Here is a 57671-nt window from a genome sequence, read left to right on the forward strand (position 1 = left end):
TCGACGAAGTCGGCAGCGGTCTCGTCGTAGCGGCGCAGCTCCCCGGTCCGATGTTCCTCCGGGGGCCGGTCCGGCTGTGTGTCGGGCCGTTCCCCCTGCCGGGCCTGCGGTTGCTCTGCGGTCACGGGTGGGTTCTCCCTGCTCAGTCGCGTCGGCCAGATCCTATCGCTTCTGTAGCTTCACAAATTTATGAAACAAGCGTAGCTTCGCGAGTATGGATACAGCCACCACCGCCATCTCCGTCTCCGGGCTCGTGAAGACCTTCGGGCGCACACGCGCCCTCGACGGACTGGACCTCTCCGTCGAGAAGGGCGAGGTCCACGGATTCCTGGGCCCCAACGGTGCCGGGAAGTCGACGACGATCCGAGTGCTGCTCGGTCTGCTCCGCGCGGACGCCGGTACGGCACGGCTCCTCGGGCACGACCCGTGGGACGACGCCGTCAGCCTCCACCGTCGTCTCGCCTACGTACCCGGAGACGTCGAGCTGTGGCCGGGGCTGACCGGCGGTGAGGCCATCGACCTGCTCGCCCGGCTCCGCGGCGGCATCGATCCCGCCCGCAGGGACGAACTGATCGAGCGCTTCGACCTCGACCCGACGAAGAAGGGCCGCACCTACTCGAAGGGCAACCGGCAGAAGGTCGCCATCGTCGCCGCGCTCGCGTCCGACGCGGAACTGCTGCTGCTCGACGAACCGACCGCGGGCCTCGACCCGTTGATGGAGGTCGTCTTCCAGGACGTCATCTTCCAGGCCAGGGCCGCCGGCAAGACGGTGCTGCTCTCCAGCCACATCCTCGCCCAGGTCGAGAAGCTGTGCGACCGGGTGAGCATCATCCGGCTCGGCAAGATCGTCCAGTCCGGGACGCTCAGCGACATGCGTCATCTGACGCGCACCACCATCGAGGCCGAGACCTCCCGGCCCGTCGCCGGCCTGGAGCAGCTGCCCGGCATCCACGACGTGCGTACCGACAAGGGCCGCGTCCACTTCGCCGTCGACGGCGAACACCTCGACGAGGCCGTACGCCACCTCAGCAGCCTCGGCATCCGCAGCCTCACCAGCCATCCGCCCACCCTCGAGGAGCTGATGCTGCGGCACTACGGCGACGAGCTGGCCGCCCTCAACGGGGCCGGAGGAGCAGTCTGATGAGCACCGGAACCGACACCGGCGGACCGGGCAGGGCCACCACGGCACCGGCGCCCGCTTCCGCCGACGGGCGGAGCGGTACCCGTCAGCTTCTGGCGGGCACGGGGACGCTCGTCCGCTTCGCGCTGCGCCGCGACCGCATCCGCATCCCCGTGTGGATCGCGGCCCTGCTGCTGGCGCACGTGTCCACCCTGAGCGAGCTCAACGGGCTCTACGGCGACGCCGCCACCCGCGCCTCCTTCGCGAAGACGATGGACAGCCCGGCCGGGCTCGCCATGACCGGCCCGCGCCACTACCTCGACGGCGGCTACGAGGTGGGCGCCATGTTCAGCCACCAAGTGCTCGGCTTCTACGGGGTGCTGGTCGCGCTGATGAGCGTCCTGATCGTCGTACGGCACACACGCGCAGAGGAGGAGACCGGCCGGGCCGAACTGCTGCGCTCCACCGTGGTAGGCAGGTACGCCGCGCTGACCTCGGCGCTCGCCGTCGCCCTCCTCGCCAACCTGGGACTCGCGGCACTGCTGACGGTCACCATCGGCGGGTCGGGCACCGCAGGCACGAGCTGGCAGGGGGCGCTGCTGTACGGAGCCGTCTTCGGCGGCCTGGGCGTGCTCTTCGCGACGGTCGCGGCCGTCACCGTACAGATCAGCGAGCACACGCGGGGCGCCTCGGGCACGGCGATCGCGGTGATCGGACTCGCCTACGTGCTGCGCGCCGCGGGGGACGTCGGTGACGGGACGCTGTCCTGGGCCTCACCCATCGGGTGGGCGCAGCGCAGCTATCCGTTCGTGGACGACCGGTGGTGGCCGCTGCTGCTGATGCTCGGCGCGGCCGGCGTGACGGGTGCCGTCGGGTACGTGCTCAGCGGGCGACGCGACGTCGGCGCGGGGCTGCGCAGGCCGCGGCCCGGGCGGCGGACGGCTTCGGGGGGGCTCGTGCGTCCGCTCGGCTTCGCTCTGCGGCTGCAGCGGGGCATGCTGGCCGGCTTCGGCTGCGGAGTGCTGCTGCTGGGGGCGATGTACGGGTCGATCCTGGGTGACGTGGACGACATGCTGAAGAACGTCGACGGGGTGGAGGAGGCCATCGCCAGCGCGGGCGGCGGTGATTTCACGGAGTCCTTCGCCTCGGTCGTCATGATCGTCAACGCGGTCGTGGCAGCCGTCTACGTGGTGATCGCCTCGCTGCGTCCCCGCGCGGAGGAGAGCGCGGGACGGGCCGAACCACTGCTGTCCACAGGGCTTTCCCGGGTGCGCTGGATGTGGAGCCACCTGTCTGTGGCACTCCTCGGCGGCACGGCGACGCTGATGATCGCGGGGCTGGGCTTCGGCCTCACCGGGGCGGCCTCGACGGGCGACCGCGGGATGGTGCTGTCGCTGACCGTGGCGGCGCTGGCCTACGCACCGGCGCTCTGGGTCACAGCGGGAGTCGCGGCACTGCTCTTCGGCTGGCTGCCGCGGGCGACCGCCGCGGCCTGGATCGTGCCCGTCTACGCGTTCCTCGTCGGATACCTGGGCCAGATCCTGCAGTTCCCCGGCTGGATGAACAACCTCTCGCCCTTCGGCCACGTACCGCAGATGCCGGCGGCCGACATGGACTGGACGCCGATGCTGCTGCTCACGCTCACGGCTGCGGCGCTGCTGGCGGCCGGACTTGCCGGCTTCCGGCGCCGGGACCTGGAGACGAAGTAGCCGGAGCGGGCCGCGGCGCGGAGGGGCAACCCTGCCGCAGCCGCGCCGTCGGCCCGCTCCGCCGTCACTCGGCCCGGGTGTAGCTGAATTCCGTGCCGCCCTCGGCGAAGGACCGCACCAGGCTGCCGTTCTCGACGCTCAGCGTCGACGTCGGCCCGGTGAGGCACTCTCCCGAGGAGGCGGCCTTGTCGACGGCGGGCGGGCCGATGCGTACGGGCTCGTCCTCCCCGCCCACGGAGAACACGTCGCTCTTGGCCTCGCAGTGCAGCGCGCTGCTCTCGGAGACCAGGGCCACCGCCATCGCGCCGCCCTTGGTCAGCTGCTCGATGGTCACCCGCTGCGTGCCGCCGTCGGGCAGCGGACGCTGCCACGTGCCGAGATACTCCTCGGGCAGTTTCTCCGGCTGCTCGACGCGCTTGAGGGTCGCGGTGCGGCCTGCCGCCTCCCAGGTCAGGGTGGAGTCGGAGTTGCTGGTGAGGGTGTGCGATCCCAGCGCCGAGCACTTCTTGCCCACGCTCTTGACGACCCTGGTGTCCAGATCCAGCGACTTGCCCGCCGAGACGAGCTTCGCGTCGCTCTTGCACTCGTAGTCCGTGCCGAGGCTGAAGCTGTTGGCGACGACCTCTCCGACCTTGCCGCTGGAGATGGTGAAACGCCTGTACTGGCCCGTGGGTTCGCCGTCCCGTACGACCGGTCCGCTCCATGTGCCCACGTAGCTGCCGGGAATGTCGGAGGACTCCGACGACTGCTTCGCCTTGTCCGAGCCGATCAGGGGGAGTTCGGCGCCCGACGCGAAGAAGGCCGCACCGGCGACGGCCACGGCCGCCACGGCGCCGACGGCGAGGCGGCGGCGGGACCGTACGGGCGCGGGCGCGGGCGCCTCGTTCCCGGGGGGCTTGGGCAGTGCGGAGGTCAGGTCCTCGGAGGCGGGCCGGGCCGGCGTGGACGACGCCGCTCCACCCTGCGTCCCGGGTACGCCCGAAGGAGCCCCCGACCCGGAGGGCGGCGTGTCGGTGTCGAGCAACTGGACGGCGTGCCGGCCCAGTTCGGCGATGAGCGTGGCCGGAAGCCACGGAGCGGAAGCCGTGCCCGTGGAGATGGGCTGCACGCCCGCGATGACGTCCTCGGGCGCGGGGCGTTCCTCGGGGTCCTTGGCGAGGCAGGAGGCGATCAGGCCGCGCAGTGGTTCCTCGACGCCTTCCAGGTCGGGGTCCTCGGCGGCGATGTTGAACATCACCGCGTGCATGCCGCCGCTCGTGCTCCCGAAGGGCGGACGCCCTGTCGCCGCGTAGGCGAGCACCGAGCCCATGCAGAAGACGTCGCTGGCGGGCGTGACCTGCTGCGCGCGGATCTGCTCGGGCGACATGTAGCTCGGAGAGCCCACGACGACGCCCGTGTTGGTCACCGTGGAGTCGGGGAGCGCGTCGAGCGCCCGGACGATGCCGAAGTCGATGACGCGCGGACCGTCGATGGTGACCAGGACGTTGGAGGGCTTCAGGTCCCGGTGGACAACGCCGGCGCCGTGGATGTCGAGCAGGGCGCTGGCGAGCCCGTACGCGAGGGTGCGGACCGAGTTCTCCGGGAGCGGCCCGTGGCCCTGCTGGACCCGGTTGGAGATCACCTGCTCCAGCGACGGACCGGCGATGTAACCCGTGGCCACCCAGGGCGTCTCCGCCTCGGTGTCGGCGTCCAGCACGGGTGCCGTCCAGCGCTCCCCCACGCGCCGGGCCGCCTCCACCTCGAGCCGGAAGCGGGAGCGGAACTCGGGCTCGGCGGCGAGTTCCGCCTTGATGAGCTTCACCGCGACAGTACGGCCGCCCCCCGACCGTGCCAGGTACACGCTGCCCATGCCGCCGGCGCCGAGCTTGCTCAACAGCCGGTAACCGCCCACCGAATGCGGGTCGTCCGCCGCAAGCTCTGCCATGTTCTTCCCCCCACGTGGAATCTGCGGCCAGGTCCTTCAGTCCTTCCTCACTGTCGATGACGAAGGTCACGGTCGGGCTGCGCACCGGTTCCCGTTTGATGGTCGAGGACGGGCACGCTGTCCGGGGTTGGATGGCCGTGTGGCGCTCTGCCCGATGTCAGTTCCGCGTCAGCGCCGACCAGTTCGCGGCCTCGCGGCGTCCCGTCCCGGAGGGGCCGCATGCACGGGCGGGTGAGCACGTGAGTACGGGTCCGGATGCCGGTGCCTGAGTCCGGCCGGCGGGCGGGGCCCCGGCGTCAGCCACGGCCGGAGAGGCGGCCGTCCTGGAGAGCGGTGAGGCGGTTGACGAGCAGAATCGCGACGATCGTCGCCGGGATGCTGACGAACTCGGAGAAGAGGACCAGCGCGACCATGTCCTCGGCACTCTCGGTGCCGTCCATGTTGTACCAGCTGTCCCAACTGGCCACCGCACCTGTGAAGAACCAGGAGAGCCAGAGGATCCACCACCAGTTCACGAGGGCGCGGCGCGCGGTGGGACGCGGTCCCTGTCCGTACCACTGAGGGACGGACGGGTTGCTCGCCGTCCAGACGTCGTTGAGCACCTGCTTGGGGATGAACAGGTTGCACACCGGGAGGAACCAGGCCGCGGCCGCCGTGCCCGCCGGGTAGCGGATACGTCCGGGGGCGAAGGTCTCCGCGTTCACACGGACCCGCCAGAACCACATCGTCCACAGCACGATGAGGGGAATGGCGATGAGGCCGTTGATGACCTCCACGGTCACCGTGGCGCTCTTGAGGGCGACGAAGCCCTCCACGCTCCGCAGGTCCGACGAGCCGGCCGCGTAGCGCGAGCTGTCTCCGAGCGCGGTGCTCACCATGCTGTGCACGAACATGCCGATCATTTCGACGACCAGCAGAAGGCTCAGGAAGACGATGACGGAATTCCCCAGCTTGCGGGGGGACATCGCGGGGCGCCGGCGGCCCGCGGGCGGGGGAGTTCCCGGGCCGGCCGCGGGCATGCCGTTGCCCTGCTGGAACGCCCCGGGCCCCGGCCCCGGCTGCTGCTGCCAGGGCTGCTGAGGCGGCTGCTGCGCCTGCGGCGGGTAGGGCGTGCTCGCCGGCGGTCCGTACACACCGGGCGGCGGTGTGGACGGGCCGTACGAGCCGGGCGGCGTCGGGGTGGAGGAGGGAGCGTCCGGGGCGGCGGCCGCAGTGGCCGCAGGGGCCGCGGGGCCCGCGGTCGCCGTGGTGCCGGGGTTCACCGCGGGTATGGAGCCGGTCTCCGTGTCCGGATCCTCGCTGTCCAGCAGCTGGACGGCGTGCCGTCCGAGCTGTGCGAGGACCTCGCCCGGCAGCCAGGGGCCGGCCAGTTCGTCCTCGGTGCGTTTCGTCAGCTCCTCCAGGCCGGGGCGCTGCGCCGGGTCCTTGTTGAGGCAGGCGGCGACCAGGTCGTACAACTCGCCGGACAACCCGGAGAGTTCGGGCTCCTCCGAGGCGATGCGGAAGAGCAGCGCGTGCACCCCGCTCTCGGCGGTGCCGAACGGCATACGGCCTGTCGCCGCGTACGCCAGCACGGCGCCGAGGCAGAAGATGTCGCTGGCCGGTGTGACCTGCTGCCCCCGCACCTGCTCGGGAGACATGAAGCCCGGTGAGCCGACCAGTGCGCCCGTGCTGGTCAGACCGCCCGCCGACTGCACGGCGGAGTCCAGGGCGCGTGCGATGCCGAAGTCGATGACACGCGGACCGTCGATGGTGATGAGGATGTTGGACGGCTTGAGGTCGCGGTGGACCAGTCCCGCGTTGTGGATGTCGCGCAGCGCACGCACCAGCCCGGAGGCGAGCGCGGACACCGACCTCTCCGGCAGCGGACCGTACTGCTCGTCGACGACCTGCGCGAGCGAAGGACCGGCGATGTACCCGGTGGCGACCCACGGGGTCTCGGCTTCGGTGTCCGCTTCCAGGACCGGCGCCGTCCACGCCTCGCCCACCCTGCGGGCGGCGGTGATCTCCTGCGCGAACCGGCGCCGGAAGTCGGGCTGCCGGGCGAGTTCGTTCTTGACGACCTTCACGGCGACGGTCCGGCCACGCTTCGAACGGGCCAGATAGACCCGTCCCATGCCGCCCTCGCCCAGTCTCCCCAGCAGCCTGAAACCGCCGATGGACCGTGGGTCGCCGGCACTGAGCCGTTCCATCGCCTGCCTGCCTCTCCCCCAGCGTCCTGCCCGTGAGGGCTGCCGCCCCCCGCCCTCCCCGCAGCGGACTCTACGCGGGGAGTACAGTTCCGGCCTGCTCGTCGCTGATCTGTTACGCGATCGCTCCTGCCCGCGCGGCACGGGAGCCCTGTTGTTGTGGTGGAAAACCACATACTTCGGTCCCGACGGAAGACGGGGCGAAAACTGATCCCTAGGCTGTGGGCCGTCCCACCCGGTGCCCTCCCCCGAAGGGTGATCCCGAAGTTGAGGAGCCTGCACGTGACCAGCACGTCCCCCCGTACAACCGCCCCCGACCCGGCTGCCGGCGAGGCCGTCCGGGCAGCCGACCGGGCACACGTCTTCCACTCGTGGTCCGCGCAGGGGCTGATCGACCCGCTGCCCGTCGCGGGCGGCGAGGGCTCGTACTTCTGGGACTACGACGGCAACCGCTACCTCGACTTCTCGTCCCAGCTGGTCAACACCAACATCGGGCACCAGCACCCCAAGGTCGTCGCCGCGATCCAGGAGCAGGCCGGCCGCATGTGCACCATGGCGCCCGGCTTCGCGGTCGACGTACGGGCCGAAGCGGCGCGGCTCGTGGCGGAGCGCACTCCCGGCAACCTGGACAAGATCTTCTGGACGAACGGCGGCGCCGAGGCGGTGGAGAACGCCGTCCGCATGGCCAAGTTGCACACCGGCCGCCCCAAGGTGATGAGCACCTACCGCTCGTACCACGGGCACACCTCGGCGGCGATCCACCTGACGGGCGACCCGCGCCGCTGGGCCAACGACACCGGCGCGGCCGGCGCGGTGCACTTCTTCGGCCCGCACCTGTACCGCTCGCACTTCTACGCCGAGACCGAGGAGCAGGAGTGCGAGCGTGCGCTCGCCCACCTCGAGGAGACCATCGTCTACGAGGGGCCCAGCACCATAGCCGCCGTCGTCCTGGAGACCATCGCCGGGACCGCGGGTGTGCTGGTGCCGCCGCCCGGTTATCTCGCCGGGGTCCGCGAGATCTGCGACCGGCACGGCATCGTCTTCGTGCTCGACGAGGTGATGGCCGGATTCGGCCGCTCCGGTGCCTGGTTCGCCGCCGACCACTTCGGCGTCACGCCCGACCTGATCACCTTCGCCAAGGGCGTCAACTCCGGCTACGTGCCGCTCGGCGGCGTCGCCATCTCCGCCGAGATCGCTGCGCGGTTCGACCAGCGCCCCTACCCGGGCGGGCTCACCTACTCCGGACACCCGCTGGCCTGCGGTTCGGCCGTGGCGACGATCAACACCATGGCCGAGGAGGGCATCGTCGAGAACGCCGCGCACATCGGTGAGAGCGTCATCGGTCCCGCCCTGCGGGAGATGGCGGAACGCCACCCGTCGGTGGGCGAGGTGCGCGGGATGGGCACCTTCTGGGCGCTGGACCTCGTACGTGACAAGGTCACGCGCGAGCCGCTGGTGCCGTACAACGCGAGCGGGCCGGACAACGCGCCCATGGCCGAGTTCGCGGCGGCGTGCAAGCGGGGCGGCGTGTGGCCGTTCGTCAACATGAACCGCACCCACGTCGTGCCGCCGTGCAACATCACCGAGGCGGAGGCCAAGGAGGGCCTGGCGGTTCTCGACGAGGCGCTGAGTGCCGCCGACGCGCACACCTCCGCACCGGGCGCGTCCGCGCGCGGCTGAGGCGACCGAGTCCACGCTGATGATCAAACGCAGCACCCTGCGTGCGCAGTTGGCCTCCGCTCTGCGTGACGAGATCCTGGCCGCGCGCCTTCCGGCCGGGAGCCGTTTCACGGTCAAGGAGATCGCCGAGCAGTACGGCGTGTCCGCCACACCCGTACGCGAGGCGATGGTCGACCTGGCGGCGCAGGGACTGCTGGACGTGGAGCAGCACCGCGGCTTCCGCGTCCACGAGTTCACGATCCACGACTACCGCGCCATGGTGCAGGCCCGGATGATCGTGCTGGACGGGCTCTTCCACGGGTTCGTCGAGGCGGAAGCGGTACGGACGGCCGAGGCGGCGGCGGGCGCCGCGGGGCCGCCGCAGCAGCTCGAACTGGACCCCGTGGCGCTGGCGTCGGTACGCCGTCGCGCCGACGCCGCCGTGAGGGCGGCACGGGCCGGCGACCTCGACGTGCTGATCGGCTACGACCTGCGCTACTGGCGGGAGTTGGGCAGACTCGCCGGCAATCCGTACATCCTGGACTTCCTCGACCGGCTCCGCACCCAGTGCTGGGTCTTCTGCGTGCCCTGTCTGCGCGGTGAGGGGGAGATCGCCGCCCGGCTCTGGTCCGGCTACCGGGAACTCGTCGACGCTGTGGAACAGCACGACGCGGTCGAGTCGCGGCGCATCGTGGCCGAATACCACCGGCATGCGCTGGCGCTGGCCGAGGGGCCGGCGATGCGGCTGGCACCGTGACCGTCACGAGACGTGCGGAGCCGCCCCGGACCGGGCATCAACACCGGGCATCAACACCGGGCATCAACACCGGGCATCAACACCGGGCATCAACACCGGGCATCGACACCGGGCATTACGCTGTTGCGACCCCGCGCCGTGGATGGGAGCACCCCTTGGCATGTGATCTCTGGCTGGTCCCCCTCGTCGATGTGCTGTGCCACAGCACGGACAACCCCTTCGCAGAGGAGATCGCTGCATACGACAAGGTGCTGACGGACGCGGGCCTGCCTCCGGTACCCGTCTACAACTACATGCCCGGCCTCTCCGGCGAGGTCGCTCCGATCGCCGGCTTCGACTACGAGGCACTGCACTTCCTCCGGCGTGCACACCTGCTCCAGCTGTGCGGCCTGGAGGTCACGCCTGTCGACGAACTCGGCGGCGACTACGAGCAGTTGCTGGAGATGTTCGAGACGACGGCACAGCAGTCGCACCTCGTCTGGCACTACGACCACGCGGGTGCCTACGTCCCCATCGACTTCTCCGCGCCGCTCGCCGACGAGGAGCTGCTGGAGGGCGGCGGGCCGCTCGGGTCCAGTCACGGGCTGCTGCGCGAACTGGAGGCCGTGGCACCGTGCCTGGGCATCGATCCGGCCAACCCCCCGCCCACTCCGCCCGCGCCGTCCCGGCCCACCGACCTGGAGGAGCCCGCGGACTCCCCGATCGACTACGGGCAGGGGCCGTTCGCGCGCGAACGGCACGTGTGGCTGGGGCTGCACGCGGCGGCGACGCGGAGCCTGGCACAGGGCTCGATGATCGTTTTCAGCTGAGGGCGGCGAGGGCCCTGGCGGCGAGGGCCTGGCGGCGAGGGCGGCTGGGGCGGCGAGAGCCCTGGCGGCGAAGGCGCTGGCGGCGGGGGGTGGCGAGAGCCCGCCGGTCTCGGCCAGGGTGCCGCTGAGCTCCCCTCAGTGCAGATCCTCCGGAGGACGCTGCCGCGGCATGGTCGGGCGGGGACCGCGCGGGAAGGCGGTACGGCTGCCGTGCGGCTGCCGGCACGCCTCCTGGGAACGCGCGGGGCGTGCGGCCGCCCACTGCAGCCGCAGCGGCGAGCGGCCGGCATCCGATCCCAGCATCCAGTCGGCGGTCTCCGCCCGCACGATCTCCGAGACGTCCTCGGTGAAGCGGCGCAGCAGGGCGAGGCCGCGGTCGGCGGCGTCTCCCGCGCTGCCTTCCGTGGGCCCGAGCACTTCACGGATCGCCTCCGCCGCCCAGTCGTACTGCAGCGTCTCCAGCCGCCTCTGGACGGCCTGAGCTGTCGCGACGTCCCGCATCCAGCTCGTCGTCAGCCCGGAGCAGCGGTCGGCGCCGACGCACACCGCCGCCCCCAGGAGTGCGAGGTAGCCCCAGGCCGCAGCCCGTCCCGGCAGCGTGCCGGTGAGTGCGAGCAGTGGCACGACCGCGCTCGCCGTCGCGGCGAGGGCTGCTCCGGCCCGCAGGAAGCGGGCACCACGCCGCTTCCGGACGCGGTCGGCGAGATACGAGTCGGTGAGGTGCAGGGCGCGCTGCTCCACCCACGCATAGAGCTCGTCGAGCCGCTGGGCGGGCTCGTTCCAGTCACCGAGCGGGAAGACGCGGTCCCGCAGGTCCGCGCGCTCTGCCCGGCCTTTCCGGCAGCCGCCCTCGCACCGCATCTCCGGCTGACTCACCGCGCCACTCCCCACAGCACCCGACATCACGCCACCCCGGCATCGGCGACTCCGGCACCCCGCACCCGGAACGCCCGGGGGATCTTCCTACCGCCGCGCGCGAGGACGCAATGCCGCTTTCCTTGCGAACTGCCCCGTACACGCGCACTGTTCAGGAGAAGGACGGATTCCGTGCGGTCCCGCCTCTCACCCGAAAGAGTTCACAGACGAGGGGCGGTCCCTGACGGACGGCGCCCCCGGGCCCGGCCCGCCAGGGTGCGACCAGCCTCCACGGCCGTCCCGTCTAGGCTGCTCCCGTGAGGATTCTGGTCATCGGCGGCGGCGCCCGCGAACACGCCCTGTGCCGCTCTCTTTCGCTCGACCCCGAGGTCACCGCCCTGCACTGTGCGCCCGGCAACGCCGGAATCGCCCAGGTCGCGACACTCCACGCGGTCGACGCCCTGGACGGCGCAGCCGTCTCGGCCCTTGCGGAGACGCCGCAGGTGAAGGCCGACCTCGTCGTCATCGGGCCCGAGGCCCCCCTGGTCGCCGGCGTCGCGGACGCCGTACGGGCCAGGGGCATCGCCGTGTTCGGGCCGTCGGCCGAAGCCGCACGGCTGGAGGGGTCGAAGGCCTTCGCGAAGGACGTGATGGCCGCGGCGGGTGTGCCCACGGCCCGCAGTCACGTCTGCACGACCCCTCAGGAGACCGACGAGGCCCTGGACGCCTTCGGGCCCCCGTACGTCGTCAAGGACGACGGCCTCGCAGCCGGCAAGGGCGTGGTCGTGACCGACGACGTCGAGGAGGCCCGCGCCCACGCATGCGGCTGCGAGCGCGTCGTCGTCGAGGAGTTCCTCGACGGTCCCGAGGTCTCGCTGTTCGCCGTCACCGACGGCGAGAACGTGGTCCCGCTCCAGCCCGCGCAGGACTTCAAACGGGCCTACGACGGCGACCAGGGCCCCAACACCGGCGGCATGGGCGCCTATTCCCCGCTGCCGTGGGCGGACCCCGGCCTCGTGCGGGAGATTCAGAGTTCGGTGCTCCAGCCGACGGTCGACGAGATGCGCAGGCGCGGCGCCCCCTTCTCCGGGCTGCTCTACGCCGGACTCGCCCTCACCTCGCGCGGGCTGCGCGTCATCGAGTTCAACGCGCGCTTCGGCGACCCCGAGACCCAGGCCGTACTGGCCCGGCTGCGGACGCCGCTCGCCGGCCTGCTGCACGCGGCGGCGACCGGGGCGCTGGGGGAGTTCCCCCCACTGCGGTGGAGCGACGAGGCGGCGGTCACCGTCGTCGTCGCCGCCCGGGACTACCCCGCCGTCCCCCGCACGGGCGACGTCGTCGAAGGACTCGAAGCGGTCGCGGAGCAGGACGCGCCCGGTGCGTACGTGCTCCACGCGGGAACCAAGCGGGACACCGAGGACCGCGTGGTCAGCGCCGGCGGCCGGGTCCTCTCCGTCACGGCGACGGGCGACGGCCTCAGGCAGGCGCGCGAGCGCGCGTACGCGGCTGTCGGCCGCCTCCGCCTCGACGGATCGCATCACCGTACGGACATCGCGGCGAAGGCCGCGGAGGAGAGCGGGTCCGCCGCCGGGTCCGGGGGTGCACCGCGGCCCCGGACGGCCTGACCCGCTCGGCCGGGGCCTTCGCCGCGGCCGTGTCGCCGCACGCAACTCGGCCGCGACGCCGCCGACGGAACGGCCGTATCGCCGCATAAGGGGCACCCCTCTCACCCTCCACAACGCAAGAGCTCTGCCCAAAGCCATTCCATCGAGTGACCGCACGGCGGAGCGGCTGACGCGTCCTGAGGCCCCAACTAGGGTTCCGCGCAAGCCGTATGGCACATCCCCGACTGGACCCGCGCACGTTGCGCTGTCGCTGCGCGGTGCCACAGTGGGGAGATCCGAGGGCCGGAAGGCCCGAGCACATCGTCTGGGGGTGAGCAGTTCGTGGTGGGCTGGCAAGCAGGCGCGCGCTCGGCGCGCTCACACGCGCTCTCCGTGCTCCGCATCCGCGGCACGGCCCTCGCACTGGCGCTGCTGCCCGCCGCGGCTGCCGTGATCCTCTTCACGGGGGAGCAGACGGGCAGCATCGGCCCGGCTTGGCAGGGCGTGCGCTGGGCGGTGACCGCCGTGGCGCTGGTGGTGCTCGCCGCCGCGGCGGGAGTGGGCGCCGTAATCGTACGGGCCAGGCCGGCGGTGGCTCCCACGGTCGCCCTCGACGAACGCTCCGCCCCCGACCTGTACAACCTCGTGCGGGAACTGGCCGAGCGGCTGGAGGTCCCCGCACCGTCGGCCCTCGCGCTCACCCCCGACTGCGACAGCTGGCTGGAGGACCGCACCCATCGCTCGCACGCCGCCGACGGCGGCGGAGGAACGGGCGCAGAGTCCGCCCGGGGCGGTTCCGCCGGCGCTGCTCTCCGGGGCCGGCCGCGTCCCGCTCCCGTCCTGGTGATCGGTTCACCCTTCCTGTGGTGGATGCGCGTCGCGGAGTTGCGCGCCCTGCTCGCCCCCGTCGTGGCCGGCACCGGCCCTTCGGCACATCCCGACATAGCTGCTGCACGGCGCTTCGTGCGCGGGCTCGACGCCGCGGTCGCAGTCGCCGACCGTCCCGGCGGCACGCGGGGGGTGCCCGGCGCGTCACTGTGGCGGAGGGGGCCGCGCCTCGCGCTGCGCTTCGCGGGCGGGTGCGCCCGCCTGATGCTCCGCGCCTGCGCGCCGCACGCGGCCGAGATGGAGCGCGGCGTCGCCGCAGCCGCCGCCCACCGTGCACAGGGTGTGGATCACGCCCTGCGTACTTCCGCGCAGGAGCAGGTCGGCCTCGCTTACGCGGGCTGGGACCGCCTCCTGACCCGCGTCGCTCTGCCCGCCTGGCGCATCGGCCGGTGGCCCGCCCGGCTGGACGCGGGAGTGGTCTCCGCCCTGACGGAGCTCTCCCACCGTGACAGCCTCGCCGGAGGCTTCACCTCCCGCCTCGGGGAACGGCCCGCCTGCGACCTGCTCGACTCCCCGGGCGCCGTGGACGAATCGATCTCGCTGCTCGCCGCCCGCCTGTTCCACGGCGGTCCCGCCGAATCCGGGCCGGCCTGGTCGCCGGTGGACTGGCAGGAGTACCCGGAGGAGGTCGTCGACCGGATATGGCGCACCCACGCCGCCCGTCTCTTCGCGGAGCTCGACGCGCTGGACGGGCCCGGAGCCTCGCGTGCCGACGCGGCCCGGACGGGCCGCGCCGACGCCCTGCCGGGGCCGACCCTGGCCCGGGTCATGGAGCGGCTGACCGAGGGCCCAAGCGCCGGAGGTGACGCGCTGGCCGCCCGGATAGCGGCCACCGTCGCCCGTGAGGACGCGGAGAGCGTGGGGGAGGGCGCGCTCGTGGCGCCCCTCATAGCGGCTGCCGGCGGCACGGGAGCCGCACCCATGGGCCTTCCGCTGCAGCCGCCGCGCAGCGGGCGCGAAGTGATGACGGAGCACCTCACCGCTGTCGTCTGCTGTGCGGCGGTGGACACGGCCGGTGCGGTCGCCGGCCTGGACTGGCTGGACGGCCCGGCGCTCTTCGTGGGCGGAGAGCGCGCCGCAGATCTCAGCGGTCCGGTCCTCGCTCTCGTGGAGGAGGCCGACGTCCAGCCGCTGAGGGCCTGGCTGGCAAGGGTCGGCGTGCGCGCCGACAAGCCCGTCCGGCTCGTCTGAGACGCGTCACGTCCCGGCAAAGCAACCTCGTGGACCCCCTGGACGCTGCCTCGGAGGACACCGCGAGCTTCCCGGCAAACCAACCTTCCCGGCCACAGCACTAGCACGCCTGTCCAGGACCGGGTGTCTGTATCGGCCAAATGAGCGACCAAGGGTGACGCTGCGCTCGCGTAATGTGATGGGCTGAACCGCGGGGGGACGAATGTGGACTGGGGAGTCACAGGTGGGGACCGAAGACATCCGGCGCTGGGAGTCGGGGGCACTCGCGCACGCCGTCACCGACCCGTTCGGCCAGGGGCCGCTGCCCTGGCTCCGCTTCGGCGAGCAGTACTTCGACAACGGCCGCATGGTCCCCTGGTACGTGGACCAGACCGGACTGGAGGGCCTGCTGCCCGGCGAGTCCCTCAGCCCGGCCGGGGTCGGCCGCCCCAGAACCGCCGACGACGTGCACTGCCAGATCAAGGGGTTCGCCGGAAGCGACGGCGGCACCGCACCGGGAGACTCGCTGGACTTCCGGATCACCGTCGACCCTCCCCAGGCCTTCTCCGTCGACGTCTACCGCATCGGCCACTACGGCGGCGACGGCGCCATCAAGATCACCACCAGCCCGCGTCTCTCCGGCATCCGGCAGCCCGCTCCCCTCACCGCCGAGCGCACCGTCTCCTGCCACCACTGGTGGCTCTCCTGGCGGCTCCAGGTCCCCTCCCACTGGTCGACGGGAGCCTACGTCGCGGTCCTCACCACGGCGGACGGACGGCACCGCTCCCACATCCCCTTCACTGTTCGCGACCGCGATCCCGCCGACCTGCTGGTGGTCCTGCCCGACCTCACCTGGCAGGCCTACAACCTCTTCCCCGAGAACGGCCGCGACGGTGCCAGCCTCTACCACGCCTGGGACGACCGGGGCCGTCTGCTGGGCGAGGAGGACGCCGCCGTCACCGTCTCCTTCGACCGTCCGTACGCCGGCGCGGGCCTTCCCCTGCACATCGGCCATGCCTACGACTTCATCCGCTGGGCCGAGCGCGTCGGGTACGACCTGGCCTACGCCGACGCCCGCGATGTGCACGCCGGGCGCGTCGACCTCTCCGCCTACCGCGGAGTGATCTTCCCCGGACACGACGAGTACTGGTCGGTGCCCATGCGCCGCCGTGTCGAACGGGCCCGCGACGGAGGCACCGCGCTCGTCTTCCTCTCCGCCAACACCATGTACTGGCAGGTGGACATGGACCCCCTGCCCGGCGGATCGCCGGACCGCCTGCTGACGTGCCGCAAGCGCCGCGGCCCGGGCCGGCCGGCCCAGTGGCGCTCCCGGGGCGAACCGGAACAGCGCGTCCTGGGCGTCCAGTACGCCGGCCAGGTCCCCGAGCCGCACCCCCTGGTGGTGCGCAACAGCGAACACTGGCTGTGGGAGGGCACGGGAGCGGACGAACGCGACGAGCTGCCCGGCCTCGTCGCCGGGGAGGCCGACCGCTACTTCCCCCGTACGAGCCTGCCGGAGTACACCGAGCGCGTGCTGCTCGCCCACTCCCCGTACCAGGACACGGGTGGTTCACGCCGTCACCAGGAGACGTCGCTGTACCGGGCCCCGTCCGGCGCGCTCGTCTTCTGCTCCGGCACCTTCGCCTGGTCGCCCGCGCTGGACCGGCCGGGGCACGTCGACTCCCGCGTGCAGCGGGCGACGGCCAATCTGCTGGACCGTGTGTGCAAACGCGACTGACTGCCGGGACGGGAGTCCCGGGCACCGCCGGGCCACAGAGCTGACCGCTGCTCCCGCGCATCCGGCAGCCGCCCGCCGGCGCCCTGACCGGACCGCCCCGAGGTGTGTGCGCAGGCCCGTACGGGACAATCGGAACCCGGAACCATGCCAACCCCCGGAGGAGCAGTGTCCGGATTCGTCGACAAGCCCGACCCCGTGCAGGTGCCGGGCCTGCTGCATCTGCACACCGGCAAGGTGCGCGACCTGTACCGGAACGAGGCGGGCGATCTGGTGATGGTGGCCAGCGACCGCGTCTCGGCATACGACTGGGTGCTGCCCACCGAGATCCCCGACAAGGGCCGGATTCTCACGCAGCTCTCGCTGTGGTGGTTCGAGCAGCTCGCCGACCTCGTGCCGAACCACGTGATCAGCACCGACCTGCCCGAAGGTGCTCCCGCCGACTGGGAGGGGCGCACCACGGTGTGCCGTTCGCTGCGCATGATCCCGGTCGAGTGCGTCGCGCGGGGCTACCTGACGGGCTCGGGCCTCGTGGAGTACGAACAGTCCCGTACGGTCTGCGGGCTCGCACTCCCCGAAGGGCTCAGCGACGGCTCGGAGTTGCCGGGGCCGATCTTCACTCCGGCCACGAAGGCAGCCGTGGGGGACCACGACGAGAACGTCAGCTACGAGGAGGTCGCACGCGAGGTCGGTGCGGAAACCGCCACCCAGCTGCGTCAGTTGACCCTCGCGGTCTACCAGCGGGCCCGCGACGTGGCCCTCGACCGCGGCATCATCCTCGCCGACACCAAGCTGGAGTTCGGACACGGCACCGACGAGGGCGACGACGGCATCGGCGTCCCGGCCGAGACGGACGTCGGCCTGGTCCTCGGTGACGAGGTGCTCACCCCCGACTCGTCCCGTTTCTGGCCCGTCGACCAGTGGCAACCGGGCCGCGCGCAACCGTCGTTCGACAAGCAGTTCGTCCGCGACTGGCTGTCCGGACCCGAGTCCGGCTGGGACCGGAAGGGCCAACTGCCGCCTCCCCCGCTGCCGGAGAGGATCGTGGAACAGACCCGCGCGAAGTACGTGGAGGCGTACAGGCGGCTCACGGGGCTCGACTGGGCCTGAAAGCCACAGCCCCCCGCACGCGTGAAGGGGTCCCGGTCTGCGGACCGGGACCCCTTCACGTCTGCACACTTCGTGTGCGGTGATCCGAGCGGACGACGAGGTTCGAACTCGCGACCTCAACCTTGGCAAGGTTGCGCTCTACCAGCTGAGCTACGTCCGCATGAACCGGCGACGGGGTCCTGCTCGACCCCACGGCTCGCGACCTACTATAAACCAAACACAGAGCCGCCTCACCGGAGTCGAATCCTCCGACGAGGAAGGTGCATACAGGGGCAGATGCGCACCACATTGGGGGCGGCAGTGAAATGTTCCCGGTCCGAGGGGTGTTGGAAGCCTTCGTTTTTTCTATGCTCGGACTCCTGTTCAGGCTCGTGGGCACCCAAAGCTTTGACGACCACCCACTGCACGGGCCCAGCAGGCGACCGAAGTGGGGGAGATCAACTTGGGTACCGACGAGATGTCCTGTCTCGGTCTCACCGAGGAGCAGGAACGGATCTACCGGTTGTGTCTTCGCGAGCCGGGGATCGGGCTCGACGGCCTGATCGACCAGCTCCGGCTGTCGCCGCACGCCGCGCGTGAGGAGCTCGGCCGGCTGCGCGAACTTGGCCTGCTGCACAGCGAAGTGCCCACTCAGGGCGGGTCCGAGGAGCCGTCCGGCGAGGACCGTCCGTCGGACGAGGACGGACTCGCCGCGGCAGACCCGGATGTGGCGGTCGCCCGGCTGCTGGATCTGCGTCTCCACGAACTGCACGAGAAGCTCCAGCAGGTCACCGAGCTCCAGCCGCTGGTGGCCTCGCTCCGTCCGGAGAGCGCGGAGCAGCGGCCACCGACCGTGGTCGGTATCGAGCAGATCACCGACCTGCCCAAGATCCGTGACCGGATAGACGACTTGGCCTTCTTCGCGCGGGAAGAGGTCTCCCTGGTGGAGCCGTCGACCGCGCTCCGGCCGGAGGACATCGAGCAGGACCGGCCGCGGGTGCTTCGTTGCCTGCGCAGGGGGCTGACCGTCCGTACGGTGCTCGTCCGCAAGGTCCTGGACCACGCACCGACAGTGGCGTACCTGCGGGAACTGGAGTCGCACGGTGCCCGCGTGCGGCTGGTCAGCCACACCACGGCGAAGATCCAGATGTACGACCGCCGCACCGCCGTCGTCCCCGTCCACCCCGAAGACAGCTCGCGCGGCGCGCTGTTCGCGCAGGAGAGCGGCCTGGTCTCCAACATCCTCGCCATGTTCGAATCGATCTGGGCGGAGTCGGACGACCTCGGCGCGCTGCTGGGCGAGCGCAGGTCCGAAGACGACGACGGTCCGTCCGAGCTGGAGCGGATGGTGCTGCGCGCGATGTGCTCCGGAGGGAAGGACGAGGCCGGGGCGCGCGACCTCGGGGTCTCGGTGCGCACGTACCGGCGCTACATCGCCGATCTCATGCAGCTGCTCGGGGCGGGCAACCGTCCGCAGGCGGCGCTTCTCGCGCGGGAACGCGGCTGGATCTGAGGCCGGACCGGCAGAAGCCCGGCACCCGCGAAGGAGTTCGGCGGGACGGTCGCGCTGTCTGTCCATGCCTGTCCATGCCTGTCCATGCCTGTCCATGCCTGTCCACGCCTGTCCGCCTGTGCACAGGCGCGTCCGACGGGCCCGTTCCCGGTGGCGTTCAGGCCCGCGCAGGGCTCAGCGACGGCGCCTTGCGCACGCCGAAGCGGTGCCGCAGCGCCGAGCGGGCGGCCAGATACCCGGACATGCCGTGCACGCCGGGGCCCGGCGGAGTCGACGCCGAGCAGAGGAAGACCCCGGGCAGCGGCGTGCGGTGCGGGTCCAGGTACGGCACCGGACGGGCCACCGACTGGTAGAGCGTCATCGCACCGGCGCCGATGTCGCCGCCGACGTAGTTCGCGTTGTACTTCTCGTACTCGCCCGCGGGGATGCCTCGGGCCGCGAGAACGGTGTCGCTGAAGCCCGGTGCGTACTTCTCGATGCGGGTGCGCAGCAGTTCCACGGGATCACGCGGGTCGCCGTTGGGCACGTGGGCGTACGCCCAGACCGGCCGCTTCCCCTCCCGAGCCCGCCCGGGGTCGGTGACAGCGGGGTCGACGAGCAGGACGAAGGGCTCGTCGGTGGTTTCGCCCCGTACGGTCAGCGTCTCCTGCCGTGCGACGGTGGCACGTGTCCCGCCCAGGTGGACGGTCCCCGCGCGCCCGACTTCGGGGTTGGTCCAGGGGATGGGCCCGGACACGAGGAAGTCGGCCTTCGCGGCGCCGGGACCGTAGTGGTACCGCCTCAAGTGCCGGGCGTAGCCTGCGGGAAGCTGCTCCCCCGCCATCTCCAGCAGCTGGGTGGGAGTCGTGTCGAGCAGCACGGCCCGTACACCCTCGAACTGCCGCAGGTCGGTGACACGAGCCGAGGTGTGGAACGTCCCGCCGTGCGCGCGGATGTCGTCCGCCATGACCTCGGCGATGCGCTCACTGCCGCCGCGGGGCAGGGGCCAGCCCGTACCGTGCGCGAGGTGTCCCAGCAGCATCGCCACCGAAGCGGACGCGAGACTGGGCAGCTTGCCCACCGCGTGCGCGGCCACACCGGTCAGCAGCGCCGGCGCGACCTCCTCGGTGAAGCCGCCGAGGAGGCGGCTGCCGGGCGAGCCGGTCCGTGCGCCGAGCCGCGTGCCGTGCGCGGGCAGCCGCGCGGCCAGCAGCAGCGGTGCGAGCAGGTCCCGCGGCACGGACCGCTGGCCGCTCATGAAGAACTCCACCAGGCCGGCGCTGTGTTCGAGGAGCGGAGCCATCAGCCGCCGCCAGGCGGGCCCGTCCTTGCCGAGCACCTCGCAGGTGGTGTCCAGGTCGCCGTAGGCCAGGCCCGCGCGTCCGTCGTCCAGGGGATGTGCGTAGGCGACAGGCGGGTTGAGCAGTTCCACGCCCCGCTCCGGGAGCTGGAACTCGCGGAAGAAGGGGGAGGCCGCGGCCATCGGGTGCACCGCGGAACACACGTCGTGACGGACGTCGCTGTCGAAGCAGGCCTCGCCGCGCAGACCGCCCCCGATGGTCTCCGCGGCTTCGTACAGTTCGACCCTCAGCCCGGCCCGTGCCATGGTCACCGCCGCGGCGAGCCCGTTGGGGCCGGTGCCCACGACGGCGACGTCGGGTGTCACAGAGAGTTCCCCGCCGCGTCCGCGGCGCTCACCGGGCCGGCATGGGCCGGCTGCGGCACCTCCGGGGTGTGGGACATGGAATGGGCTGCCTGCAGCTGGGAGTTGGCCAGCCGGTAGTACAGCGCGTTCCGCTTCATCAGTTCTTCGTGCTTGCCCGAAGCCTGGACCTGTCCGTCGGCCATGACCACGATCTTGTCCGCGTCGACGACGGTCGAGATGCGGTGCGCGATGGCGATGACGGCACACCGCGAGGAGACCTTGCTCAGCGTCTCCCGGAACTCACGTTCGGAGTCGGAGTCCAGGTGGGAGGTGGCCTCGTCGAGGAGGAGCACGGCGGGTTTCTGAAGCAGTGCGCGCGCGATGCACAGGCGCTGGCGCTGGCCGCCGGAGAGGCCGCTCCCCTGGTCGCCGAGCTCGGTGTCCAGGCCGTCCGGCATCGCGTCGACGACCTTGGTGAGACCGGCCAGTTCGAGAACCTCGCGGATCTGCTCCTCGCTGGCTTCCGGCTGGGCGTACACCACGTTCTCGCGTACGGTGCCGCGCATCGCCGCGGTGTCCTGCTGGACGTAACCGACCAGGCCCCGCAGCGTGCTCAGCGGCATCGTCTCGATGTCCTTGCCGCCGATGAGGATGCTCCCGCCGTCCAGTGCGTGGAAGCGTTCGACGAGCTGGAAGAGAGTGGTCTTGCCCGCTCCGGACGGACCGACGATGGCCGTCATCCCGCGTGACGCCACCGAGAAGGACACGTCCGTGAGCGTCTCCGCACCCTCGTCCGCGCTGCCGTAGCGGAAGCGGACGTCGCGGAACTCCACGGCGTCCTTGTCCTCGGACAGCGACTTCTTGGCCGGCGCGGGCCGTGACTTGTGCCGCATCCGGTCCAGGACGCCGCCCTCCTGCGGCAGGACGGTGAGCTCGTCGACCCTGCGGATGGCGGCGCGGCCCTGCTGGAACTGTCCGATGGCGAGGAAGAACAGGACCAGGGGGGAGACCATGTAGAAGAGGTACATCACGAACGCGGTGAGGTCCGCCATCGACATCGTGCCGCGGGTCACCCGCGTCATGCCCACCCCGACGACGACGGCGAGTGCCGCCTGCGTCCCCACGTTCATGGCGGGCATGAACAGCGCGTTGAGCCCGTTGACGCGCACGCCCGAGTTGCGGGCCTTCCAGGCCAGCAGGCCTATCCGGTGCGTCTCGCGGTCCTCCGCCCGGGACGCCTTCACCGTGGGCAGGGCCGACAGGACGCGCTGCACGTCCGAGCCGTACTGGCTGGTGTCCTCACGGTTGACCATCGCGGCGCGGCGCACGCTGCGCGCCAGGAACAGGGAGATCGCGCTGGCGATGCCGAGGCAGGCCAGGGTGATCAGCATCATCCACACGTCGATGACGAACATGACGATGACGCCACCGGCGACCGTGAAGCCGTTGATGACGAGTTGGGCGAGACTCTGCGAAAGCGCGATCTTCGCCAGTGAGGTGTCGGCGACCGTACGGGTGAGGACGTCGCCCTGCTGCTGCTTGCCGTACGCGGACAGGTCGACGCGCAGGAGCCGTCTCGTGAGCAGCATCCGCACGTCGTAGACGATGTTCTCGCCCGCCCTGCCGATGAGGTACGACTGCAGCGCCGAGAACCCTCCGTCCACGCAGAACAGCGCGACGAGAAGGATGATCGACGCCGACAGCGGCTTGTTCTGCCCGGCCTGCTTGATCAGTTCACCGATCGCGTACGGCTGCGCGAGCTGCGCCGTGACGCCGACCAGCCCGACGACGATCCCGGTGGCCAGGAGCGCCCTGTGGCGCCGTGCGAGATACCACACGGCGGCCGGACCGGGCCCGCCGCCGCGCCTGCGCGCGTGCGCCGGTCCGATCCGCTCGTCCTGACTCTCCACGTGGAGAGTCCTGGAGCTCGCGTTCGCCTCCAGGGTGCTCATGGCGCTCACCTCATTTGCGGGTGTAGGTGCTGACGAACATGGGGGAGTCCTCTTGCCAGGGGGTCTCCTTCCAGTCCGCCCAGCGGTCCGCCGGCTGCAGACCGGCAGCACGGGCGTACGCGTCGACCTCGTCCGGCGTCGTCAGCCTCGCGAGTTCGGAACCGACGGACGACTTGCCGTCCTCGAACCAGATGTGCGACGCGTGCCACAGACTGTTCTCGAGGAGGGTGGAGTACGTCAGCAGTCCGGTGTTCGGCTCGGGATACGGGATGAAGTACGAGGTGCGCTGCTGGCCCTCGTGCAGGGCCCGTACACCGCCCGGGTTGGAGGTCTCCACCACGAGGGTGCCGCCCGGTGCGACCCGGTCGGCGGCGTGCTGGATCGTGGCCTGCTGCGCGTCGGCGTCCAGGAGCATCGAGAAGGTGGCGCAGACGCAGTAGACGAGCCCGTAATTGGCGTCGTCGGTGTAGTTCCGGATGTCGCCGTGCACCGCCTCGACATCCGCGTCCGCGTCCTTGGCCTTCGTCCTGAGCTGCTCCAGCATCTCGGGCGAGGAGTCGACGCCTGTGACGGGGAAGGCACGCTGGGCCAGCGGAATCGCCACCCGCCCTGTGCCGACGCCGAGTTCGAGGGCCCGTTCGCCGGGCTGTGGGTGCAGCGAGGCGAGCTTCCGTACGGTCGGCTCGGTGTAGTCGCCGCTCGGGAAGATCCGGTCGTAGAAGTCTCCGAACTGGCGTCCGTAACCTATGTCCTCCACGGAACTCATCGGTGCCTCCTCTCGGTCTCGTTGGGGCGGCGGTTACTTCTTCTTCTTGGCGAGGTTCAGCGCGAGGTAGCCGGCGATGACGATGCCGATGACGGCGATGACGATCGAAGCGGTGGACATATGGCCCCTTTCGGGAATCCGGTTGTGGTTCACCCGTCCCCGCAGGTTCGCGGGACGGACATTCGGTGCCGTGTCAGGCGGGCTGTACGGGCACTTCCTCGCGGGAGTCGTCCCGTATGTGCGACTCGTAGGAGGGCCGGGAGCTGCGTGCCGTCGCGGCCGGTCCGGTCTCGGCGGCCATCGAGGTGTAGGGCGAGACGAAGATGACCTCGGGGTCGTTCTCCTCGTAGCCGGTGGCCCTCACGAGAGTGAACTGGAAGCCCTTCACCTCGTCCGCCACGCCCTCCTCTTGCAGGCGGTGGCGGAGGAACGCGCACAGCATCCGGTAGGAGGGCAGCTTCTTCAGCGCGCCGAACCCCTTGTCGAGCTGGGTGATCAGCTCGGTGACGATGTCGAAGATCGCCTTCTCGGGGCGCCGGCCCGGGAACCAGAACATCTGGTGCAGTTTGCGGCCGACGATGACCTCGACCATCTTCCAGGGAGAGGTCTCCCCCTCGTGGTTCAGGGTCCGGTAGAGGATGTGGTAGTCGTGCTGGGCCGGAGTGGGCGCGAAGAAGCGCCAGTTGGGGAAGAGCACCGAGAAGATGTCGATCTTCTGCGCCCTGTTGAAGAGCGGATTCGGGTGCTGCGCGGAGAGAGTGCCCAGCAGCACCGCGGCGCCGGCCGCACGGGTGAGGCCGCCCGGACCGGTGAAGGCGCGGGCGAGCACCGACCGGGTTCCCCTCGTCGTACGGACCAGAGTTCCGGCCAGCGATGCGGGAGTCTGCGAGCTGGTCATCGTGCCTCCTCGGACTTGTTCCCCTCGGCGCCGGACCCGCTGCGGCCGGCGCCTCCTTCCTGCGCTTCGACCTCGCGGAGGAAGTCGAGGATGCGGCGCCCCACGTCGCTGCCGAGCCGGGCGTCGGTGAGCATTGTGTCGTGGTCGGCGCCTTCGAGCACCGAGTTGCGGACGATGTGTCCGTTCCCGCGGTGGGCGGCGGCCAGTTCGTTGTGCATCAGCAGCTGTTCCGGGTCGCGGTCGACGGTCCGCTGCGCCGAGAGCACCAGGGCATGACCGCCGACCGGGGGAAGGTCACCCTCGAACGCCTTGAAGTCCCGCTCGGTCGCGTCCCATTCGCGCATCCCGGCCCGCCAGAGGCGGCTGTCCGCGTACTGGGCGAAGGCGCGGCTGCGGACCTCCGCGGGCAGGTTGTGCACCCAGCGGGGGCGTACGAGCATCGCGCCCATGCCCGCACGCAGGCTGCGCGTGAACATGTTCAGGCCGTCCTTGAGGCGCTCCGCCGATTCCTTCTGCTGCTTGGAACGGTTCAGCTCCTCCGGGTGTGAACTGTCCAGGTAGATCACACCGTTGATCCGGTCGCCCAGTTCCTGTGCGGCACGGCGGGCGAGTTCACCGCCGAGCGAGTGGCCGACGAGGTAGACGTCCCGGCCCTCGTCCACGGCCCCGTCGACCAGGTCCACCAGGTCGTCCACCGACTCCTGGAGGGTGTACGGACCGGCGCTGCGGTGCTTGCTGGGGCCGTATCCGGCGCGGCTGTAGGTGATGATGCCGTAGTCGCTCTCCTCGACCAGCTTCTCCGTGATCCAGCCGAAGTGCTCGGCGGTGGAGGTCATGCCGGTTCCGAAGACGAGGACGGGCGCCTTCTCGTTCTCCGACACCCGCTCGTTGTAGTGCAGTTCGTTGCCGTGGCGGGTGGTGAGCACGCGGCCGTGCGGCCAGGGGTCGGTCGCCCGCATCCGGCGCATCGCGGCGAGGAAGCCCGCCACCGTGATGCCGATGGCCGCCATCGACGCCGTGGCGGTCAGAGCGCGGTCGTCCCGGCCGGCCACCGCGGGGTGCGACTTGGGTGCGCTGGTGTACGCGACCATGGGGTGCATCGCCTCGAAGGCCGTGATGAAGCGGCCCAGGCCCATGAAGTAGCCGTTGGCCACGTGGAACGCCGCCGCACTGGCCATGATGGGACGGGCGAGCGCACCGCCCTTGAGGTACGCCACCGGGAAGAGGCACTCCAGCGCGAGCACGCCGTGTGCGAGGTAGCGGGAGGGCACCGGGTAGCGGTTGGTGAGCTTCCACAGACCTTCGTGCCCGTACGTACGGGTGCGCATGATGCCGTTGAGCGCGGAACCGTCCCGCCACGGCTGCCCCAGCAGCTTCACCCAGCCGGAGACGAGGTAGGAGAGGTTCGCCTGGAGCGCCACGTACCACAACAGGGCGTCCTGCACCGCGGGTTGGGTCGACAGCCGGGCCATCCCGGCGGCCGTCTGCACGAACGACGACACCTGGTCCGAGCCGTCCGTGCCGTAGCGGTGGCGCGGGTAGAGGGCGGCGTTGCTGAGCCCGAGGAACATGTTCGCGGCCCCCCGCCAGCGGGCGTTGCCGGGCGCGAGGAGCGCCGCACCCGCCGCGATACGGGCGATGTGCAGGGCCTGCGTCGTGCGGGGGTGGCCGACGGCGTCCAGGATGCGCCGCGTGGGACGGGTCGAAGCGGCGTGCATCCCGCGAGCGATCGTCCAGTCGTTGAGCCCGCCGCGGCGGATCTGCCGCTGGTGGGTTATGTATTCGATGCTGGAGGTGAGTGACGTGACAGCCGTGAGGCGCTCGGAGATTGCGAGCGTACGGTCACGGGAGATCGGGACCGGCCCGAGAAATGTCGAGGTCAGCTTTTTGGCAAGCGATTTCACGTCGGTCTCCTCGGTGCCGGTGTCCCGGGTGCGGGGGGGTGGTCGGAAATGTGGGGGATTTGGCAAGAGGCGTGGTGCGGCAAATATGGCAATAAACAGGGTGGTCAAAAATTGAAAGAACCGGATAACGGGGGATCCGGTCGGCCGGTTTCTTGCAGCCGGCCGACCGGGAGGAGAGTCCCCGATTTCACGCTGCCCTGCAGAAGGGGGTACTACATGACGGCGTGAGTGAGGAGGAGGCTGAGAGTCAGCCCTGGCCCGCCTCGAAGGCCGCAACCGTCGCCGAAGCGATGGCGACGCCGCCCAGGAACGCACCCGGGGTGGCGAGCACGGGGGTGTTGTCCGCGAAGATGGCACCCTCGGCGTCGACGGCAGCGAGCTCAGCCGACTCGTTGATGCGCGAAGTGATGTCGTTCATGCGCACACTCCTGTTTCTGGTCGATGTCTTGCGAAGAATCCGGCCTCAGGTCAGGAATTCGGCCGGGAGTGGGGCGATCGTCAGCCGACAGCCTTGCCGGCCGCGTAGGCGCCGGTCACGACGGCCGCGCCGCCGACGAAGGCACCGGCGAGGGCGGGGGTGGCGAGAACCGGGGTGGCCTCTTCCGCGATCTCACCGTCGTGGCCCTCGTGGAGCTCGTCCTGAATCTGAAGGTTCAGCTTCGCTTCCAGCATGGAATTCCTCCTGTGCGTGTAAGACATGGCTGGCTGTGGTTCGCGAAAGTGGTCGAAGCCAGGAAGGCCCGGGGTGGTCATCGGGCACCATTTCCCCCGTTCGGTGAGCTTTCGGTCGTCACCGTAAACTGCAGCGAAGCGGGCATTTGTGCGCACGCTTACCTCTCCGTGAATGCCTGGCTCGCTTCCGCAGGGATGAAGATGCCAGCACGGGGGTGGGCCGCAGAAGAGGAATCCGTGACAGTTTGTTGCAAGGCAAGGCGACAGCTTCATGCCACGGAAGGTAAAGGACTGGACCAGTCTGTTACTGGGCAGTGAGCGATTTCCAGTTCCCTGAGCTGTAAGCTCAAGTAAACCTCAAAATCTTGGAATTGGCACCAGGTGCTGCAAGGGATATTCAGGGATAGCGAGGGATATCCGAGTCCGCAGTGGTTGCGCCCTCTTCGACCCAGCGGTTCGAACTCGTCCGAATTCGTCCCCGCAGTGCACGGTGCGTACCGTCCTGTGCCGTTACAGCCAGCCGCGCTCCCGGGCGATGCGCGCGGCCGCGTGCCTGTTCTCGGCACCCAGCTTGGCGGTGGCCGCCGAGAGGTAGTTGCGGACCGTACCCGCCGTGAGCGAAGCCCGCTCCGCGATCTCCGCGACCGGTGCGCCGTCCGCAGCCAGGCCGAGCAGTTCCGCTTCGCGGGCCGTCAGCGGCGAGTCGCCGGCGCTGATCGCGTCCGCCGCCAACTCCGGGTCGACGTAGCGGACTCCCTTGTGAACCGCCCTGATGATCTCCGCGAGCTGCTGTGCCGACGCGGTCTTCGGTACGAAGCCGCGTACGCCGGCAGCGAGCGCCCTCTTGAGATGGCCGGGCCGCGCATGGCTGGTGACGATCATATTCCTGCAGGAAGGCAGTGAGTCACGCAGCTGCGTCGCGACCTTCACACCATCCGCCCCGGGCATCTGCAGGTCGAGCACCGCGACGTCCGGTTCGTGCGCACGGGCCATCGCCACCGCCTCGGGACCGGACGCCGCCTCGGCGACGATGGTGAGGTCCCCCTCCAGCGCGAGCAGAGCGGCCAGCGCACCGCGGATCAGATGCTCGTCGTCGGCGAGAAGCACGCGGATGGGAGGCGTGTCGCCTCCTGCCACGCTCTCCCCGTCGGAGCCGGGCTCCGGCAGATCCACCGCGCTCACTCTGTTGGTTCCTTCCCGCCCGCGCCCCGGCCGTCGTCCGCGCGGCTGCCGATCGGGACCTCCGCCGTCAGTCGGAACGTACCCTTCTTGCTGTCCCCTGCGGAACGCAAGGTGCCGCCGACACCGGCGAGACGTTCGCGCAGTCCCGCCAGCCCCGACCCGGTACGTCCGCCTTCCGTGTCGCGTACGCCGGCGTGCACACCGTCGTTCTCCATCACCAGCAGCGCCTTGTCCTCCGCTGTGTCCGAGCCCACCCACACCGTGCACCAGGTCGCGTCCGCGTGCCGCAGCACGTTCGTGGCGCCCTCGCGTACGACCCAGCCGAGCGCGGCCTGCACCGGACCCGGCAGCGGAGCGTCGTCGCTCTCCGCGCGGCAGTCGACTCCGGCGGCACGCAGGATGCCCCGGGCGCCTGCGAGTTCGGTGGAGAGGTCCGCGTCACGGTAGCCGCGCACCACCGCGCGTACTTCGGACTGCGAATCGCGGGCGATGCCCTGCACCTCCGACATCTGCTCGACGGAGGCGTCCGCCGGTGCTCCCCGCCGCACCAGCTGCACCGCCAGTTCGCTCTTGAGCGCGATCGCGGAGAGGTTCCGGCCCATCACGTCGTGCAGGTCCCGGCTGAAGCGCAGCCGTTCCTCGGCGACCGCCAGCCTCGCCTGCACGCCGCGCGCCTCCTCCAACTCCCGGATGACGGCGATGTACCAGGCGGAGGAGCGGCCCGTGAAAACGGAGATGAGGCCGCCGACCGCCAGTACGGCTGCCGCCGCCAGCACGTTCGTCCAGGGCAGCCCGGCGACGGCCAGGGAGCCCGCGGTGACGAGGACGTAGCCGCACAGCGCCAGGGCCGCGGTCCGGCGCGGCAGTGTGATGCCGAACGTCACGGCGAAGGGCGCGAGGGCCCCGTACAGCGCCAGGCCGATGGTCACTCCGCCCTCGACGGCGTCGAGAGCGACCAGCACCACCGTCAGGGCGGTTATGGCCCCCAGCAGCCCGGTCGGCACTCCGAACCGCGCCCAGGGCAGGGCGCGCGTACCCAGATAGCTGTCGAGGGCCTGGTGCAGGAGCCCTGTACACAGCAGGCACTGCACCAGGCCCATCGCGAGTACCGCGCAGGCGATGGAGAACGGCAGGCGACCGGGGCCCGTGTTGGGCAGCAGCTGTACGACGAAGCCGACCAGCATCGCCCACGCGTACGCGATGAGCATCCACCGCGTCGACGCCTCGACCTGCTCGGTGCTGCTGCGCTCCTGCCACCGGCGGTATCTGGGGTTCACCCACCAGCGGATCACCGTGCTGGCTCTCCTCACCGGAGCGCCTTCCGGAGCTCCGCCTCGTCCGTCTATCGCCTGGGCTCCCACGGGAACCACCGGCGTACAGCCAACACCGACAGCACGATCCACAACACCGCGACACCCAGCGCCTTCAGCGCCTCCTGGCCGTCCAGTGTGCCCGCCCAGCCGCCGCGCACCAGCTCCATGACCGGAGAGACGGGCAGCAGCGAACAGATGTCGGCGAGGGTGTCGGGAAAGACGTCGAGCGGGATCACGATGCCCGAGCCCACCGCGGAGATCGCGATCACAGGGAAGGTCGTGATCTGCGACGCCTCCGTCGTGCGCGTGAACGCCGCGGAGACGGCGGCCAGCCCGACCATCATCGCCATGCCCAGGATCACACCCGCGGCGACGAGTTCGGGACGATCGGGAGCACCGAGATCCATCAGGGCGGCACCGCCGACGAGCAGCAGCACGCACTGCAGCACACCCAAAACGACGGACGGCAGCGCCGCGCCCGCCAGGATCTCGCTGTCGCTCGCCTCACCGGTACGGAGCCGCTTGAGGACCAGTTCCTCGCGCCGGGTCACGTACGCGCCTGTCAGGTTGGCGTACACGGCGAAGATCAGCACGTATCCGATGGAGCCGGGGACCAGCACCGTGCCCAGCGAGAGGCCCGTGCCCTCCAGGTTCATGCCGCTGGCCGTCTGACGCATCAGGAGCGTCAGCAGGATCGGGGTGGCGAGGGCGATGAAGAGTGCCGCCTTGTTGCGGAACAGCAGCGTCAGTTCGGCCCGGCCGAGCGCGCTCATCCGGCGGGTCGCCGACGAGGTGTTCATCTTGTTGCCCGGCGCGTTCACCGGGGCGGCCTGTGTCGCGGTCATACCCGCTCCACCTCCTTCTGCTCCGGCGTGGCTCCGCCGTCGCCTGCCTGGCTGCCGGGTCCGCCCGGCGCCGCGTCGTCCTCGTCCGGCTCCTGGGCGATCTCGAGGAAGACCTCCTCGAGCGTCGCGGTGCGCGCGTGAAGGTTCTGCAGTTCGACACCGCTCTGACGGGCCCACATCAGCAGGTCGGTGAGCTCGCTCTGCAGGCTGGGGGTACGGATCTCGACCCGGTTCCCGCTCACCTCGGCGGGCGACAGCGTGGGCGGCAGCGCGGCCATCGTGAGGCCGTCCGGCAGCGAGAAGCGGATGCGGGACGGCCGTTCCGCGACGACCTGTTCGTGCGTCCCGGTGGTGACGATGCGGCCGGCGCGCATGATGGCGAGCCGGTCGGCCAGAGCCTCGGCCTCCTCCAGGTAGTGCGTGGTCAGCAGCACGGTCGTGCCCGCGGTACGCAGTTCGCGCACCAACTCCCAGGTGTCCCGGCGCCCTTCCGGGTCCATGCCGGTGGTCGGCTCGTCCAGGAAGAGCACCTCGGGACGTCCGATGAGAGCCATCGCCAGGTCCAGGCGCCTGCGTTCACCGCCGGAGAGCTGCTTCACGCGTACGTCCGCGCGCCGGCCCGAGAGTCCCACCTGGGCCAGTGCGTCCTCGATGGGGCGCGCGTCGCTCGTGCAGCCCGCCCACATCCGTACCGTCTCGGTGACGGTCAACTCGGAGGGGAAGCCGCCCTCCTGGAGCATCACGCCCGTGCGCGGCCGCACGGCACGACGCTCGGAGTAGGGGTCGAATCCGAGCACGCGGACCTTTCCCTCACTCGGCTTCGCCAGCCCTTCCAGCAGCTCGACCGTGGAGGTCTTGCCTGCACCGTTCGTCCCCAGCAGCGCGAAGATCTCACCTTCCCGGACGGAGAAGGAGACCCCGCGTACGGCTTCGAACCCCTTTGAGTATCGCCGTTTGAGTCCTTCGACCTCGATCGCATCCATGCCCTCATCCTTCCGTCCGGGCCGGGTCCTGGGGAGTGTTCGCTGTCACAAGTGCGGATGACGAACGTCATGCGAGCGCCATGCGCTTCGCACAAAGGACAGTGCGGGACGACTCCGCGAAACCGGAGGACCGGAACCCGGACCGGAACCGAACCGGAAGGGACAGGAAGACGAATAGGCCCCGGTGAGAACCGGGGCCTATTCATTGACTGGAGCGGACGACGAGGCTCGAACTCGCGACCTCAACCTTGGCAAGGTTGCGCTCTACCAACTGAGCTACGTCCGCATGCCTCCACCCGGCCTTCACCGAGTGGTGCGTCCTTCACTGTACCCGATGGGTACCGGTGCCGGTGAAGGAAAGAGCGGGTGACAGGAATCGCACACTGCGCCTCCCCCTTGGAAAGGGGGCGCTCTACTACTGAGCTACACCCGCGTGGTCCGGAAGGTTTCCCTTCGCGGTGCGCCAGACTCTAGCGGATCACCCGGGGTGCATGGCAAGTCGGGCCGCCCGGCCCGTCCGACGGGCCGGGCGGGGGGTCAGCGGGACGCGTTGAAGGCGTCGTAGATCTTCTTGGGGATGCGGCCGCGGGCCGGCACCTCGAAGCCGTTCGATTCGGCCCAGGCCCGTACCGCGCGGGGGTCGGGGGCCACGGAGGTGCGGTGGTAGGTCTTGCCCGATTTGGCCCGCTTGCGGCCGGCCTCCACAAAACGGGCGAGGTCTTCCCGCAGTTTCTTCGCGTTGTCGAGGTTGAGGTCGACCTCGTACGACTTCCCGTCGAGTCCGAAGGAGACCGTTTCCGACGCTTCCCCGCCGTCGAGGTCGTCGGAGAGTGTCACCACTACGCGTTGCGCCACGGATATCGGACCTTCCATCAGGATCGCGAAAAGGATCACTCGACTCTTCTCCGGGGACTGCATGTGGAGCCCCCGGGGAGAACGTAAGTGGTCCGAAGGATTGGGGTCGGTGTCTTTATCTTTTGTACAGCGGCATGCTTTGCAATGTGAAGCGAGAGTATTTCGACTCGCGTGTCAGACCGCAATCGCGACCATACTTTTTTCACTGCTTTTTTCCCAGAGCTGCGACTCGTCCGCCCGGAACGGCGAGGTGACCGGAAAGCTGTAGGTGCCCCATATCAACGCGCGTAGAATCTCGGGACCGGTACGCTTGCGGAGGCGTCACCGCGTTGTTGACGTTGTCCGGCGTCGTCTGAACGTTGTTCGACGTGCGGCGGGGGCGCCGGTACGCACAGAGGCATGAGGCATCACGCACCCGTGCCGGCCTCGAGCACCACCACCATCACCGGGAGTACCTGTGGCTCGCGTCGTAGTCGACGTCATGCTGAAGCCGGAGATCCTCGATCCGCAGGGACAGGCGGTGCAGCGCGCACTGCCCCGTCTCGGTTTCGAGGGCATCGCCGACGTCCGTCAGGGCAAGCGTTTCGAACTGGAGGTGGCGGAGCCCGTCACCGACGAGGCGCTGTCCCGTGTCCACGAACTGGCGGAGACGTTCCTGGCGAACACCGTGATCGAGAACTTCACCGTCCGCGTCGAGAGCGACGGCACCTCCGGCGGCGGTTCCGGGGCCGCGCAGGGAGCCGCGGCGTGACCGGCGGACTCGGCCGAATCGGTGTCGTCACCTTTCCCGGTTCGCTCGACGACAGGGACGCCCATCGGGCCGTCCGTCTCGCCGGCGGCGAACCCGTGGCGCTGTGGCACCGCGAGAAGGACCTGCGCCAGGTGGACGCCGTCGTGCTTCCCGGCGGCTTCTCCTACGGGGACTACCTGCGCTGCGGCGCCATCGCCCGCTTCTCCCCGGTGATGGAGCCCCTGCTGGAGCAGGCACGCGCCGGAATGCCGGTCCTCGGCATCTGCAACGGTTTCCAGGTGCTCTGCGAGTCGCATCTGCTGCCCGGTGCACTGACCCGCAACGACCACCTGCACTTCGTCTGCCGCGACCAGCAGCTGCGCGTGGAGCGTACGGACACCGCCTGGACGGGCGACTACGGGCCGGGGCAGGAGATCACCGTCCCGCTCAAGAACGGCGAGGGCGGCTACGTCGCGGACGAGCGCACGCTGGACGCCCTGGAGGCCGAAGGCCGCGTCGTCTTCCGCTACGTCGGCGGCAACCCCAACGGCTCCCGCCGCGACATCGCGGGCATCACCAACGAGGCCGGGAACGTGGTCGGCCTCATGCCGCACCCCGAGCACGCCGTCGAGACCCTGACCGGTCCGACGACCGACGGGCTGGGCTTCTTCACCTCGGTACTCAAGAAGCTGGTCACTGCATGACGCGCACGACACCCGCACAGCGCCCCGCTCTCGACACCGTCGAGCACGCCGCCGGCACTCCCGGGACGGACCAGCCGTGGGCCGAACTCGGCCTCAAGGAGGACGAGTACGCGCGCATCCGCGACATCCTCGGCCGCCGCCCCACGGGGGCCGAGCTGGCCATGTACTCGGTCATGTGGTCGGAGCACTGCTCGTACAAGAGCAGCAAGGTGCATCTGAAGCAGTTCGGGGAGAAGGCCCCCGAGTCCGACGCGCTGCTCGTCGGCATCGGCGAGAACGCCGGGGTCGTCGACATCGGCCAGGACTACGCGGTCACCTTCAAGGTCGAGTCGCACAACCACCCCAGCTACGTCGAGCCCTACCAGGGCGCGGCCACCGGCATCGGCGGCATCGTCCGGGACATCCTCGCCATGGGTGCGCGTCCCGTCGCCGTCATGGATCCGCTGCGCTTCGGCGCAGCCGAGCACCCCGACACCAGGCGGGTGCTGCCCGGCGTCGTCGCGGGCATCGGCGGCTACGGCAACTGCCTCGGTCTGCCGAACATCGGCGGTGAAGCCGTCTTCGACTCCTGCTACCAGGGAAACCCGCTGGTCAACGCTTTGTGTGTGGGTGTGATGAAGCACGAGGACATCCACCTCGCGCAGGCGTCCGGCACCGGCAACAAGGTCGTCCTCTACGGCGCCCGCACGGGTGGGGACGGCATCGGCGGCGTCTCCGTCCTCGCGTCCGAGACCTTCGACGAGGAAGGGCCCGCCAAGCGCCCCGCGGTCCAGGTCGGCGACCCCTTCCAGGAGAAGCTGCTCATCGAGTGCACCCTGGAGATCTTCCGGGAGCGGCTCGTCGCGGGAATCCAGGACCTGGGCGGAGCGGGCCTCTCCTGCGCCACCTCCGAACTGGCCAGCGCCGGAAGCGGCGGCATGCGCGTGGAGCTGGACACGGTTCCGCTGCGCGACTCCTCGCTCTCCCCGGAGGAGATCCTGATGAGCGAGTCGCAGGAGCGGATGTGCGCCGTCGTCGAACCGGACAAGGTCGACCGCTTCCTGGAGATCTGCGAGAAGTGGGACGTCATCGCGACGGTGATCGGTGAGGTCACCGAGGGCGACCGGCTGGAGATCTACTGGCACGGCGAGCAGATCGTCGACGTGCCGCCCCGCACCGTCGCCCACGAAGGCCCGGTCTACCACCGGCCCTACGAGCGTCCGTCCTGGCAGGACGAGCTGCAGGCCGACGACGCCGCGGCCCTGCCCCGCCCCGCGACCGGTGACGAACTCCGGGCGGCGGCGCTCGCGTTGATCTCGTCGCCGAACCAGGCCGCCAAGTCCTGGATCACCGATCAGTACGACCGCTACGTCCTCGGCAACACGGTGCTGGCGCAGCCGGAGGACGGCGGCATGATCCGCGTCGACGACGAGACGGGCCTCGGGGTCGCCGTCGCCACCGACGGGAACGGCCGCTACGCCAAGCTCGACCCGTACGCGGGAGCGCAGCTCGCGCTGGCCGAGTCCTACCGCAACGTCGCCGCCACGGGTGCCCGTCCCCTCGCCGTCACCGACTGCCTCAACTTCGGCTCGCCCGAGGATCCGGCGGCCATGTGGCAGTTCGCCGAGGCCTGCCGCGGTCTCGCCGACGCCTGCCTGGAGCTCGGCACCCCGGTCACCGGCGGCAACGTCTCCCTCTACAACCAGACGGGCGACGCCGCGATCCATCCGACCCCGGTGGTGGGGGTCCTGGGCGTCATCGACGACGTGAACCGCCGTACGCCCATCGCCTTCGCCGACGAGGGACACCTGCTCTACCTGCTGGGTGAGACGAAGGAGGAGCTCGGCGGCTCGGCCTGGTCGCAGGTCGCCCACGGCCACCTCGGCGGCCTGCCGCCCGCCGTCGACCTGGAACGGGAACGGCTCCTCGCGGAGATCCTCATCTCCGCCTCCCGGGACGGCATGATCGACGCCGCGCACGACTTGAGCGACGGCGGTCTGATCCAGGCCCTCGCGGAGTCCTGCCTGAAGGGCGGCAAGGGAGCCCGGGTGGTGGTGCCGGACGGCCTCTCGCCTTTCGTCTTCCTCTTCTCGGAGTCGCAGGGACGGGCGCTGGTGGCGGTCCCGCGGAGCGAGGAGGTCCGCCTCAACGACATGTGCTCGGCGCGCGGGCTGCCCGCCGCCCGCATCGGTGTGGTCGACGGGGACGCCGTCGAGGTACAGGGCGAGTTCAGCATTCCGCTGAACGAACTCCGGACGGCGCACGAGGCCACACTGCCGGGCCTGTTCGGTTAGGGCATGTCCGGCCGGTCTTCCCCGGCCCCTTGTCGGAGGCGGGCCGGGGGAGGGCCGCTGTGGCAGGCGGCCCTCCCCCGGGCTCTCACCTGACAGCGGGACGCATGCGGTCGCCCGACCCCCCGGCTGTTCCGGCGGCCGAGGCTCCCCGGTACGCGCCCAGGGGCCCGTCGGCCGGCGGCAGTGAGGGTCTCCAGCCTGCGTCGAGCAGTTGCGGAAGGTAGCCGTGGAGTGCGGCGACGGTCTGGGCCGCGTCGGCTCCCCCGTCGTGGGAGAGGATGATCGCCCCGGCCTGCACGTTGTCCAGGACCGTCGAGACGATCTTCGATACGCCGGGCTGCTGCCAGTCCCCGGTGTCGACGGACCATCCCAGCGGGCTCATGCCGAGGGCTGCGGACAACTCAAGCGTCTCCTCGTCCCAGTAGCCGAAGGGGGCGCGGGCCCACACCGGCGGGCTGCCGACGGTGTTCTCGATGAGCTCGCTCGTCCGGGCGAGTTCCCTGCGGGCCTTCGCGGTGCTCAGCCTGGGCAGCGCCGGGTGGCTCCACGAGTGGTTCGCTATCAGATGGCCGCCGTCGGCGATGGCCTGCAGCAGCCCGGGTTCGGCCACGGCGTTCTCGCCGAGCACGCAGAACGTGGCGGGCACCCGGTAGCGGCGCAGCACGTCCAGGATCTGGGGGGTGTAGACGGGGTCGGGGCCGTCGTCGAAGGTCAGGGCTATTCGGCGGCCTTCGGCGGCCTCCAGCGTGTAGGTGACCGATGTGGTCGCGCGGAGCGTGGGCGTCACCGAGCCCGTCTCGGGCTGCAGGCGGTACGACCGCGGGCGTATGGCGCCGCGGTGTGCGGCCCGCCTGGCGGCGCCCTTCGCGTCGGCTCCGGACCCCTGGGCGAAGGAGGTTCCGGAGTGTGCGGCGCCGGCGCCCGCAAGGAGCACCCCGCCCAGGAATATTCGTCGCGAGGTGGTGCGTGATCGAGGCGTCATACGTACGTAATGCCGTGTCTGAGCGTAATCACACATGTACGAGGTGTAATACCACCCGAGTGACCCCGTCGTGTCACTGCCGCCGGGGACTTCCGCCCTGATAACGGGCCGTCCCGGCGGGCGGGCCCGGTGACCTGCGGCACGAGCGGCGCCTGCCCGCGAGCGCCAGGAGCTCGCGGGCAGGCGCCCCTCCGCGCCGATCGTCAGGCGTCCGGCGTCACGCCCGGTCCTCCGGGGCCAGCCTGATGACGCTCCACGACACGGGGGGCAGCACGGCCTCCAGCTCGCCGTCGCCGGTGACGCGGGTCTCGCGTACGGGCCGGGGTGTGACGCGGTCCGGGTTCTCCTCTGTGTTCGCCGCGTCCGGGTCGGCGTCCGCGATCATCAGGTGCTCCACGACGCGGTACCGGGAGGCGAAGCCGCGCAGGGCCGCGCGCAGGCCCAGGTCGTGCTCCTGGCCGCGGTTGACCGCCAGCACGGTCAGCGCGCCCGTCTCCGGGTCGAGCGTCGTGGCCGTGTCCAGGGCGTCCACGGGCCCGTACTGGCGGGTCTCGATCAACGGCCCGGAGACCTCGGTGCGCAGCACGGTCCCCCGCGCGTACTTCGCGGTGAGCGCGAAGGGGTGGAAGGTCGTCTGCCGCCATGAAGGGCCGCCGGGTTCCGAGCGGATCGGGCCGATGACGTTGACCAGCTGCGCCAGACAGGCGATCGCCACCCGGTCCGCGTGCCGCAGCAGTGTCATCAGCAGGGAGCCCACGACCGCCGCGTCGGTGACGCTGTAGGTGTCCTCGATCAGCCGCGGCGTCTCCTCCAGCGGCAGGGCGCGCTCGCCCGGGAAGCGGGACTGGTACCAGACGTTCCACTCGTCGAACGAGAGCTTCATCCGCTTACGGCTGCGGCGCACGGCCCGTACGTGGTCGGCGGTGGCGACGATGTCCGAGATGTAGGCGTCCATCTGGGCACCGCTGGCGAGGAAGCCGGCCCTGTCGCCGTCCTTCTCCTCGTAGTAGGCGTGCAGGGAGAGGTAGTCGACCTCGTCGTAGGTCTCGTGCAGCACCTCGCGCTCCCACTCGCCGAAGGTGGGCATCTCCGCGTTGGAACTTCCGCACGCCACCAGTTCGATCGAGGGGTCGACCTGGCGCATCGCCTTGCCGGCCTGTGCGGCGAGCCGGCCGTACTCGACGGCCGTGGTGTGGCCCGTCTGCCAGGGCCCGTCCATCTCGTTGCCCAGGCACCACAGCTTCACGTCGTGCGGGTCGCGGGCGCCGTGCCGCACCCGCAGGTCCGACCAGGCAGTACCGCCGGGGATGTTGCAGTACTCGACGAGGGCGCGGGCCGCGTCGATGCCGCGGGTGCCCAGGTTGACGGCCATCATCGGCTCGACGCCCTGGCGGCGTGCCCAGCCGAGGAACTCGTCCGTGCCGACCTGGTTCGTCTCGATGCTGCGCCAGGCCAGGTCGAGACGGCGGGGGCGGGAATCGGCGGGGCCGACGCCGTCCTCCCAGTGGTAACCGGAGACGAAGTTGCCGCCGGGGTAGCGGACGAGACCTGTGCCGAGCTCCCGTACGAGTTCGGCCACGTCACCGCGGAAGCCGTGCGCGTCGGCGGTGGAGTGGGCCGGCTCGTAGATGCCCGTGTACACGCAGCGGCCCATGTGCTCCACGAACGTCCCGTACAGGCGGGGGTCGACGGTGCCGAGGCCGAAGTCGGGGTCGATGGTGACTCGGGCGGTGGCGGCGGGCTGGTCGGTCATGCGGTGCGTGCCTCTCTTGGTGCTCGGGCGTGCTCGTGCGGACGCGGTCACGGTCCTGGACGCGGTTGCGGGCAGTCGGGGGCGGTTGCGGGCCGGTCGGGGGCGTGCGCGGGCGTGCTCGGGCGCGGGGTCGCGGTGCGTCTCCGGGAGTGCCCGGTACCGGCTGTCACTTCAGGCCGGTGCCCGCGATGCCTTCGACGATCCGCCGCTGGAAGAAGAGGAAGACGGTCAGCAGCGGGAGAGCTCCCAGGACCGCGGAGGCCATCAGCTGCGCCTGCGGCAGCCCGAAGGCGTCCTGTACGGAGACGAGGCCCACCGGGAGGGTCATCATCTGCGGATCCGTGACGGCCAGGAGCGGCCAGAGGAAGTTGTTCCAGGTCCAGACGAAGACGAAGATCGTCACGGCGGAGATCGCAGGCCGCGAGAGGGGCATCACGATCTGCCGGTAGATTCGCAGCCAGCTCGCGCCGTCCGCCCGTGCGGCGTCCGTCAGTTCGGTGGGGATCCCGTCGAAGAACTGCTTGAAGACGAAGACGGCGACGACGTTGGGGACCTGCGGAAGGATCACCGCCCAGTAGGTGTTCAGCATGCCCGTGGCCTGCAGCGTCAGGAAGTGCGGAATCATCAGCAGCTGCGGCGGGATCATGACGCCGGCGAGGATGGCCAGGAAGACCGGGCGGCGGTGGCGGAATCGCAGCCGCGACAGGGCGAAGGCCGCCAGCGAGGCCGTGCACACGCTGAGCAGCGTCGTCAGCGCCGCGGTGATGAAGCTGTTCAGGTACCAGTACGGGATGCGGCCCGCGGCGAGGACCTCGCGGTAGTTGGAGAGCGTCGGATCGTCCGCGAGCCAGGACGTCGGATTCGTCGCCAGCTCTCCCGGCGGCCGGACGGACGTGGCGCCCGCCCACGCGAGAGGTGCCAGCCACAGCAGGGCGAGGGCGATGAGCGCGCCGAGCGTGACGCGGTTGAAGAGCCGCTCGGAGTCGACGCCCCGGCGTCCGGCGGCGCCGTGTCCTCCGCGCCCGCCGCCCGTTCCGCCGTGGGCCGCTTCAGGGGTGCCGGATGCGGCAGGGGTGAGGGTGGCCATCGTGCTCAGGCCTCCTTCTCGGTGCGCCGGATCAGGGCGAACCAGACGAGTGAGATCAGCAGGATGATGACGAACAGCAGCAGGGAGACCGTCGAGGCGTATCCGACCCGGCTGTCGGTGAATCCGGTCTGGTAGACGTACAGCAGCGAGGGCCTGGTGGAGTCCTCGGGACCGCCGTTGGTCATCATGTAGATCTGGTCGAAGACCTTGAGCGACGCGACGAGTTGGAGCACCGCCACCAGCGTCGTCGCCCGCCCCAGCATCGGGACGACCACGAGCCGCAGCCGCTGCCACGGCCCTGCCCCGTCGATCGCGGCGGCCTCGTGCACTTCGCGGGGTATCTCCTGCAGCGCGGCCAGGTAGATGACGAAGTTGAAGCCGACGGTCCACCAGACGGTCGCCGCCGCGATGGAGATCATCGCCCAGTCCGGATCGCCCAGCCAGGAGGGCGGGGTCTGGACGCCGAACCACTTGACGGTGGCCTGCGCCAGCCCGATCTCGTCCGCGTAGATCCACATGAACAGCAGCGAGATGACGGAGGAGGGCAGCATGAAGGGCGCGAAGAAGGCGAGCCGGAAGAACCACTTGCCGCGTGAGAAGCGGTCCGTCATCAGGGCCAGGACCAGCGCCAGGACGATCAGCGGCACCGTCGTCAGCACTGTGAACCACAGCGTGTTGCCGAGGCTGGACCAGAACTCGGCGGAGCCGAGCGCCTCCGAGTAGTTCTCCAGGCCGACCCAGCTTCCCAGCCCGCCCTTGACCAGGCTTCCGTTGAAGAAGCCCGCGACGGCGGTGTAGACGAGCGGGCCCAGCAGGAAGACCACGTAGAACGCCCCGAAGGGCAGCAGCATGCCGGACGCCGTCCAGCGGCCGCCTGTGGTGGTGCGCGGACCGGTCGCGGTGCTCATACGGGGGCCTCCATCTTCGCCAGTTCCCGTACGGCACCGAGCATGGCGTCCGCGGCCGCACCCGGACGGGTACGCCCGCCCAGTACGGAGGCGATGACGCCGGCGCACCGCCGGTAGAGGATGCTGTCCGCGCCCGCGTACCAGGCCGCCGGATCGTAGGCGGCGCCGTCCGCCGCGGAGGCGTAGTCGGCCTGCGGCTGCAGGTCGCCGTAGGCGTCGGAGCGTGCCGTGGGTTCCCACGCGGGGATGTGTCCGCCCTTGGCCCAGTCGAGACTGGAGTCGAGCATGGCGCGGGTGAAGTCCAGTGCCTGCTCGGCCCGTTGGGCCTTCTCGGAGGGGGCGGCGGGCAGGATGAAGGCGTGCGAGTCGGCTGCGCACGCGTAGGGGGCGTCGCGGAAGATGCGCGGGAAGGTGCGCATGCCGAAGTCCTCCTTGACGGCGTCCCGCACGGCGGGAAGCTGCCACTCCCCGTCCATCAGGAAGCCCGCCTTTCCGGAGGTCAGCAGGGTGAGGGCGCTGGTGTAGTCGATGCCGGAGGGGACCAGCTTCTCGGCGCTCATCCGGCGGATGTAGGCCAGTGCCTCCTCGGCGGCTCCCACGTCCATGACCACCTTGCGGCCGCCGTCGGTCACCAGGTCGGCGCCGAGCTGCCGGTAGAGGGACCAGAAGAGGCGCCAGTTGGTCGCGGGGTCCTTGATGGAGGCGACGGAGCCGCCCCAGACGCCGGTGACCTCTTTCGCCGCCCGCATCGCGTCGAGGAACTTGTCCGGGCCGTCGAGGTCGGTCAATTTGCCGTCGCCGTCGAGCAGTCCGGCCTTCTCGGCGACCTTCTTGCGGAAGAAGAGCACGAAGGGGTGGGTGTCCAGCGGGAGCGCGTAGAGCTTGCCGTCCAGGTGGGCCCTGCGGAAGGCGGCCTTGTTGAAGCGGGACGCGGACATGCCGTGCTCTGTCAGCTCGGCGGACGATATGTCGCGGAGCAGCCCGGCGGCGGCCAGCGTGGGCAGCCGGGACATGTGGGTGATGGCGACCTGGGGCGGGCGCCCGCCGAGCGTCGCGAGCGTGAGCTTGGTGTAGTACGGGGCGCCCCACACCAGCGTGGTCGACTTCAGGTCCGTTCCCGGGTTGCGCTTGCGGTAGGTGCCCTGCATCGCGACGAGCTGTGCGCCGTCCCCGCCTGTGAACGGATGCCAGAAGTTGAGCAGCGACGGCGGACCCGCGGATCCGGTGAAGGCCTGTCCGACTGCACTGCTGCAGCCGCTGAGCGCCCCGGTGGCGGCGAGACCGCCGACAGCGCCGAGGAACCTCCTCCTGCCCTGCATGCGCATCACGCCCGTTCAACGTTGTAATCGATCGGACGGCTCGGCGTTGTCGTCGCCGAGGTCGCCCGAAAATCAGTGTTCCAACGTTGTACTGAGGGCGTAATCTGGCGTCAACACATCCGGCAGATCTTTCTGCACCGGGTGTACGGCACAGGCTCCGTGCCCGTGGGCGTCCGCAGCCGGCCGCTCACACACCGGGCGGGGCGCGGTGGGACGAGGGCGGGGCGGTGCGGCCCGAGGGGAGTTGCATGACCGTGACGAGGCTCAAGGACGTCGCGGAGCGGGCGGGCGTCTCGATCAAGACGGTTTCCAACGTCGTACGGGGCAACGTGCGGGTGTCCGAGCCCACCCGCCGGCGCGTCCTGGCCGCCATCGCCGAACTCGACTACCGGCCCAACGCATCCGCCCGCCACCTGCGAACGGGCCGCAGCGGCGTCATCGCGCTGGCCGTGCCCGAGCTCGTCCAGCCGTACTTCGCGGAGCTGGCGACCGCGGTGATCAACGCCGCGCGCAAGCACGACGTCTCCGTCCTCATCGAGGACACCGGGGGTGACCCGGCGGCCGAACTCCGCGTCGCGTGCGGCCTGTCCGACCCCCTCATCGACGGCGTGCTGCTCTCCCCGCAACGCCTCGACCAGGCCACGCTCGCCCGTCGCGAGCGCCGCGTCCCCCTCGTCCTCCTCGGCGAACGCGACTACGAGGTGCCCGCCGACCACGTACTGATCGACAACGTCATGGCCGCTCAGGAAGCCACCGCGTACCTGATCGCGTGCGGCAGGCGGCGGATCGCCGCCGTCGGCTTCCAGGCCGATCCGCTCTTCACCACCTCGCAGCAGCGCGCTCGCGGCTACATCAAGGCGCTGGAGTCCGCCGGGCTCCGGCACGAGCCCGAACTCACCCCGTACGTCCCGGCGTTCACGCGTGCCGACGGCCTGACCGCCATGCGGAGCCTCCTCGCGCTGCGAGAGCCGCCGGACGCGGTGTTCTGCTTCTCCGACCTCCTCGCCTCGGGCGTCGTGCGCGCCACGTACGACGCGGGGCGCAAGGTGCCGGACGACGTCGCGGTGATCGGCTTCGACGACGTGGAGGAGACGCGCTACGGCGTCCCCTCGCTGAGTACCGTCGCGCCGGACAAGACACAGCTCGCGAACCTCGCTGTGGAAGCGCTGCTCGCGCGGGTGGCCGGGGACCCGGAGGCTCCGCATACGACCTTGCATGCGGAACACCGGCTGGTCACCCGGGAGAGCACAGGCTGAGCCCCCGGCAGGCCCGCCCCCTACGCCCCACACCCGCCCAGGACGAGCCGGGCACCCTCTAATCTCGTGACCATGCCGCCAGCCAAACGCAGCAGCCGTCCGCCGAAGCGCACCTACGACCCCGCGAAGGTACGGAAGGCCCTCATCGGCCAGGTCGAGGCCGTCACCGCTGCCGCACACGCGCTGACCGCCGAGCAGCGCGCCCTGCCCTCCGGCCTGCCCGGCTGGGACGTGAACCAGCTCCTCGTCCACATCGCCCTGCAGATCGACGCCGTGCCCCGCTGTCTCGCCGGCCCCGAAGCCACCGCAGGGGGCCCGGAGCTCGACCTGTCCACATGGGCGCTCTCCACGGCCACGGTGGCGGACGACCTCGACCGGGAGACGCGCGAACAGTCCGCGCGGACTGCTGACGCGATCGGCCGCATCGACGACGCCGTCGCGCAGTTCGAACCCGTCCTGGAGTCCGCTGTACGGACCGACCTGCTCATCCCGCACGGCTTCGGGGCGATGCGGATGCTCGACTTCAGCGTCACCCGCCTCGTCGAACTGGTGGTCCACAGCGACGATCTGGCGCGCGCCACCCGCACCGCCGTCACCCTCGACCGTCTCGCCCTCGCAGCCACAGTGCGCGTTCTCACGGACGCGCTCGCCGTGAAGGCCCCGGGCTCGTCGGTGGAGGTGCGCATCCCGCCGTTCGCCGTCGTGCAGTGCGTCGAGGGCCCCCGTCACACCCGGGGCACACCTCCCAACGTCGTCGAGACCGATCCGCTCACGTGGATCAGGCTGGCCACCGGACGGATCGCGTGGACGGACGCCCGCGCGGCCCACGCCGTCTCCGCGAGCGGTGAACGGGCCGACCTGGAGGGCCAGTTGCCTCTGCTGGGCTGACTCCGCCCGCATCCGGGAACCGCATCCGGGGACCGTCACCGCAGGTAGTGGCCATGTCACCCGATTCGCAGGGCATGTCCCCGATTCGGAGCAACGCGCCACCTGTCCTAGACTCGGTGACGTGCCACGTGGTGACGGACGACTCAGCCACGACCTGCTCCCTTCGGAGAAGGGCCCTCAGGACGCCTGCGGCGTCTTCGGAGTCTGGGCCCCCGGGGAAGAGGTCGCGAAGCTCACGTATTTCGGTCTGTACGCGCTGCAGCACCGCGGTCAGGAGTCCGCGGGCATCGCAGTGAGCAACGGTTCACAGATCCTGGTCTTCAAGGACATGGGCCTGGTCTCCCAGGTCTTCGACGAGACATCCCTGGGCTCCCTGCGCGGCCACATCGCCATCGGCCACGCGCGCTACTCGACGACCGGGGCGTCCGTCTGGGAGAACGCCCAGCCGACGTTCCGCGCCACCGGGCACGGTTCGATCGCGCTCGGACACAACGGCAACCTGGTCAACACCGCCGAACTCGCCGATCTCGTGGCCGCACAGTCCACGCAGAGCAACGGCCGGGCAACGAGGGTGGCGGCCACCAACGACACCGACCTGGTCACGGCGCTGCTCGCCGGCCAGGCGGACGAGAACGGCACGCCCCTCACCGTCGAACAGGCCGCCCCACTGGTCCTGCCCCGGGTGAAGGGCGCTTTCTCCTTCGTCTTCATGGACGAGCACACGCTCTACGCCGCCCGCGACGCACAGGGCGTGCGGCCGCTCGTCCTGGGCCGTCTCGAGCGCGGCTGGGTCGTGGCGAGCGAGACGTCGGCGCTGGACATCGTCGGCGCGAGCTTCATCCGGGAGATCGAACCCGGCGAGCTGGTGGCCATCGACGAGGACGGACTCCGCTCCAGCCGTTTCGCGGAAGCAAAGCCCAAGGGCTGTGTATTCGAGTACGTCTACCTCGCGCGCCCCGACACCGACATCGCCGGGCGCAACGTCTACCTCTCTCGCGTTGAGATGGGCCGCAAGCTCGCCGCCGAGGCCCCGGCGGACGCCGACATGGTCATAGCGACACCCGAGTCCGGCACCCCCGCCGCGATCGGCTACGCGGAGGCCAGCGGCATCCCGTACGGCAGTGGTCTGGTGAAGAACAGCTACGTGGGCCGTACGTTCATCCAGCCCAGCCAGACGATCCGCCAGCTCGGCATCCGTCTGAAGCTCAATCCGCTGAAGGAAGTGATCAGCGGCAAGCGTCTCGTCGTCGTCGACGACTCGATCGTGCGGGGCAACACCCAGCGCGCCCTGGTGCGGATGCTCCGCGAGGCGGGGGCCGCCGAGGTGCACGTGCGGATCTCGTCCCCGCCCATCAAGTGGCCGTGTTTCTTCGGCATCGACTTCGCCACCCGCGCCGAGCTGATCGCGAACGGCCTGACGGTGGAGGAGATCGGCAAGTCCCTCGGCGCCGACTCGCTCTCCTACATCTCCATCGACGGCATGACCGAGGCGACGACGATCCCGAAGTCGCAGCTGTGCCGGGCCTGCTTCGACGGCGAGTACCCGATGGCCCTGCCCGATCCGGAACTGCTGGGCAAGTACCTCCGGGAGCCCGAGGGCAGGATGCCCGCGTCCGGGCAGGAGCAGGCCACCGTGCCGGACGTCGACGGCGTCGGGACGCTGACCGCCGGGGTCGGCGGCGCCGACGCGCTGCGCCGCCCGTAGGCCGTGGACCGGCGAAGGCCCTCGTCATGCTTCCGTCCCGCTCGTACGGCCCTCCGCGAGTTCCGACGAACGGCCCGAGCCCCGAAGGCCCGCAGCCGAGACCCCGAGTCCTGAACCCCGAGCCCCCGACGATCCGAGAGAGCTGACCCTGATGCCTGCTGAACCTTCCGGTGCCAGTTACGCGGCGGCCGGCGTGGACATCGAGGCGGGCGACCGCGCCGTCCAGCTGATGAAGGAGTGGGTGAAGAAGGCCCAGCGCCCGGAGTCGGTGGGCGCGCTCGGCGGCTTCGCCGGGCTCTTCGACGCCTCCGCCCTCAAGCGCTACGAGCGTCCCGTGCTGGCCTCGGCCACCGACGGCGTCGGCACCAAGGTGGCCGTCGCCCAGCGCATGGACCAGCACGACACGATCGGCCACGACCTCGTCGCGATGGTGGTCGACGACCTGGTGGTCTGCGGTGCCGAGCCGCTGTTCATGACCGACTACATCTGCGTGGGCAAGGTCGTCCCCGAACGCGTCGCCCAGATCGTCAAGGGCATCGCTGAGGGGTGCGTCCTGGCGGGCTGCGCGCTCGTGGGCGGCGAGACCGCCGAGCACCCCGGGCTCCTCGGGCCGGACGAGTACGACGTCGCGGGCGCCGGCACCGGCGTGGTCGAAGCCGACGCCGTGCTGGGAGCCGATCGCATCCGTACGGGGGACGCCGTGATCGCCATGGCCTCCTCAGGTCTTCACTCGAACGGGTACTCGCTGGTCCGGCACGTGCTCTTCGAGCGGGCGGGCTGGGCCCTGGAGCGTCACGTGCCGGAATTCGGCCGCACCCTCGGCGAGGAGCTGCTGGAGCCCACCAAGATCTACTCCCTGGACTGCCTGGCCCTGGCCCGTACGGGCGATGTGCACGCCTTCGCGCACATCACCGGCGGCGGGCTCGCCGGCAACCTCGCACGTGTCGTGCCGGAAGAGCTGCACGCCCGGGTCGACCGCGGCACCTGGAGCCCCGGCGCCGTCTTCGACCTGGTCGGGAAGGCGGGCGACGTGGCGCGGCCCGAGCTGGAGAGCACGCTCAACATGGGCGTCGGAATGGTCGCCGTCGTACCGCCGGACTCGGTCGCGGGGGTGCTGGCCACCCTGGAGGACCGCGGAGTCGGCGCATGGGTGGCGGGCGAGATCAGCGAACGGGCAGGAGGCGACGAGGCGGTGACGCTCACCGGTGACTACGCGAGCTGAGCGCAGCAGCGCAAGAGTGCACTCCGGCCGCACTGTGCACAGCGTGTGGACAGGGGAAGCGCGGGCTGCCCGCCGGCTGTCGTTCCGTGAGGTCTCAGGCCCCGGAACAGCACAGAACCCGGTCCGGCTTCCGCCGGACCGGGCAGGGATCTGTGGACGTCAGCCCCGGCGTTGCGCCGAGGAACCGGAGGACCCGCCTTCGTCCTCCACGTCGTTGTACACGTCCGCGTACTGCGCGTACGGGTCGTCTTCCAGCTCATCGTCCTCGAAGCGGTCGCCGTTCGGCGGCTCGTTCGACGTCGATGCGCCCAGCTCCTCAGCCAGGCGCGACAGATCTGTCCCACCGCTGTTGTACTTCAGCTGGCGGGCGACCTTCGTCTGCTTGGCCTTGGCCCGGCCGCGCCCCATGGCTCGACCCCCTCAACGACGGGGCTCGACGGCCCCAGAGTCTTGACACGCGTTCACAATTCAGAGCGGACCCTCGAAGGAGAGACCGGCCCGTAGGGCTTCAACGGTACCTGCTTCCGCCGCCGTACGGTACGTCGCCCGCACGACACGGACGTCCACCGACGTGCCCCATGGCCTTCTCTTCGCTGGTCAGCTCTGATTTTACCGTGCGTCCGAGTATCGACCCGCCGAGGGGTGGGTGAGAACCCTCCCGGCGGGCCGGACGGCCGGTTTTCACGGCAGGCTCAGTGACCTTCGCCACCCGACATACGGGCCTCGGCGATGCGGTCGGCGGCCACGGCCGGGGGGACGCCGTCGGTCCCGGCCCGCTCGAAGATGGCGAGCGTGGTGTCGTAGATCTTTGCTGCCTTTGCTTTGGCACGCGCGAAGTCGAAGCCCAGCAGCTCGTCCGCCACCTGGATCACGCCACCGGCGTTGACCACGTAGTCCGGCGCGTAGAGGATGCCTCGGTCCGCGAGGTCCTTCTCCACGCCCGGGTGCGCCAGCTGGTTGTTCGCGGCGCCGCACACCGCGCGGGCGGTGAGCGCCGGCACCGTGTCGTCGTCGAGGGCGCCGCCCAGGGCGCACGGTGCGTACACGTCGAGCCCTTCGAAGCGGACCAGCGCGGCGGTGTCCGCAGCGATCAAGACTTCCGGGTGCGCTGCCCGGACCCGGTCGAGCGTCTCGGGGCGTACGTCCGTGACCACGACGCGTGCGCCGTCCTCCAGCAGGTGCTCCACCAGGTGGTGGCCGACCTTGCCCACGCCCGCGATGCCGACCGTACGGCCCCGCAGCGTCGGGGAGCCCCACAGGTGCTGCGCGCTGGCGCGCATGCCCTGGAAGACGCCGAAGGCGGTGAGCACGGAGGAGTCGCCGGCGCCGCCCTGCTCGGGTGACCGGCCGGTCGTCCAGCGGCATTCGCGTGCGATGACGTCCATGTCCTGCACGTACGTGCCGACGTCGCACGCCGTGACGTAGCGCCCGCCCAGTGAGGCGACGAAGCGGCCGTAGGCGAGGAGGAGCTCCTCCGTCTTGATCTTCTCGGGATCGCCGATGATCACTGCCTTGCCGCCGCCGTGGGGGAGTCCGGCCAGGGCGTTCTTGTAGGACATGCCGCGCGCGAGATTGAGGGCGTCCGTCACGGCCGCCTCCTCGGGGTTCTCCTCGCCCGCGTAGGCGTGGAACCGCGTGCCGCCCAGACCGGGACCGAGGGCGGTGGAGTGCAGGGCGATCACGGCCTTCAGACCGCTGGCGCGGTCCTGGCACAGCACGACTTGCTCGTGTCCGCCCAGCTCGGACTGGAAGAGGGTGCGCAGGATCCCTGAACCGTTCGCTCCGCCGGCGCTGACGGTGGGCGCCTGCTCGGAGTGCCGGGGGGAGGGACGTACGTCAGCCACGGTGGTGACTCCCGATGTCGCAGTTGTACGCCCTCTTTGTCGCCTTCCGTGCTTGTGGCGCGGAGCGGCGGGGAGGGCCGGTCGACAGCAGGGTACGGCCTGCGAGCGGCGGCATCGTTGCGGTGCCACGATCGGTGGTAGTCAACTGTCCTTCGGACCCGCCGGTAATGAGGGCGGGCAGCCGGTCCGTTGTCGGAGATCTTGGAGGAAACGCGTGGCTCAGCAGGCGTCGGCCATCGTCCCGTACGCCGCGTATCTGCGGGTGTACGAGCCACTGGCCGCGTTTCCCGAACCGGAGCGGGCCCACTGGGTCCGGTACGCCAAGCGGGAGCGGGTGCCCACGGCGCAGGACGAGTTGCGGCGTTCGCTGGCCGATCTGCTGCCCACTCCGCCCGTCGCCGTGCCTGTGCGGGAAAGTGCGGACGCGTTCGTCGCGGAGGTCGACGGCGTCGTCTGTGTGTGTCCCTGGCGGACACGGCTGCGCGGCTGGCAGGCGCTCGCCGCGCTCTCCCAGGCCGCGGGCGAGCAGGAGGTGGCGATGCCGCAGACGGTGCTGGACGCGGCCGTGCCCCCGGTGGTGCGCCGCCAGGCCGCCTCCGACTACGAACGGTGGCTGATCCGCAACCCGGATGCCCGGCCGTGGATCAGAACGGCGCTTTGGCACGTGCCTGTGCGCTGGTTCGTTCTTTTTTCTTCGGAAGAGAAAGAGTTTGCGAAGCCCGGAAGCGGTGAGGAGAGCGTTCAGCAGTTCGTCCTCCGCTATCGCACGCCGATGGTCCAGGCGCGGCGCCGCCTCGCCCGTGGACTGAAGGTGCTCCGCGAGGAGTTGGAGGAAGGGCCGCTCGTCGATGGCCTGGTAGACGTGGGTCGGTGGCTGGAGGAATTCCATCCACGGTCTCTCGTCGAACTGGACTACGGCGGTCTGGCGCACGCGATCCCTGAGGAGCAGCTCGCCGACGACCACTCCGCGGCCGATGTCGCGGAGGGGATCGCGGCACTGCGCGCAGGGGACGGGGAGCGGGCCGGCGAAGCGTACGAGCGACTCACGGACCGCTGGCGGGCTGTACGGGAACTGCAGTTCGCCAACTGATGCGCGGGGCCGGTCGGTGTGTTCACGGTGCGTTCGTGAACTGAACACAGGCCGGTGGTTACGGGGTTGCTTCTCGTCACGGACCTCCAGGACCAAGGTCCCGAAAGGGGTCAAAGTCCTCAAGCGTGACGGACAGCACTTTCCGGGGCCTTGCTCTCAGAGCTGTCCCTCGTGTCAAAATAGGACAAGGAGCTCGACGGGGGCTCCATCCATCCAACTATGGTCGGATAGATCGGTATTGCCTTCCTTGGTGGGTCTGATGCCGCTTGGTCACACTGTGACTGATCGTCACGGCAGGGTGACTGTCCGTTATGGGACGGTCCATCGGCTTCCGTCGAGGTTGAACACCTCAGAGGGCAATTCCATCGGTTTGGCCGACGTGGCTGGACAGATGGTGTAGTTGTAGTGCCGAGGACAAGCCGTTCGTCCTATAACCGACTCGGTCTGCCTTCGCCCATATCGGGCAAGGTGGACCAAGGTGCAGAATTCAAGGAAAGAACCGTATGGTTCGGTTCCTCCGAGGAGGCCGCTCATGACCGCTCGCACCCCTGATGCCGAGCCGCTGTTGACCCCAGCTGAGGTAGCCACGATGTTCCGCGTGGACCCGAAGACGGTCACACGCTGGGCAAAGGCAGGCAAACTCACGTCGATTCGCACACTCGGCGGTCACCGCCGCTACCGCGAGGCGGAGGTGCGCGCACTGCTGGCGGGCATCCCGCAGCAGCGCAGTGAGGTTTGATCAGGCGAAATAACTGCATATCCGGGCGTATTCGGGGCCCACACCCCGTATCGACGCCCGCGATGAGACACGTCAGGTCGCTGTCCCCAACAGTGCTTGAACGTTGATCGCGCTGGACTCCGCCGGGTCCGGCGCGATCTTTTTGTGTGCGAGAGCAGTCCCCGACGGGCTCTCAAGCGGTTGCCGGGTCCGGCCGGCCGGTGTCGCGGAGGCACGCAAGGCTGGCCGACTCCTGTTGCTGGAGAGGAAGTTGAGGCGAAGTGCCGTCTCGTTGCGGGCCTCATGGGTCGGCCCGTGGGGGATAGTGCAATTGCACATATTAAATTGACGGGTGGTGAGAAGCCCGTAAGTTCCGTCTCATCCGGAGCGGAATCGGTGACTCCCGTCACATCCCCTGCCACTTGTGGCTTGTGCCACTCTCGGGTATTGGCGTTCCCGTGCCGGGCGACTCCGGCCGGTCCCGGCCTCCTACCCAACTGCCGTATCCGGAACCGGCGTTGACTACTTGGACGCAGCAGCTTCCCCCGTGCCCCCGGACTCGTCCGGCACGCGTTCCAGCACGAGGCGCAACAGCCGGTGGCAGACCGGACAGAGGGGCGTCAGATGACGGTACCGGGTCGCGGCCGAGAGGTGCGCGCGGAGAAGGGCCGCGGTTGCGGTCCTGTCCCGGTTCGGGCCCTGCGGAGTCGTGCCCACGATCGCCCCACCTCCCCGAGGAGACGTACCGCCGGGCGGGCCGGCCGTCAAGCCGTGCCGAGCGGGGCGCACGGGGGCAGGAGAAGGCGCGCGAGATGCCTGCCGGTCCCTCAGGGAGCGGTGGGACGTGACGTCTGGACCTCGTGGAAACCGGGCGTCGAGGCCACGAGCAGGAGGCCGTCCCACAGCCGTCCGGCCTGCTCACCGGTCGGCACCCGGGAGATGACGGGGCCGAAGAACGCAGTCCGTCTCCGGTGGCCGGCCACAGCGAACCGGCCCGGCTCTCCGCTTTCGCCCGGGGGCTCGTCCACGGCGATCACCGGAGTACCGAGGTTGTCCCCGACGAGTGCGACGGCTCGGGCGTGCGAGGCCCTCACCGCCTCGTCGTAGGTGGTCGTCATGCCCGCCTCGGCGAGCGTCCGGGGAAGTCCGGCACGCTCCAGCGACTCGTGCAGGTCGTTCAGCCAATCCCGTTCGTCCGAGGCGTCCTTGGTCCACAGCGCCGTGTAGAACCTCGCCAGAGCCTCCTCGCCGTGCTCCTGGCGTACGGCGGCACAGATGCGCACCGGGACCCAGAGATAGCCCTCGGGGTCGCCCTCCGGGTCGTCGGCGCGGCCCTCGTTCAGCACGGACAGGCTCATCAGGTGCCAACTCACCCGCAGCGGCCGGACCTTGGCGACCTCCAGCAGCCACCGGGAGGTCAGCCACGTGAGCGGGCAGGAGGGATCGAAGTGGAAGTGGGCCGTGGGGATGTCCGCGGGGGCTGTCATGGCACGCTCCGGGTCGACTCGGTCCTCGGGAGCACACAACCTTCCACACGGCGGACGCGCACAGAAAGGCCCGCCCCCGGCATGCGGGGACGGGCTCGTTCTGCTGCGGTCCTGACGGGATTTGAACCCGCGGCCTCCACCTTGACAGGGTGGCGAGCACTCCAAACTGCTCCACAGGACCATGCGGCCTTGCCATGTGCCGATGCGCCTTCCCGCCTTCCGGCGTGCGGCGCGAGACGAGACTCTACAGCAGCTCACAGAGCGGCGCGAACTCACCCTGGGCGACGCCGCCGGCACGGCCACGGCACGACTGCGGCACCGCTACGGCACCGCGGCGTCCACCGCCTTGACGATGCGCTTGTCGGAGACCGGGTACGCGGTGCCCAGCGCGTGGGCGAAGTAGCTGACACGCAGTTCCTCGATCATCCAGCGGATGTCGCGTGCCGCCTGCGGGACGGGACGCCCCCGGGGGAACTGCTCGAGCAGCCACAGGTGTTCGTCCTGCATCTCCTTGACCTTCGCCATGCGCGTGCGGTCCCGCTCCGCGTTGTTCGGCATCTGCTGCAGACGCCGGTCGGCGGCGACCAGATAGCGCAGCAGGTCCGGCAGCCGCCGCGCGCCGTGCCGGGTGACGAAGCCCGGGCAGACGAGCGCCGCGATCTGTTCCTCGACGTCCGTACGGGAAGGCTGAAGAGCGGGGCTGGTGATGCCGCGCAGGCGCTGCTCGCAGGAGTGCCAGGCGGCCAGGACCTCCTGGACCTGCTTGACGGTCTTCAGGGTTGCCTCCACAAGGTCCGTGCGCACCGCGTCGAAGAGCTTGCGGAATGCCTCCTCGTCCCACGCGGGCCCGCCGTGCACGGCGATCAGGCGGTCGGCGGCGGCCGTCACACAGTCCTCGAAGAGCGCCTGGACGCTGCCGTGCGGCGAGCGGGAGAGCGCGAGCTTCTGCGGATTGGACAGCTTGGAAGCGGCGAACTTGGCCGGATCGGAAGGGATGTTGAGCAGGATCAGCCGCCGCGTGCCGGTCCACATCGCCTGCTGCTGTTCGTCTTCGGTGTCGAAGAGCCGCACAGAGACGGAGTCCTCGCCGTCGACCAGCGCCGGGTACGCCTTGACGGGCTGGCCTGAGCGCTTGGTCTCGAAGATGCGGGGGAGCGCGCCGATGGTCCAGTCGGTGAGGCCCGTACGGGAGGCGAGGCCGGCGCCCGGTCCGGCTGCTGCCGTCGGGCCCCCGGCAGTGCGGTCGCCGCCGCCGTCGGCGCTCTCGCTCCCCTGCTGCGCGCCGTCGCCCGCACCCGCCTTCTTCGGACGCCGGGCCCGCGCCGAGGACTCGAAGGCGCGGGCGATGGCGGCCTGCGTCTTCTCCCGCAGCCGTAGCTGGAGCTCCTCCAGGTCCTTGGACTCCGCGAGGGTGCGGCGCCGCTCGTCCACCACCCGGAAGGTGACCTTGAGGTGGTCGGGGACCTTCCCCCAGTCGAAGTCCCCTGCTTCGAAGGGCACTCCGACCATGCGCCGCAGATCGCTGACGAGCGTGCTCGTCAGCGGCTCCTGGAGGGGCGTCGCCGTACGCAGGAACCGGGCGGCGAAGTCGGGCGCCGGTACGTAGTTGCGCCGTACTGCCTTGGGGAGCGAGCGGATCAGCTCGGTGACCAGATCGTGGCGCAGTCCCGGGATCTGCCAGTCGAAGCCCGCCGGGGTGATCTGGTTGAGCACATGGAGGGGGACGTGCACGGTCACGCCGTCGGCGTCGGTGCCGGGCTCGAACTGGTAGGTGACGCGCAGCGTGAGCTGGCCCTGCTGCCAGACGTCCGGGTAGTCGGTCCGGCTGACCTCGTCCGCCCGCTCGCTGATGAGCATGGACTTCTCGAAGTTCAGCAGGTCCGGGTCCTCGCGCCGGTGCTTCTTCCACCACGAGTCGAAGTGGGCGCCGGACACGACGTGTTCGGGCACGCGCTGGTCGTAGAAGTCGTAGAGCGTCTCGTCGTCGACGAGGATGTCCCTGCGGCGGGCCCGGTGCTCCAACTCCTCGACCTCGTCGATGAGTTTGCGATTGTCACGGAAGAACTGGTGGTGCGTGCGCCAGTCCCCCTCGACCAGGGCGTGCCGGATGAAGAGATCGCGGGCCGTCTCGGGGTCGATCCGGCCGTAGTTGACCTTGCGCTGGGCGACGAGCGGTACGCCGTAGAGCGTGACCCGCTCGTAGGCCATGACCGCGGCCTGTTTCTGCTCCCAGTGCGGCTCGCTGTAGGTGCGTTTGACGAGATGCTGCGCCAGCGGTTCGACCCACTCGGGCTCGACCTTGGCGTTGACGCGCGCCCAGAGCCGTGAGGTCTCCACCAGCTCGGCCGACATCAGCCAGCGCGGCTGCTTCTTGAACAGCGCGGAGCCGGGGAAGACGGCGAACTTCGCACTGCGGGCGCCGAGATACTCGTTCTTCTCGGAGTCCTTGAGCCCGACGTGGGAGAGCAGCCCGGCGAGAAGCGACTGGTGGACGGCGTCCGCGGGGACCTCCGCCTCCTGGCCGTCCCGGCCGGAGGGGGACGGCCTGATGCCCATCGTCTTCGCCACCTGGCGCAGTTGGGCGTAGATGTCCTGCCACTCCCGTATGCGCAGGTAGTTTAGGAACTCCGCCTTGCACATCCGCCGGAACGCCGACGAGGAGAGTTCCTGCTGCTGCTCCCGCACGTACCGCCAGAGATTGAGGAGGGCGAGGAAGTCGCTCGTCTCGTCGCGGAACCTGGCGTGCTGCTGGTCCGCCTGCTGCTGCTTGTCCGCGGGACGTTCACGCGGGTCCTGGATGGACAGCGCGGCGACGACGACCATGACCTCGTGGACGCAGCCGTTGCGGTCCGACTCCAGGACCATGCGGGCCAGCCGCGGGTCGACCGGCAGTTGTGCGAGCTTGCGGCCCATGGAGGTGAGGCGCTTCCTGCCCTGCTCGCTGTCGAACGCGTGCAGTTCCTCCAGCAGTTGCACGCCCGCCTTGATGCTGCGGTGGTCCGGCGGGTCGATGAAGGGGAACTTCTCGATGTCGCCGAGCCCGGCGGCCGTCATCTGCAGGATCACCGACGCCAGATTCGTGCGCAGGATCTCGGCGTCGGTGAACTCCGGCCGGGAGAGGAAGTCCTCCTCCGAGTAGAGCCTGATGCAGATGCCGTCGGACGTACGGCCGCAGCGTCCCTTGCGCTGGTTGGCGCTCGCCTGGCTGACGGGCTCGATGGGCAGCCGCTGGACCTTGGTGCGGTGGCTGTAGCGGGAGATGCGGGCGGTTCCGGGGTCCACGACGTACTTGATGCCGGGGACGGTCAGTGAGGTCTCCGCGACGTTCGTCGCCAGGACGACCCGGCGGTTGGAGTGCCGCTGGAAGACGCGGTGCTGCTCGGCGTGCGAGAGGCGGGCGTACAGGGGGAGGATCTCCGTGTCCCCCCTGCCGGCGGTGCGGCCGCCCCTGCTGTTCCGTTTCTCCAGCGCGTCCGCGGTGTCACGGATCTCACGCTCGCCGGAGAGGAACACGAGGATGTCGCCCGGCCCTTCCGACTGCAGTTCGTCGACGGCGTCGCAGACGGCCGTGACCTGGTCGCGGTCCTTCTCCTCGGAGTCCTCTTCGAGGAGCGGCCGGTAGCGGACCTCCACCGGGTACGTACGGCCGCTGACCTCGACGATCGGGGCGCCGCCGAAGTGGCGCGAGAAGCGCTCCGGGTCGATCGTGGCGGAGGTGATGACGACCTTCAACTCAGGGCGTCTGGGCAGGAGTTGTGCGAGGTAGCCGAGCAGGAAGTCGATGTTGAGGCTGCGTTCGTGCGCCTCGTCGATGATGATCGTGTCGTACTGGCGCAGTTCGCGGTCCTGCTGGATCTCCGCGAGCAGGATGCCGTCCGTCATCAGCTTGACCAGCGTGTGGTCCTTGACCTGGTCCGTGAAGCGGACCTTCCAGCCGACGGCTTCGCCGAGCGCCGTGCCCAGCTCGTCGGCCACCCGCTCGGCGACCGTACGCGCCGCGATCCGCCGGGGCTGCGTGTGGCCGATGACGCCGTGGACGCCGCGGCCCAGCTCCATGCAGATCTTCGGGATCTGGGTCGTCTTCCCCGAACCGGTCTCGCCCGCGACGATCACGACCTGGTTGTCGCGTATCGCCTTGAGGATCTCGTCCTTCTTCTGGCTGACGGGCAGCTGCTCCGGATAACTGATCTCGGGCAGGGCCTCGCGACGCGCCGCAACCTTCAGCTCGGAGTCGTCCATCGCGGCGGCGATCTCGGTGAGCACCGCCTCCCGGGCCTGCGTCTTGCGGATCTTCCGGGCACCGTCGAGCCGCCGCCCCAGGCGCTGCTGGTCGCGCAGGAGCAGCTCGGGCAGGCGTTCGCGCAGGGCGTCGAAGGACGGGGTGGGGGATGTGGAAGTCGGCATACCTGCTCCAGGATCGCACTTCACCGAATCCGGCTGCCAGCCAATTCCCCGCGGGTCGGTTCCTCCGGACCTGCGGGCTGCCGTGCGGCACGGGCAACTGCCGCGAAAGGGATATAAGAGGCGAAAAGGTGCCTAGTGTGACGCGCATGAGCGAGCACAACGAGCACAACGACCCGGGCTCCCGTGCGGACTCCGACTCCCCGTCCTCCGACTCCCCGTCCTCCGACTCCCCGTCCTCCGGCCCCACCCCCGCCGACTCCTCGCCGTCCGACTCCCCGCCGGCCGGCTTCTGGCGCGCACGGTGGCGGGCCTTCACCCGTACGCCCTTCTTTCCCGCCTCCGTGCTGGTTCTGATCGTCGCGGCGGGGGCCGGGCTCTTCGCGGCTTCCTACACCTACGCCCTGGCGGACCCCACCCCGCGCGACATCCCCGCGGCCGTCGTGGGCCACGCCCAGGACGAGCGCCGGGCACGCGCCTTCGTCACCGGCATGGAGAAGGCGCTCGGCTCCTCGCTGAAGCTGCACCGCTACGGGACGTACGCGGAGGCGAAGGAGGCGGTCGACGACCAGAAGGTCTTCGCCGTCCTCCGGGTCGGCGCGGACGACGAGGTGGTGATGGAACTCTCCGGCGCCGCCGGCGCCTCGGTCGCCGAAGTGCTGTCGTCGGCCGCTCCCGAGGCCGGCAGAGAGGCGGGCGTCAAGGTGACCGTCCGGGACCTGAAGCCGCTCGGACGGGGCGACCCCCGCGGCCTGACGATCTTCTACATCACTCTCGCCGCCGACATCATCGGCTTCATCGGTGCGATCCAGCTCCACGCCAACGTCCCCAACCTCACCCGGTGGCCACGCGTCGCGGTCATCGCCGCGTACTCCCTGCTGGGCGGCTTCGTCATCGCTGCGATGGTGGACTGGCTCCTGCGCGCGGTGAACCTGCCCTTCGTCCACTCCTGGACGATCCTCTCGCTGACGATGTTCACCGCGGGCATGGTCTTCACGATGTTCAACACCCTCTTCGGGCGCTGGGCGATGATCCCCACCTGGTTCCTGCTGGTGCTGCTCGGCAACCCGTCGTCGGGGGGAGCGGTCTCCTGGCCGCTCCTGCCCTCCCTGCTGGGCACGGTCGGACGGTGGCTTCCCCCGGGTGCCTCGGTGAACGCCCAGCACACGGCCGTGTACTTCCCGGGCAACGTGCACGCCTGGCCGTATCTGGTGCTGGCCGCCTGGGCGTTGGCGGGCGCGACGGTCTTTCTCACCCTCGACGAGCGGCTGCGCGGACAGCCGGCGGGA

General features: G+C 70.3%; 46 protein-coding genes and 4 tRNA genes (2 of these 50 only partly in view). 20 read left to right on the forward strand and 30 right to left on the reverse strand.

From position 1 onward, the window contains the following. Window positions 1–125 carry the start of a GbsR/MarR family transcriptional regulator gene (locus ACFPA8_RS17155; protein ID WP_386449290.1) on the reverse strand. The gene continues 457 nt to the left of window position 1, outside the view, so only the first 125 of its 582 coding nucleotides appear in the window; the start codon lies at window positions 123–125; its stop codon lies beyond the left edge, outside the window. 89 nt (window positions 126–214) lie between these two features. Between ACFPA8_RS17155 and ACFPA8_RS17160 the strand changes: the two genes are divergently transcribed. Next, the gene (locus ACFPA8_RS17160; RefSeq protein ID WP_386449292.1) at window positions 215–1141 is read left to right on the forward strand and encodes an ABC transporter ATP-binding protein; all 927 of its coding nucleotides are present in this window, start codon (window positions 215–217) and stop codon (window positions 1139–1141) included. Continuing rightward, complete coding sequence (locus ACFPA8_RS17165) at window positions 1141–2829, forward strand: ABC transporter permease (RefSeq protein ID WP_386449294.1); 1689 nt, start codon at window positions 1141–1143, stop codon at window positions 2827–2829. Before ACFPA8_RS17160 ends, ACFPA8_RS17165 begins: the two co-directional genes overlap by 1 nt. Window positions 2830–2893: 64 nt before the next feature. Here the strand turns inward: ACFPA8_RS17165 and ACFPA8_RS17170 are convergent, their stop codons facing one another. Continuing rightward, window positions 2894–4753, reverse strand: a complete 1860-nt coding sequence (locus ACFPA8_RS17170) for a serine/threonine-protein kinase (RefSeq protein WP_386449296.1) — start codon at window positions 4751–4753, stop codon at window positions 2894–2896. Window positions 4754–5049: 296 nt separating this feature from the next. Next, window positions 5050–6945: a protein kinase domain-containing protein gene (locus tag ACFPA8_RS17175; RefSeq protein ID WP_386449297.1), complete on the reverse strand. Its 1896-nt coding sequence runs from the start codon at window positions 6943–6945 to the stop codon at window positions 5050–5052. 273 nt (window positions 6946–7218) lie between these two features. Here ACFPA8_RS17175 and ACFPA8_RS17180 point away from each other — a divergent pair, with 273 nt between their 5' ends. The 3 genes from ACFPA8_RS17180 to ACFPA8_RS17190 all read left to right on the forward strand — a co-directional run bounded on the left by ACFPA8_RS17180 (window position 7219) and on the right by ACFPA8_RS17190 (window position 10167). Continuing rightward, window positions 7219–8622 (forward strand): aspartate aminotransferase family protein, encoded by a 1404-nt coding sequence (locus tag ACFPA8_RS17180; protein WP_386449524.1) that lies wholly within the window; start codon window positions 7219–7221, stop codon window positions 8620–8622. Window positions 8623–8641: 19 nt separating this feature from the next. Beyond that, window positions 8642–9358: a GntR family transcriptional regulator gene (locus tag ACFPA8_RS17185; RefSeq protein ID WP_386449299.1), complete on the forward strand. Its 717-nt coding sequence runs from the start codon at window positions 8642–8644 to the stop codon at window positions 9356–9358. A gap of 155 nt (window positions 9359–9513) precedes the next feature. Further along, the gene (locus tag ACFPA8_RS17190; RefSeq protein WP_386449301.1) at window positions 9514–10167 is read left to right on the forward strand and encodes a hypothetical protein; all 654 of its coding nucleotides are present in this window, start codon (window positions 9514–9516) and stop codon (window positions 10165–10167) included. A 135-nt stretch (window positions 10168–10302) separates the two neighbouring features. Here ACFPA8_RS17190 and ACFPA8_RS17195 read toward each other — a convergent pair whose 3' ends face one another. After that, window positions 10303–11043 (reverse strand): SLATT domain-containing protein, encoded by a 741-nt coding sequence (locus ACFPA8_RS17195; RefSeq protein WP_386449303.1) that lies wholly within the window; start codon window positions 11041–11043, stop codon window positions 10303–10305. Window positions 11044–11339: 296 nt separating this feature from the next. Here ACFPA8_RS17195 and purD point away from each other — a divergent pair, with 296 nt between their 5' ends. The 4 genes from purD to ACFPA8_RS17215 all read left to right on the forward strand — a co-directional run bounded on the left by purD (window position 11340) and on the right by ACFPA8_RS17215 (window position 17529). Then, the gene (purD, locus tag ACFPA8_RS17200) at window positions 11340–12647 is read left to right on the forward strand and encodes a phosphoribosylamine--glycine ligase (RefSeq protein ID WP_386449305.1); all 1308 of its coding nucleotides are present in this window, start codon (window positions 11340–11342) and stop codon (window positions 12645–12647) included. Window positions 12648–12971: 324 nt separating this feature from the next. After that, window positions 12972–14705 carry a hypothetical protein gene (locus ACFPA8_RS17205; RefSeq protein ID WP_386449307.1) on the forward strand — a complete coding sequence of 578 codons (1734 nt, stop codon included), beginning with the start codon at window positions 12972–12974 and terminating at the stop codon, window positions 14703–14705. A gap of 223 nt (window positions 14706–14928) precedes the next feature. Next, window positions 14929–16422, forward strand: a complete 1494-nt coding sequence (locus ACFPA8_RS17210; RefSeq protein WP_386449309.1) for a N,N-dimethylformamidase beta subunit family domain-containing protein — start codon at window positions 14929–14931, stop codon at window positions 16420–16422. Window positions 16423–16587: 165 nt separating this feature from the next. Next, the gene (locus ACFPA8_RS17215) at window positions 16588–17529 is read left to right on the forward strand and encodes a phosphoribosylaminoimidazolesuccinocarboxamide synthase (protein WP_386449311.1); all 942 of its coding nucleotides are present in this window, start codon (window positions 16588–16590) and stop codon (window positions 17527–17529) included. An 87-nt stretch (window positions 17530–17616) separates the two neighbouring features. On the opposite strand, the gene ACFPA8_RS17220 is transcribed toward ACFPA8_RS17215, so the two are convergent. After that, a tRNA-Gly gene (locus ACFPA8_RS17220) sits at window positions 17617–17689 on the reverse strand. A 282-nt stretch (window positions 17690–17971) separates the two neighbouring features. Here ACFPA8_RS17220 and ACFPA8_RS17225 point away from each other — a divergent pair. After that, complete coding sequence (locus ACFPA8_RS17225; protein WP_386449313.1) at window positions 17972–19021, forward strand: helix-turn-helix transcriptional regulator; 1050 nt, start codon at window positions 17972–17974, stop codon at window positions 19019–19021. Window positions 19022–19178: 157 nt separating this feature from the next. On the opposite strand, the gene ACFPA8_RS17230 is transcribed toward ACFPA8_RS17225, so the two are convergent. The 14 genes from ACFPA8_RS17230 to ACFPA8_RS17295 form a co-directional block, all read right to left on the reverse strand. Then, the gene (locus ACFPA8_RS17230; protein WP_386449315.1) at window positions 19179–20666 is read right to left on the reverse strand and encodes a phytoene desaturase family protein; all 1488 of its coding nucleotides are present in this window, start codon (window positions 20664–20666) and stop codon (window positions 19179–19181) included. Then, window positions 20663–22597 (reverse strand): ABC transporter ATP-binding protein, encoded by a 1935-nt coding sequence (locus ACFPA8_RS17235; protein WP_386449317.1) that lies wholly within the window; start codon window positions 22595–22597, stop codon window positions 20663–20665. Before ACFPA8_RS17235 ends, ACFPA8_RS17230 begins: the two co-directional genes overlap by 4 nt. A gap of 10 nt (window positions 22598–22607) precedes the next feature. Beyond that, window positions 22608–23363: a class I SAM-dependent methyltransferase gene (locus ACFPA8_RS17240; protein ID WP_386449319.1), complete on the reverse strand. Its 756-nt coding sequence runs from the start codon at window positions 23361–23363 to the stop codon at window positions 22608–22610. Between the two features lie 193 nt (window positions 23364–23556). Then, the gene (locus ACFPA8_RS17245) at window positions 23557–24261 is read right to left on the reverse strand and encodes a hypothetical protein (protein WP_386449321.1); all 705 of its coding nucleotides are present in this window, start codon (window positions 24259–24261) and stop codon (window positions 23557–23559) included. Beyond that, on the reverse strand, window positions 24258–26165 hold the full coding sequence (locus tag ACFPA8_RS17250) for an alpha/beta fold hydrolase (protein ID WP_386449323.1): 1908 nt from the start codon (window positions 26163–26165) through the stop codon (window positions 24258–24260). The genes ACFPA8_RS17245 and ACFPA8_RS17250 overlap by 4 nt, the downstream gene beginning before the upstream one ends. Window positions 26166–26412: 247 nt before the next feature. Then, window positions 26413–26583: a hypothetical protein gene (locus ACFPA8_RS17255; protein ID WP_386449325.1), complete on the reverse strand. Its 171-nt coding sequence runs from the start codon at window positions 26581–26583 to the stop codon at window positions 26413–26415. A gap of 80 nt (window positions 26584–26663) precedes the next feature. Continuing rightward, window positions 26664–26837: a hypothetical protein gene (locus ACFPA8_RS17260; protein ID WP_158715429.1), complete on the reverse strand. Its 174-nt coding sequence runs from the start codon at window positions 26835–26837 to the stop codon at window positions 26664–26666. Window positions 26838–27347: 510 nt separating this feature from the next. Then, window positions 27348–28010: a response regulator transcription factor gene (locus ACFPA8_RS17265; RefSeq protein ID WP_386449526.1), complete on the reverse strand. Its 663-nt coding sequence runs from the start codon at window positions 28008–28010 to the stop codon at window positions 27348–27350. A gap of 5 nt (window positions 28011–28015) precedes the next feature. After that, window positions 28016–29329: a sensor histidine kinase gene (locus ACFPA8_RS17270; protein WP_386449327.1), complete on the reverse strand. Its 1314-nt coding sequence runs from the start codon at window positions 29327–29329 to the stop codon at window positions 28016–28018. Between the two features lie 32 nt (window positions 29330–29361). Next, on the reverse strand, window positions 29362–30177 hold the full coding sequence (locus ACFPA8_RS17275) for an ABC transporter permease (RefSeq protein ID WP_386449329.1): 816 nt from the start codon (window positions 30175–30177) through the stop codon (window positions 29362–29364). Continuing rightward, window positions 30174–31160: an ABC transporter ATP-binding protein gene (locus tag ACFPA8_RS17280; RefSeq protein ID WP_386449331.1), complete on the reverse strand. Its 987-nt coding sequence runs from the start codon at window positions 31158–31160 to the stop codon at window positions 30174–30176. Before ACFPA8_RS17280 ends, ACFPA8_RS17275 begins: the two co-directional genes overlap by 4 nt. A 210-nt stretch (window positions 31161–31370) precedes the next feature. Next, a tRNA-Gly gene (locus ACFPA8_RS17285) sits at window positions 31371–31446 on the reverse strand. A 75-nt stretch (window positions 31447–31521) separates the two neighbouring features. Continuing rightward, window positions 31522–31593 (reverse strand) — tRNA-Gly (locus ACFPA8_RS17290). Window positions 31594–31697: 104 nt separating this feature from the next. Beyond that, window positions 31698–32015, reverse strand: coding sequence for a histone-like nucleoid-structuring protein Lsr2 (locus ACFPA8_RS17295; RefSeq protein ID WP_074467800.1), 318 nt, complete (start codon window positions 32013–32015; stop codon window positions 31698–31700). A gap of 457 nt (window positions 32016–32472) precedes the next feature. Here ACFPA8_RS17295 and purS point away from each other — a divergent pair, with 457 nt between their 5' ends. Genes purS through purL form a run of 3 tightly spaced genes read left to right on the forward strand, consistent with a single transcriptional unit; the run spans window position 32473 to window position 35722 of the window. After that, window positions 32473–32766: a phosphoribosylformylglycinamidine synthase subunit PurS gene (gene purS, locus ACFPA8_RS17300; protein WP_386449333.1), complete on the forward strand. Its 294-nt coding sequence runs from the start codon at window positions 32473–32475 to the stop codon at window positions 32764–32766. Beyond that, window positions 32763–33449: a phosphoribosylformylglycinamidine synthase subunit PurQ gene (purQ, locus tag ACFPA8_RS17305; RefSeq protein WP_386449335.1), complete on the forward strand. Its 687-nt coding sequence runs from the start codon at window positions 32763–32765 to the stop codon at window positions 33447–33449. The genes purS and purQ overlap by 4 nt, the downstream gene beginning before the upstream one ends. Beyond that, a complete protein-coding gene (gene purL / locus ACFPA8_RS17310) occupies window positions 33446–35722 on the forward strand; it encodes a phosphoribosylformylglycinamidine synthase subunit PurL (RefSeq protein WP_386449337.1) in 2277 nt (758 codons plus the stop codon). Before purQ ends, purL begins: the two co-directional genes overlap by 4 nt. 85 nt (window positions 35723–35807) lie before the next feature. Here the strand turns inward: purL and ACFPA8_RS17315 are convergent, their stop codons facing one another. The 5 genes from ACFPA8_RS17315 to ACFPA8_RS17335 all read right to left on the reverse strand — a co-directional run bounded on the left by ACFPA8_RS17315 (window position 35808) and on the right by ACFPA8_RS17335 (window position 41777). After that, window positions 35808–36704 carry a polysaccharide deacetylase family protein gene (locus tag ACFPA8_RS17315; protein ID WP_386449339.1) on the reverse strand — a complete coding sequence of 299 codons (897 nt, stop codon included), beginning with the start codon at window positions 36702–36704 and terminating at the stop codon, window positions 35808–35810. Between the two features lie 217 nt (window positions 36705–36921). Beyond that, the gene (arfA, locus tag ACFPA8_RS17320) at window positions 36922–38457 is read right to left on the reverse strand and encodes an arabinosylfuranosidase ArfA (RefSeq protein ID WP_386449341.1); all 1536 of its coding nucleotides are present in this window, start codon (window positions 38455–38457) and stop codon (window positions 36922–36924) included. Between the two features lie 166 nt (window positions 38458–38623). After that, complete coding sequence (locus ACFPA8_RS17325; protein WP_386449343.1) at window positions 38624–39544, reverse strand: carbohydrate ABC transporter permease; 921 nt, start codon at window positions 39542–39544, stop codon at window positions 38624–38626. A 5-nt stretch (window positions 39545–39549) separates the two neighbouring features. Next, the gene (locus ACFPA8_RS17330) at window positions 39550–40452 is read right to left on the reverse strand and encodes a carbohydrate ABC transporter permease (protein WP_386449344.1); all 903 of its coding nucleotides are present in this window, start codon (window positions 40450–40452) and stop codon (window positions 39550–39552) included. Next, window positions 40449–41777 carry an ABC transporter substrate-binding protein gene (locus tag ACFPA8_RS17335; protein WP_386449528.1) on the reverse strand — a complete coding sequence of 443 codons (1329 nt, stop codon included), beginning with the start codon at window positions 41775–41777 and terminating at the stop codon, window positions 40449–40451. Before ACFPA8_RS17335 ends, ACFPA8_RS17330 begins: the two co-directional genes overlap by 4 nt. A gap of 242 nt (window positions 41778–42019) precedes the next feature. Here ACFPA8_RS17335 and ACFPA8_RS17340 point away from each other — a divergent pair, with 242 nt between their 5' ends. The 4 genes from ACFPA8_RS17340 (at window position 42020) to purM (ending at window position 46842) form a co-directional block, all read left to right on the forward strand. Beyond that, window positions 42020–43027, forward strand: a complete 1008-nt coding sequence (locus ACFPA8_RS17340) for a LacI family DNA-binding transcriptional regulator (RefSeq protein WP_386449346.1) — start codon at window positions 42020–42022, stop codon at window positions 43025–43027. 72 nt (window positions 43028–43099) lie between these two features. Continuing rightward, complete coding sequence (locus tag ACFPA8_RS17345; protein WP_386449348.1) at window positions 43100–43915, forward strand: maleylpyruvate isomerase family mycothiol-dependent enzyme; 816 nt, start codon at window positions 43100–43102, stop codon at window positions 43913–43915. A 121-nt stretch (window positions 43916–44036) separates the two neighbouring features. Continuing rightward, a complete protein-coding gene (gene purF, locus ACFPA8_RS17350; protein WP_386449350.1) occupies window positions 44037–45620 on the forward strand; it encodes an amidophosphoribosyltransferase in 1584 nt (527 codons plus the stop codon). A 151-nt stretch (window positions 45621–45771) separates the two neighbouring features. Further along, on the forward strand, window positions 45772–46842 hold the full coding sequence (gene purM / locus ACFPA8_RS17355; protein WP_386449352.1) for a phosphoribosylformylglycinamidine cyclo-ligase: 1071 nt from the start codon (window positions 45772–45774) through the stop codon (window positions 46840–46842). A gap of 159 nt (window positions 46843–47001) precedes the next feature. On the opposite strand, the gene ACFPA8_RS17360 is transcribed toward purM, so the two are convergent. Continuing rightward, a complete protein-coding gene (locus ACFPA8_RS17360) occupies window positions 47002–47250 on the reverse strand; it encodes a DUF3073 domain-containing protein (protein WP_386449354.1) in 249 nt (82 codons plus the stop codon). Window positions 47251–47534: 284 nt separating this feature from the next. Next, entirely contained in the window at window positions 47535–48686 is a 1152-nt protein-coding gene (locus tag ACFPA8_RS17365; protein ID WP_386449356.1) for a Leu/Phe/Val dehydrogenase, read from the reverse strand. A gap of 214 nt (window positions 48687–48900) precedes the next feature. On the opposite strand from ACFPA8_RS17365, the gene ACFPA8_RS17370 reads away from it, so the two are divergent. After that, entirely contained in the window at window positions 48901–49776 is an 876-nt protein-coding gene (locus tag ACFPA8_RS17370) for a DUF8083 family protein (protein ID WP_386449358.1), read from the forward strand. A 532-nt stretch (window positions 49777–50308) separates the two neighbouring features. Then, window positions 50309–50515 carry a developmental transcriptional regulator BldC gene (bldC, locus tag ACFPA8_RS17375; protein ID WP_027749187.1) on the forward strand — a complete coding sequence of 69 codons (207 nt, stop codon included), beginning with the start codon at window positions 50309–50311 and terminating at the stop codon, window positions 50513–50515. A gap of 501 nt (window positions 50516–51016) precedes the next feature. Here bldC and ACFPA8_RS17380 read toward each other — a convergent pair. From ACFPA8_RS17380 to hrpA, 4 genes are all read right to left on the reverse strand, one after another. Next, window positions 51017–51211, reverse strand: a complete 195-nt coding sequence (locus ACFPA8_RS17380; protein ID WP_386449360.1) for a DUF6274 family protein — start codon at window positions 51209–51211, stop codon at window positions 51017–51019. 110 nt (window positions 51212–51321) lie between these two features. Then, window positions 51322–51981 carry a mycothiol-dependent nitroreductase Rv2466c family protein gene (locus ACFPA8_RS17385; RefSeq protein ID WP_386449362.1) on the reverse strand — a complete coding sequence of 220 codons (660 nt, stop codon included), beginning with the start codon at window positions 51979–51981 and terminating at the stop codon, window positions 51322–51324. A gap of 106 nt (window positions 51982–52087) precedes the next feature. Beyond that, window positions 52088–52162: transfer RNA gene (locus tag ACFPA8_RS17390), tRNA-Asp, on the reverse strand. 140 nt (window positions 52163–52302) lie between these two features. Continuing rightward, complete coding sequence (hrpA, locus tag ACFPA8_RS17395) at window positions 52303–56385, reverse strand: ATP-dependent RNA helicase HrpA (protein ID WP_386449364.1); 4083 nt, start codon at window positions 56383–56385, stop codon at window positions 52303–52305. Window positions 56386–56531: 146 nt separating this feature from the next. On the opposite strand from hrpA, the gene ACFPA8_RS17400 reads away from it, so the two are divergent. Continuing rightward, window positions 56532–57671: the 5' portion of an ABC-2 transporter permease gene (locus ACFPA8_RS17400; protein ID WP_386449365.1), read on the forward strand. Its footprint extends 117 nt past the window's final position; 1140 of the gene's 1257 nt are visible here — the first part of the coding sequence; the start codon lies at window positions 56532–56534; its stop codon lies beyond the right edge, outside the window.

This window comes from Streptomyces ovatisporus, assembly GCF_042653885.1.
Lineage (GTDB): Bacteria > Actinomycetota > Actinomycetes > Streptomycetales > Streptomycetaceae > Streptomyces > Streptomyces ovatisporus.

Coding starts and splice junctions, on each gene's coding strand:
- ACFPA8_RS17160 (WP_386449292.1), top strand. CDS start 215: ATGGATACAGCCACCACCGCCATCTCCGTCTCCGGGCTCGTGAAGACC.
- ACFPA8_RS17165 (WP_386449294.1), top strand. CDS start 1,141: ATGAGCACCGGAACCGACACCGGCGGACCGGGCAGGGCCACCACGGCA.
- ACFPA8_RS17170 (WP_386449296.1), bottom strand. CDS start 4,753: ATGGCAGAGCTTGCGGCGGACGACCCGCATTCGGTGGGCGGTTACCGG.
- ACFPA8_RS17175 (WP_386449297.1), bottom strand. CDS start 6,945: ATGGAACGGCTCAGTGCCGGCGACCCACGGTCCATCGGCGGTTTCAGG.
- ACFPA8_RS17185 (WP_386449299.1), top strand. CDS start 8,642: ATGATCAAACGCAGCACCCTGCGTGCGCAGTTGGCCTCCGCTCTGCGT.
- ACFPA8_RS17235 (WP_386449317.1), bottom strand. CDS start 22,597: ATGAGCACCCTGGAGGCGAACGCGAGCTCCAGGACTCTCCACGTGGAG.
- ACFPA8_RS17240 (WP_386449319.1), bottom strand. CDS start 23,363: ATGAGTTCCGTGGAGGACATAGGTTACGGACGCCAGTTCGGAGACTTC.
- ACFPA8_RS17245 (WP_386449321.1), bottom strand. CDS start 24,261: ATGACCAGCTCGCAGACTCCCGCATCGCTGGCCGGAACTCTGGTCCGT.
- ACFPA8_RS17255 (WP_386449325.1), bottom strand. CDS start 26,583: ATGAACGACATCACTTCGCGCATCAACGAGTCGGCTGAGCTCGCTGCC.
- ACFPA8_RS17260 (WP_158715429.1), bottom strand. CDS start 26,837: ATGCTGGAAGCGAAGCTGAACCTTCAGATTCAGGACGAGCTCCACGAG.
- ACFPA8_RS17275 (WP_386449329.1), bottom strand. CDS start 30,177: ATGACCGCGACACAGGCCGCCCCGGTGAACGCGCCGGGCAACAAGATG.
- ACFPA8_RS17280 (WP_386449331.1), bottom strand. CDS start 31,160: ATGGATGCGATCGAGGTCGAAGGACTCAAACGGCGATACTCAAAGGGG.
- purL (WP_386449337.1), top strand. CDS start 33,446: ATGACGCGCACGACACCCGCACAGCGCCCCGCTCTCGACACCGTCGAG.
- ACFPA8_RS17315 (WP_386449339.1), bottom strand. CDS start 36,704: ATGACGCCTCGATCACGCACCACCTCGCGACGAATATTCCTGGGCGGG.
- arfA (WP_386449341.1), bottom strand. CDS start 38,457: ATGACCGACCAGCCCGCCGCCACCGCCCGAGTCACCATCGACCCCGAC.
- ACFPA8_RS17325 (WP_386449343.1), bottom strand. CDS start 39,544: ATGGCCACCCTCACCCCTGCCGCATCCGGCACCCCTGAAGCGGCCCAC.
- ACFPA8_RS17330 (WP_386449344.1), bottom strand. CDS start 40,452: ATGAGCACCGCGACCGGTCCGCGCACCACCACAGGCGGCCGCTGGACG.
- ACFPA8_RS17335 (WP_386449528.1), bottom strand. CDS start 41,777: ATGCGCATGCAGGGCAGGAGGAGGTTCCTCGGCGCTGTCGGCGGTCTC.
- ACFPA8_RS17340 (WP_386449346.1), top strand. CDS start 42,020: ATGACCGTGACGAGGCTCAAGGACGTCGCGGAGCGGGCGGGCGTCTCG.
- ACFPA8_RS17345 (WP_386449348.1), top strand. CDS start 43,100: ATGCCGCCAGCCAAACGCAGCAGCCGTCCGCCGAAGCGCACCTACGAC.
- purM (WP_386449352.1), top strand. CDS start 45,772: ATGCCTGCTGAACCTTCCGGTGCCAGTTACGCGGCGGCCGGCGTGGAC.
- ACFPA8_RS17360 (WP_386449354.1), bottom strand. CDS start 47,250: ATGGGGCGCGGCCGGGCCAAGGCCAAGCAGACGAAGGTCGCCCGCCAG.
- bldC (WP_027749187.1), top strand. CDS start 50,309: ATGACCGCTCGCACCCCTGATGCCGAGCCGCTGTTGACCCCAGCTGAG.
- ACFPA8_RS17385 (WP_386449362.1), bottom strand. CDS start 51,981: ATGACAGCCCCCGCGGACATCCCCACGGCCCACTTCCACTTCGATCCC.
- hrpA (WP_386449364.1), bottom strand. CDS start 56,385: ATGCCGACTTCCACATCCCCCACCCCGTCCTTCGACGCCCTGCGCGAA.